This is a genomic window from Bacillota bacterium (assembly GCA_012837285.1).
Classification (GTDB): domain Bacteria; phylum Bacillota; class DTU030; order DUMP01; family DUMP01; genus DUNI01.
In genome coordinates this window covers 1-53,264 of the sequence record DURJ01000025.1, presented here as the reverse complement: position 1 = coordinate 53,264, position 53,264 = coordinate 1, and the positions used below count along the sequence as shown (strand labels likewise).

Here is a 53,264-nt window from a genome sequence, read left to right as displayed (position 1 = left end):
TGTTCCAAGGAATGGTGGCCCGGATCCAGGAGGATACGGTACGCTACTTGTTTAAGATTAGGTTAACTGCCCAGGCACCCCAGCGTCGAAGCGCGGTGCGCAACGTCACCGCCGGCGGTGACAGCGACAGGCCGCAGCAGCCTTATCGGCGTCAGGGCAAAAAAATCGAACGCAACGATCCCTGCCCTTGCGGCAGCGGCAAGAAATATAAAAAATGTTGCGGAGGCTGATAGCTAATACAAGGTCAATGGATATGAAAACCAGGCAATCCATGGTTCTAGGTGCGGTGAAGAGCAAAAGATCCTTCACTGCGTTCAGGATGACAGTATAAGGGGCTCAGGATGACAGTGCAAGGCGCGCTTAGGATGACAGTAAAGGGGCATGTCGTCCCTGTCACTCTGAACGGAGTGAAGAGTCTTGGCTCCTTCGCTGAGGACAAAGTATAAGGGGCTCAGGATGACAGTGTAAGGCGCGCTCAGGATGACAGTAAAGGGGTATGTCGTCCGTGTCACTCTGAACGGAGTGAAGAGTCTTGTCTCCTTCGCTAACGATAAAACTGAAGGGGTGATGCAGATGCTACTGTACGACGATCTCTGCCGGGAAACGGCTGAGTTGATCCAGCAAATAGAGGAAATGGGGGCTTCTCTTTGACATCGCCGGTAAGAGGGCCCGGGTACAAGAGCTAGAGGCACTGCTGGCTCAGCCCGGCTTTTGGGACGACCCGACTCAGGCAGAAAAGATTATGCCGGACCTGACAGGGCTGAAAGAAGAGGTTCAGCGGTTTACCGAGCTGAATAAGGAAGCGGAAGACCTGCTGGTTCTATGTGAACTGGGAGCTGAGGCGAGCGACGCTGACACGGCCAAGGAAGTGGCGACGGCGTTGGTACCGCTGCGTCAGCGTTATGAGGCCCTAGAATTGGCAGCGCTGTTGGCGGGACCGTATGATCGGTGCAACGCCATTGTGTCGCTCCATGCCGGTGCCGGCGGTACCGAGGCTCAGGATTGGGTGAGCATGCTGCTGCGGATGTACACCCGCTGGGCGGAGAAAAACGATTACAAAGTAGAACTTTGGGATTTGCTTCCCGGCGATGAGGCCGGGGTTAAGAGCGCTACTTTTCTGGTGGCGGGTCCGAATGCTTACGGTTATCTGAAAGGGGAACGAGGGGTGCACCGGTTGGTGCGACACTCGCCCTTTGATGCGGCCGGACGGCGACATACGTCTTTTTCGTCGGTGGATGTAATCCCGGAGGTGGATCACGATCTGGACGTGGAAATTAAACCGGATGACCTCAAGATCGACACCTTCAGGGCCGGTGGAGCCGGAGGTCAGCATGTAAATAAGACTGATTCCGCTGTCCGTATTACTCATTTACCCACAGGGATTGTGGTGACTTGTCAAAATGAGCGGTCTCAACATTCCAATCGGATGACGGCCATGCGGATTCTAAAGGCCCGGTTGTTCGATATTAAACACAAAGAGGAAGAGCAGAAGCTGGCGGCACTGCGCGGCGAGCAGCGGGAAATTGCTTGGGGCAGTCAGATCAGATCTTATGTATTTGAACCCTATACCATGGTAAAGGATCATCGTACTGGGGAACAGGCCGGGAATGTGCAAGCTGTTATGGACGGTGACATCGATGCTTTTATTGCTGCCTATTTGAAGCTGAAGTTATAGCACAGGGGGAGAAGAGATGAACCGAAACAACTGGTTGCTGTTGGGACTGGTGTTGATGATGGCGGTGGGTTTGGCACTGATGCCAACCGATGGAGCGGCTTCGGGAATGGACCCGGGGACGGCTGAGGATCCCCTGGTGGCCAAGAGTTATTTGGATCAACTGGTCCGCTTGCAAGTGCTGGAGCTGGAAGCGGGAGCGGTACTGAGGGGAGAGGCCGGAACGGAGATGGTTCTGCGCGCCGGCCGGGCTGCAGCCATTACCACGCCTCAGGGAGGTATATCGGATCTCACTGCCGGCAGGGACATTCAAGCCGGAGAAGCTATACCAGCTAACCATTTATTATTGATACCGCGGAGCGACGGTCGGGGTCTGAAGGCACTGACAGATATAGTGGTACTGGTGCGCGGCGGTATGACCTTGGAGTGATAGAATTAGCAGCGAGGAAAGGGGAACGAAGATGCCCAGCCTAAATGTGCTGCTAGCGCTTATGGCTCTAGAGACCGGGGGCGCTGAGACCCATGTAGTGGGGTTGGCTCAGGAACTAAATAAGCGCGGCCACCGAGTGGTGGTGGCTTCACAGGGCGGCTGTCTGGAAGCAGAGCTTCGGGCAGCCGGAATTAAGCATGTTAAGGTGCCGCTACACAGCCGCGCCCCTTGGGATATGCTGCGCGCCCTGCGGCTCATGAATAACATTATCCACGACCAGAATATTAACTTGATTCACGCCCACGCACGCATCCCGGCTTGGATAGGGCACTTTGTTTCTTCTTGGACTAGGCGGCCGTTGGTAACCACGGCGCATGGTATTTATAGTACCAACCTGGGGTTGAGGGCTTTGACAGCTTGGGGCGATGAAGCCATTGCTGTGAGCCAGGATGTGAAAGCCCATATGGTGCGCAATTTCGGGGTGCCGGAGGATAATGTCACTGTGATTCCGAACGGAGTGGATACGGCTCGGTTCGCCGCTGATGTGGACCCCCAGCCGATTTTGGACGAGTTTGGATTGTCGGCGGCGGATCCAAAAGTGGTTTACATCAGCCGCTTAACCGGAGCCCGAGGCGAGATCGCCTTGAAGGTGATTGAGGCTGTACCGGAACTGCTCCGACGCTATCCCACCTTGACTGCTTTCATTGTGGGCGAAGGAGACAAGTTGCTGGAGGTTGAGCGCTGGGCCGAAAAGGTGAACGAGGACTTTCGGCGGCCGGCCATTTTGGTGACCGGTTCCCGGACCGATACGGCGGCGATTATCGCCACGGCTACGGTGGTGATTGGGGTCGGCCGGGTGATCTTGGAGGGTATGTCTTCGGCTAAGCCAGTGGTGATTGCCGGTGAGGCCGGGTTTATGGGACTTCTGACTCCGGACCTGCTGCCGGCAGCCCGACGGCACAACTTCAGCGGCCGGGGGAGCAATCACCAGACAGCGGCCCAAGCTATTGTCGGTGCTGTGGACAAGGTATTGGCTGATTCACATCTGGCTGGCGAACTGGGAGAGTTTGGTCGGGAGACGGTGCTAACAGAGTTCTCTCTGGCCCAGATGGCACAAGAAGTAGAACAGGTATATTATAAGGCCCTAAGGAGGAGCGATCATGCGGCTAATAGATGACAAAGGACGTCTATTGGGGCTGATAAACATTGTGGATTTGGCGGTGATACTTTTGCTTGCTGCTGTGGCCACCAGAGTGGGACTGAAATCCCGGCTGCTCCGGGCAGTGAACCCAAGCTCACTAAAGACAGTAGAAGTAGTACTGCTGGTAGAAGACGTGAGACCGGCCACCGCTGACGCTCTGGCTGAAGGCGACACCATCTTCAATACCAAATCCAATGCGGTGCTGGGTAAATTGGTTCAGAAAGAAGTGGTCCCGGCCCTGAAAGAAGTGGAGACGGCGGACGGACAGCTGGTGTTGGCTGAAGCCCCGTATCGCAAGGATGTCTATATAACTGTTCGCGGCCAGGGTCAGGTGACAGAAAATGTAATTATTCTGGGCGGTTATGAGATGAGAGTGGGAGCCAATGCCCAGGTGAAGGGACAAAAATCGGCTGTGAACAGCATTGTATTTGGTGTGAAGGTGGACGAATAAAGTGGACCTTAAGAAAAAATATGGGCAGACTAGCATAACTTTACGGATTGTGGCTGCCATAGCGACAGCGGCTGAAACCAGTGTTACGGACCAGGCTCTAACCCGATTGGGTCAAGCCCTGTCTTGGTTGGGCCGGGGCAGTTTTCCGGCCCAGGTGGTGCGCCTGGACTGGGGAGCCCAGGGATGGTTGGCTCACAGCCGGATGGCTCAGATGGCGGCGCGGCTCGGTCAGGGGCTAAATACGCTGGGCCTGGCCGGGGCCAAGCGGCTGCAAACAGCCTGGCGCGCTAGCTGGGTGGGTCGCTGGGCCAGCCGTTGTGAGTCAGGCCAGACCGGGGCAGCCCGGTTTGGGGCCGGACTGCTGCTGGGCTTGGCTTTAGGCATGGTGGTTTGGGGACGATTCTTAGGTACACTGACGGGCCGGCGGCTAGCGGCAGCGGCCGTACTGGTTCCCCTGGGGGGACTAATGCTGCTTCGTCCCTGTAATTGGCAGCAATGGGCCAGCGGCAGCAGGTTGCTGCAGTGGGCCGGCTGGTTGCTCAACCTGGGAGCGGGAGCAGAGTGATTGATTCAGGCGTAAGGAGGCCGGCACTATGCCAGTGGATTCCTTGACAACTCTGGACAAGCGTATAGATGGCCCTGGCTTAGGCTGGGGGTTGGCCGGAGGGCTCCTGCTGGCCTTGCTGGTGACAATGCTGCCGGCTAAGGAGGCAGCTAAGTATGTAGTGGCGGCCATTGCTGTTTATTACATTTGGCAGCGACCGCAATGGGGCTTGTATTTGATCCTGGCCGGACTGGCTTTTTTGCCCACGTCTCTTATCGGCCGGTTAGTGTTGCTCACAACAGGGGTGGCTATAGTTAAGAGGTGGGTCCGAGGGCGGAGCCTGACTTTGCTCACCGGTGTAGATTTGCCTTGCGGGATATTCTTTGCCCTGGTGGGCTTGGCTGCCTGTTCCTCGGTGGCTAAAACCGGCAGCCTGAGTGTATTGCCTCTTTATGGGTTATACTTGGCGACTTTTTATCTGGCCGCGATGTTGCCGCGGCCGCGGGATGTATCCTGGCTGTTGGGGGGCTTGTTGTTGGCTGGAATGCTGGCTGGCCTTATGGGTTTGCTGCAATACAAGAGCGGGATTCAAACTTCTTTGTCCTGGATCGATCTGAAACAGGCTGAGGAAATTAAAACCCGAGTCTTTGGCCCCTTTGACAATCCGAACATTTTTGCTGAGTACCTAACCTTTGTCTTGCCGGTGGCACTGGTATTGTGGCTGACAGAGCGGCGGTTCGGGGGCAAGCTAATTTGGACCGGAGTGGCAGTTGTGACCGGGGCGGCCCTGGTGGCTACTTTTTCCCGCGGCGGCTGGTTGGCGGCGTTGACCGGGGTGTTGGTTCTCGGCCTGGTTTGGGAGCCGCGTTTGCTGGTATTGACGGCGCTGGTGGCCATGGCCCTGCCGGCTTTGGCTCCACAGCAGGTGGTGAGTCGAGCGGCCAGTATCGGCAGTTTGGAGGACAGCTCCAATGTGTTCCGCTTGTCTATTTGGGCGGCATCTCTCAAAATGATTGCCGCTTATTGGCTCACCGGTATCGGACCGGGGACGGCAGCCTTTAATCAGGTTTATCCCCGCTTTATGATCGCAGGGACTCCGGCTATTCATAGCCATAATCTTTACTTGCAGTTGGCATTGGAGCTGGGGGTGCCGGGGTTGCTGGCCTTCCTCTGGCTGCTGCTGGCGGTGTTTTCCCGTTCATTTATGGTATTGCCCCGGCTTTCTTACCATGACCGGGGGGTGTTAGCGGCGCTATTGGCCGCTCTAACCGGTTTTTTGCTCCATGGAGCAGTGGATAATGTTTGGTACAGTCCTAAGCTAACCTTGCTTTTTTGGCTGACGCTGGGGCTAGCGGTGGCCATGGGAAAGGGGGCGGGCGGCTCTGCGGGTGCTGCATGTAACCAGTGACCTTCAGGTAGGCGGGGCTGGACGCTATTTGTTGAACTTATTGCCCGGCCTGGCTAAAGAAGGATGGGAGGTAAGCGTGGCCTGTCCCGGCGGGGGCGAGCTGGAGCAGGAGCTCAGGCGACACGGTTTTCACCCTCATCGGCTGAGTGGAGCTGACGCTTCCTGGAGCTGGCCGGTATTGGGCCAGGTCTATGCTCTGCTGGCACGGGAGAACTACCAGGTGGTGCACACCCATGCCAGTTTGGCTGGGCGGGTGGCGGCCCGGCTGGCGCACAGCCCGAAAATAGTATTGACCCGGCATAGATTAGGTGCAAGGAAAGAGGTGCCTAAGGGGCGCCGTTATCTTAACACTTGGGCCAACACGCTGCTCACTGACCGGATTATTGCCATATCGCAGGCGGTGGCTGTGGGCCTAGTGAACGAGGGTGTGCTGCCGGAGCAGATAAGAGTTATTCCCAACGGGATCGCAGTGGAGGAGTTTTCCAACTGCAGCGGGGCGGCGGTACGGATGGAGCTAGGGGTAGGCAGCCGGCCGCTGGTAGGGATGGTGGCCCGGCTGGTTCCGGAGAAGGCACCCGAGAATTTTGTCCAGGCAGCGGCCTTGATTAAGCAGCAGCGCCCTGATTGTATGTTTGTCCTGGTGGGAACAGGTCCGCTCAAGCAAAGGTTAACGGATCTGGCCCAGAAGCTGAATTTACACCAGGAGTTCAAGTTTCTCGGCTATCGGCCCGATATTGCGGCGGTAACGGCGGCGCTGGATGTGGCGGTGCTTACTTCTTGCCAGGAGGGCCAGGGGTTGGTACTGTTGGAGGCCATGGCGGCCGGTAAGCCCCTGGTGGCCACGGCAGTGGGAGGAATTACTGAGGTGGTGCAACCGAAACACACCGGCCTACTGGTACCACCGGGGATGCCGCAGGCAGTGGCCCAGGCGGTATTGCAACTGCTGGAGCATGAGGAGCAGGCACTGGCCATGGGCCGGGCCGGACAGGAACTGGTACGGCGACAATTTTCCCAGGCGGCTATGGCTCAGCGTACAGCAGAACTATACCGCGAGCTGGTGGAGAGCTAGAGGGGAGGCTGGGCCTTTGCGCACAGGTCACCCATACTGGATGGTAATTCTATTGGTACTGGCGGTGCTGGCCCTGACAATTGTAATACCGAATAATGTTCTAATCAGCAATAATGATCAGGTGGGGTTGGCTCTGGATTGGCAGGAGGCCCAAGGTGTGGCTCAAGCCGCAGGGGTTCCGACCGCCGAGCTGGTCCAGCAACTGCAGCCGGAAGGAGCCGGGTATATGACTGTGCGTGAGGATACCCTGGGCCGACTGAAGCAAACGGGGCGCATTCAAGTTCTGACCGGCTGGGAACTCTACCAACTGACTCAGATGCTGAGCTCAGAGGACGCAGCGGAGGAGGAATTTCGGCTTCAGGACACTTATGTGCTGACGACTAACCAGGAGTTGTTTAACCGGCTAAAGGAGCGTCTACAGCGGCGTTTTCCGGATCAAGTACGCACTTTGGCCTGGGCAGCGGATAATACGTACGCCTTGGCTGTGTCGGTGCACCGGGATCAATTGACTCCAGTGGGGATTGGTATTTCACCCAGCGAAGTAGCTGCTGTTCGAGCCTTGGGCTTTGAACCGGTGTTGGTTTGGCTGGACGGTGCGAAAACGCTGGGAGAACTAAAGCTGGATCTAAATGATGTGGCCCAACTGCAACCGGCAGCCCTGATTCCGGGCCCGCTGCCGGCGGCGGCTGGGCCGGAAGTAGGATCTAGGCTGGCTCAACTGGATATTGTCCAGGGGGTGCCCGAATTTGACCCGCCGTTAGGGGCAGCCGCTGTGGCAGCCGCCGGCGATTACAAAACTGTGCGTGTCTACGAGCGGCCGGTACATACTATCTACCAGGAGTATTTGCTGGCTGTGCGAGATCGCAATGTACGCTTAGTGGTATTACATTTGCTGTGGCAGGTACCGGCGGCCCAAAAAGGTCAGTCGCTGGTGGATGCTAATCGGACCCATCTGAGCCGTACGGCCGCAGCCCTAACCGCCGCCGGCATGAAGCTGGGTACTTTGCAGTCGTTTCCGCCCCGGCAGGCCAACCGCGCAGTTGTGGCGGCCATGTTAGGTTTGACGCCGGCCCTGTTTGTCTACCGGCAGCGGTGGCCGTGGATGCTCTGGGTGCTAGTTGGTGCCGGTACCGGTTTGGTGGCGCTATTGGTGCCGCCGCTGATACTGATGTGGTTGCGCAAAGGGGCGGCCTTGGCCATCGCCGGTTTTTTGCCGGCCAGAGCCATGTTTCAGGCTTTAAGCACCGCCCAGCGCCAGACAGCCGCACCGGTGATGCGGGGGCTGACAGCCCTGATGGGTTCAGCGGCACTGACTCTGCTGGGTGGAGTTGTTGTCCAAGGCTTATTGGGGGATATTGACTTCCTGCTAAAGCTGCATGTATTTTCCGGCATTAAAGTGGCTTACTTGATTACCTTTGCTTTGGTACTGGCGGTAGCCTATGGGGAACAATGGCGGGGCCGCCGCTGGTGGCAGGAGAAACAGATTGCTCCAGTGGAGCTGCTAGTAACAGGGTTGCTGGGGGTAGCGGTGTGGGTGTTGTTTAACCGCAGCGGTAACGCCTCTATTATCCCGATACCGGCCTGGGAGCTTAAGGCCCGCAGTTTTTTGGAGGCGGCTCTTTTTGCCCGGCCGCGGACAAAAGAGTTTCTAGTGGGACATCCGGCACTGATGTTGGCTGCTGCCGGTTGGGCTGAGGATAAGTTTTACCGGCCGCAGCTGTTGGTTCTAGCAGCAGTGGGGCAGGCTTCGCTGATAAATACGTTTGTTCATCTCCATACTCCGGTTGCGATTTCCCTGGTACGATCGCTGTTGGGATTGGGCGGCGGGGCTCTGGTGGGGGCCCTTCTGCTGGGGGTCGGTAATTTTGTAGCAAGGAGGGGAAAGCGTAATGCCTAAAGTGGTGCTCTCCGGTTACTTTGGCTTTGGCAATGCAGGTGATGAAGCCATTTTGGCGGCTGAGGTGGCGGCATTAAGGCAGCTTATCCCCCAAGTGGAGATTGCGGTGTTATCGGGAAACCCGCACGAGACGGCGGCCACTTATAACGTGGAAGCCGAGCCCAGAGGTAATTTGTGGGCGGTGAGCCGGGCTTTGCGGTCGGCTGATCTGTTGATCAGCGGTGGCGGGAGCCTGCTGCAAGATATTACCAGCAACCGTTCGATCCCCTATTATCTGGGTGTGGTGGCACTAGCCAAACTGTTAGGTAAGAAAGTGATGCTCTATGGTAACGGGGTTGGGCCGATCAGAAACCCGTTTAACCGGCTGTTGGTACGTTGGCTGGGAAATTGGGTCGATTTGATCACGGTGCGCGATGAAGGGTCCAAGAGAATCCTGCAAGAATTAGGGGTGACCCGGCCGCCACTGCTGCTCACTGCTGATGCTGTCTTTACACTGGAGCCGGCCTCAAGAGAGGCGGCCGAGGAAGTGCTACGGCGCGGCGGGGTAGGCTCAGACCGGCCCCGTATCGGGGTGTCGGTACGGGAGTGGCAGGACCGGCAAGAGTTCAAGGAAGTGATGTCGTCGGCCATTGATAAGTTTGCCGCGGCTCATAAGGCCGAAGTGGTTTTCTTGCCGCTACAGCACCCAGGGGACGTAACGGCGTCAGAACAAGTGGCCTCCTTTATGGAGCAGCCGGCCACAATTATTACTGAACGCACCGCTGTTCCCACCACCATGGCTTTGTACGGGGCGATGGATATAGTGCTGGGGATCCGCTTACATGCTTTGGTCTTTGCCGCTTTGCAGGCTGTGCCCCATGTGGGTATTGTCTATGATCCTAAGGTGGCCAGCTTCTTGGATATTGTCGGGCAGCCGGTGGGCGGACCGGTGGAATGCCTGGATGGAGATCATGTGGCTGAGCAGCTGGCCAATCTGTGGCTCAAGCGGCGGCAAGCCAAGACAGATTTAGAAGTAGCCGCCAAACAGTTAGCTGAACTGGCCTGGCGCAACGCCGAGCTGGCTGTTGCTCTGCTTAAAGGAGAAAATTAGGGTGGATGATAGAGTTTGGATTCTAGGTGTACCCTTAAGTTCCGTTACTGCCGACCAGGCCCTAGCCCAGTTGTCTGTCTGGCTGAGAGAGGACAAAACCCGGTTAGTCTTTACTCCTAATGCCGAGATTATTGCTTTGGCTCAGGATAATCCGGAACTCAAGGCTGCCTTAACAGCGGCCGACCTTACGGTGCCGGACGGGATCGGAGTTGTTTGGGCGGCACGGCAGCTAGGTACTCCGCTTAAGGAGCGGGTACCAGGTATCGACCTGCTGGAGCGCCTCCTGGCCCTGGCAGCGGCTGAGGGTTATACAGTCTACTTTTTCGGAGGCCGTCCGGGGGTGGCGGCCGAGGCGGCGCAGCGTGTGCAGGCCCGTTATGACAATTTGCTGGTGGTCGGGACTCACCATGGCTATTTCGACCCCGGGGAAGAAGAACAGATTCTAGTTCAGCTTCAAGCTTTGCAGCCGGATATCCTAGTGTTGGCTTTAGGGGCGCCGAAACAAGAGCTGTGGCTTACCCGTTATGTTAACCGGCTCCCGGTAAAGGTGGCCCTGGGGGTGGGCGGAAGTTTGGATGTTATGGCTGGACAGGTTAAGCGGGCGCCGCTGTTGTGGCAACGGTTGGGTCTGGAATGGCTGTATCGGATTGTAACCGACCCACGCCGGCTGAAGCGGGCCTGGCAGTTGCCGCGCTTTGCGGGGATGGTATTGAAGGCGAGACGCCCAGGGACAGAATAAGGAATACATAATGAACTGGAGGCAGGGAAATGGCACTGGATCCTGAATTGGAGCAGCACCTGGAGGAAAAGGCTCGGCTTATTAGGCAACACATCATCAGAATGACTCAGGCTGCCAAGTCAGGGCACCCCGGAGGATCGTTATCGGCGGTGGAAATTCTGACGGTGTTGTATTTTTATTTTATGCAACTGGACGCGGGCAGACCCGACTGGCCGGAGCGGGACCGGTTTGTGCTGTCTAAGGGACATGCCGCACCGGCGCTGTATGCAACCTTGGCTGAGCGGGGTTTTTTCCCAGTGGCTGACTTGATTTCACTCCGTCAGCTGGGCAGCCCGCTTCAAGGGCACCCGGACATGAAAAAAGTCCCGGGGGTGGAAATGTCCACCGGGTCTTTAGGCCAAGGCTTATCATGCGCCTGTGGCATGGCGCTGGCCGGACAGCTGGATAAGGCCGGTTGGCGGGTGTATGCGCTGCTGGGTGACGGCGAGTGCCAGGAAGGCCAAATATGGGAGGCGGCCATGGCGGCAGCCCATTACAAGCTGGACAATCTCATTGCCTACTTGGATTATAACCAGTTGCAGATCGACGGCCCGATTAGGTCGGTGCTAAACCCGGAGCCATTTCCGGACAAGTGGAAGGCTTTTGGCTGGCAGGTATTCACTGTGGACGGACATTCCTTAACGGAGATTATTGCTGCTACCGAAGCGGCCCAGCTTTCCACTGGGCGCCCCAGCATGATTATTTGTCATACAATTAAAGGCAAAGGCGTGTCCTTTATGGAAAATGAGGCTGGCTGGCACGGCAAGGCGCCGACTGATGAGCAAGCCAAAATCGCCTTAGCTGAGTTGGTGTAAGGAGGGTCGGGACGTGACCGAAAGAATTGCTACCCGGGACGCCTACGGCCAGGCCCTGATAGAGCTGGGTCGGGAGCTGAAGGAGTTAGTGGTGCTGGACGCGGATCTATCCCAATCTACGAAAACGGCTGGCTTTGCCAAGCTGTTTCCGGAGCGGTTTTTCAACATGGGTATTGCCGAGGCGAATCTTATGGGAACTGCAGCCGGTTTAGCAGCGGCTGGGAAGATTCCTTTTGCCAGCACTTTTGCTGTGTTTGCCACTGGTCGGGCTTTTGACCAGGTGCGCAATTCCATCGCTTATCCAGAGCTCAATGTCAAGATTTGTGCCACTCATGCCGGCATTACCGTGGGTGAAGACGGGGCTTCCCACCAAACTCTGGAAGATTTGGCCTTAATGCGAGCTTTACCGGGGATGACAGTGTTGGTACCGGCAGACGCTCCGGAGACGAAGCAGGTGATTCGAGCGGCAGCGCGGCATCAGGGACCGGTCTATGTTCGCTTGGGACGGGCAGGTGTGCCAGTGGTCTGTGACGGTGACTATGAGTTTAAGCTAGGGGAGATTGCGACTTTGCGTTCCGGCTGTGATCTGACTGTTTTTGCTTGCGGCTTTATGGTAGCGGTGGCCTTGGAAGCAGCGGAGTATTTGGCTCGAAAGGGTATTAGCGCCCAAGTGGTTAATGTGGCCACTGTTAAGCCCTTGAATGTGCAGCAGGTGGCTCAGGCGGCGGCGCAAACCGGAGCCGTGGTGACCTGCGAGGAACATAGTATTATCGGCGGGTTGGGAAGCGCTGTGGCCGAAGTTTTGGCCGAACACTGTCCGGTTCCGCTGGAACGGGTTGGGGTTAAAGATGTGTTTGGTCAGTCGGGCAAGCCGACTGAGCTGTTGGAGCTCTATGGCTTGACGGCCAAGGACGTGGGCGCGGCGGCGGAACGGGTTTTGGCCCGGAAAAGGATATGAAAGCGGCACCGGTCTTAGTAAGCGCCTGTCTGAGCGGGAGGCGGTGTCGCTACGATGGGGCCGCCAGTGGGTGTCCAGACATAGAAGCTATGGTAAAAGAGGGACGGGCGGTGCCCTTTTGCCCCGAGGTTGCCGGCGGCCTGGCGGTGCCACGCTGGCCGGCGGAGATTCAAGGCGGCAGCGGCGAAGACGTGCTGGAGGGTAAAGCCCGAGTAGTTAATTCGCACGGCCAGGATGTAACTGAAGCTTATGTCTGCGGAGCCCAAGCAGGAGTGGCTTTGGCCCAGAGCTTAGGTGTTCGGCAGGCCATCTTAAAAGAGAAGAGCCCGGCTTGCGGGGTGTACCTAATTTACGACGGCAGCTTTAAGCGCCGTCTACGCCAGGGGCAGGGGGTTTTGGCCGCTGCCTTGACAGCTACTGGCATAGAGGTAAAGAAAGCATAAGATAACCACAACTGTTTGGGTTGGAACCGGTAGATTGCCGGTTCCTTATTTTGCCTGAGAAGGAAAGCAAGTGAAAAAAGGATTTTTATCTACCCCTGTCGAAGAACTTACATCATCTGGCGAAAGAGAAGAACAAGACATAAAAGCAGTCGAAATAGGGAGTGTGACAACAGGTGATCGAGTTTGACCGGGTCACCAAGATTTATAATCGCGATACGTACGCTCTTGATAAGGTGACGTTGAAGATAAACAAGGGTGAGTTTATATTTCTGGTGGGGCCCAGTGGCGCCGGCAAGAGCACTTTTGTCCGCTTGCTGTTGCGCGAAGAGCTTCCTACCGAAGGACGAATTGTAGTAGACGGAGTGGAAACCGGGCGGTTACGTCCCAGGGAGGTACCGTTTTTCCGTCGCCGCATCGGGATGGTCTTTCAAGATTTTCGCCTGCTACCGGAAAGAACTGTGTCTGAAAACGTCGCTTTTGCTCTGCGAGTAGTGGAAGTGCCGCGCCGCGAAATCTACCGGCGGGTACCGCAGGTGTTGCATTTGGTAGGACTGGCGCACAAGTCACGAGCCAAACCGGCAGAACTGTCAGGGGGAGAGCAGCAGCGGGTGGCGTTAGCCCGAGCCTTAGTGAATAATCCGCCTATTTTGTTGGCCGATGAACCAACTGGGAACTTGGATCCGGAGACTTCGTGGGAAATAGTTAAGTTGCTGCTGGAGATTAACCAACGCGGCACTACCGTGGTGGTGGCCACCCATGCCCACGAGATAGTAGATCGCGTCCGGCGCCGGGTAGTGGAGCTAGAACGAGGGCGTGTGGTGCGGGACGAGGAAAAGGGGGCCTATGGCGGTGAGATTTAGCACCTGGGAGTTTTACCTGCGCGAAGCCGGCCGCAGCTTGGTGCGTAACCGGTTTATGACTTTGGCCTCAATAAGTACGGTGGCGTTGTCGCTCTTGATTCTGGGCCTGTTTCTGCTGGGAGCGGTTAATCTTAACCACATAGCTTTGACACTGGAAAACCAGGTGGAAGTCAGTGCTTACTTAGAAGATGAGCTCGAGGCGGAAGAAATTACAGCTATCACAGCCCGAGTCCAGGGGCTGACTGGTGTACGGGAGGTCAAATTCATCAGCAAAGAAGAGGCTTTGGAGCGGCTCAAGGAGCAGTTCGGTGAGCGCAAGGATCTGTTGGCTTCGGTGGAAAAGAACAATCCTCTGCGCAATGCCCTGGAGGTACGTACCCTAACACCCACCAATGTAAAGCCGGTGGTGGAAGAACTGAAAGGGCTACCCGGCGTGGCCAAAGTCAGTTTTAAGGAAGAAATTATTGAACGCTTGTTTGCACTGACTAAAGCCATCCGCTTGGCCGGTTTGGCAGTGGTGCTGCTGTTAGTGGGGGCAACAATCTTTCTTATTTCCAACACGATACGGTTGACGGTTTTTGCCCGGCGCCGGGAGATTAGCATCATGAAACTGGTGGGAGCTACCGATTGGTTTATTCGTTGGCCCTTTGTTCTCGAAGGTCTATGTTTGGGCCTGCTGGGCAGTGTTCCGGCGCTAATATTGGTGGTTCGCTTTTACCATTGGTTGGCCGCCGGTGTTTACCAGACACTGCCGTTTATTCCCTTGCTGCACCCTGATAGCATACTGGGTCGGTTGCAGCTGCTGTTGGTTGGGATCGGTATTCTAGTGGGGACTTTGGGCAGTGCCATTTCCATGCGCCGGTTCTTGCGGGTCTGAACATGAGCACGGGGAGGAATAACTATGCGTAAGCAAGATCGGAGAAGGGGACGCTGTTGGCTGGCATCCATGGCCATGGTACTTTGCCTGGTGGCTCTATGGACAGCCGCGGTTCCGGCCTGGGGCCAAGCTAATCCTCTGGATGAGAAGCAGCGGGAATTGCGTCAGGTTGAAGAAAAGAAAGCAGCTACCTCGCAGCAACTACAGCAGGCCAAGAAACAAGAACGGAACCTAACGGCGGAGCTTAATACGCTGGAGAGGCAGTTAGAAGAAGCAGAACATGAGCTGGCCGTTCTGAACCAAAAAATGCAAACTACTGAACATAATCTGCGTCAGACTGAGGCGGAGTTGAAGAAAACTGAAGCCGAACTGGCCGAACAAATTGACATCCTGGGCGAACGCCTGCGGGCCATGCAGGAAAATGGATCGGTGAGCTACATAGAAGTCCTGCTCTCTTCTGGGGACTTCAGCGATCTATTAAACCGGTTTGATTTACTAAAAGAAATCGTGGCCCAAGATGTTGTGCTCATGGAAAGTATTAAAAAGAAACAAGCGGAAATTGAAGTTCAGAAGCAAGCTCTGGAGAAAAAACGGACAGAGCTGCTCAGCCTTCAGGGTTCGGTTCGAACCAAGAAGCAGACTATCGAATCCAGAAGTAGGGCCCGAGGAGAATTGTTGGCGCAGATCACTAATGAGAAGAAGGCTTATGAGCAAGCACTAAACGAACTGGAACGAACATCGCGAGAACTGGAACTGGCTATCCGCCGCTTGCAGTCGCCTGATGATCCGGCCACCGTCGTGCGGGGAAAAGGGGCCATGGCCTGGCCCACAGCGGGATCCATCACTTCTTACTTTGGCTACAGGACCCATCCGGTTTTTGGAACGAGAAGACTTCACAGCGGACTGGACATTGCTGCATCATACGGTCAGACAGTGGTAGCGGCGGCCGATGGCACGGTTATTATGTCCGGTTCGTACGGTGGCTATGGCAAGGCAGTAATTATCGATCACGGCGGCGGCACGTCTACCCTGTACGGACATAACTCAGCTTTACTGGTAAAGGTGGGTCAAAAAGTGCAGCGGGGACAAGCTATTGCCAAAGCAGGCAGTACCGGTGTTTCCACCGGGCCGCATTTACACTTTGAAGTAAGGGTCAACGGCACACCGGAAGATCCGTTGGGCTGGTTATAGCACAGCACCGGAGCGACCTGAATAAGGCCGGCTCCGGTGTTTATACATTGAGTACAGATTTTTTATTACAAACTGGTTACAAAAAAGAAGGAGTTTGGGTTATACAGGTAGAATTAATGCAAAGCATTGAATACTCATAGGGAGGGGTTCAAGTGTTAACAGTCAGACGTAATGGGTTCCTAATTCTGCTGGCAATGTTTTTGGTGCTGGTTCTGGTAGCAGGTTGTACTCCCAAACCAGAACCAGAGGCCGAGAAAGAACCAGAGGAACCGGCCGAAACGCAATTTGTCAACATTGCTACCGGTGGAACGGCTGGAGTTTATTTCCCGTTGGGTGGTGCTGTGGCCGACATACTGAACAAGAACGTGGAAGGTGTTAACGCCAGTGCTCAGAGCACGGGGGCTTCGGTTGCCAATATCAACATGTTAAAAGACGGCGAAGTAGAGATGGCTTTTATTCAAAACGACATCACCTATTATGCTGCTAACGGCGAAGAGATGTTCGAAGGCAAGAAGGTAGGCGGACTGTACGGTATTTCTACCATCTATCCGGAAACCATTCAGATCGTTACTTTGGGCAGAACCGGAATTAAGAGTATTGCCGATGTGAAAGGTAAACGCGTGGCTGTGGGAGCGGCTGGCAGCGGCACGGAAGCTAATGCCCGCCAGATTCTGGCAGCTCACGGGATCACTTACAATGATATTACCGTTCAATACCTGTCCTTTGCTGAAGCGGCCAGCAACCTTAAAGACGGCAACGTAGATGTGGCGTTTGTAACCGCTGGGTTCCCCACGGCTGCTATCCAGGATATCGCTGCTCAGCACGAGGTGGTATTGCTGGAGGTTGAAGAGAGCATTGCCGACAAACTGATTGAACAGTACCCGTTCTATACCAAAGTGGTGATTCCGGCGGGAACTTATCCAAAACAGGATGCTGATGTGGACTCTGTGGCTGTAATGGCTATGTTGGTGGTCACGGAGGATATGGATGAAGACCTGGCTTATGACGTCACCAAAGCCATCTACAGTAACCTGGATCGGTTAGTGACGGCCCATGCAGTGGGCAAAATGATCACCAAAGAAGGAGCTCTGGATGGTATGCCCGTAGAGCTGCATCCAGGCGCGGAAAAGTACTTCAAGGAAGAGGGAATCCTGTAAAAACCCGAGCCGGCACAGGTACTCTAGCTGCCCTCGGGGCACTATAGTTGGAGGTGACTGGGCACTGGTTCGTCCAGTGCCCAGCTCTATATGAGCAGAAGATATGCGATATTGCTGCTGGCGCTGGTATGGATAGTAGGGTTATTGTATTTCCCTTTACCTCATCTCGCTGTTGAGGACGCCCATGGACAGCTGGTTTGGCAACCCTTTCTGGGGCTGGAGCGGCGTTTTAGCTTGCGGTATCGGCATTCAGTTCAGAAGACACTTTGCTGGGAAGATTTTATTGTGGGAGAAAACGGCGATTTGGTTTTGGTAGCCACACGGTACGAATCTTTAGGGGTGGGTTTGCCTTTTGCTGTTGGCGAAGGCCAGCTACTTAACAAAGAAGGGCAGTTTCATTTGACCGGCCTGAACAGGCATTTCCCCGATTTGGTCCTTCGAGCGATGCCTGTGGCCGAACAAGCGCTGGTGGTGCGAGGTCGGACTTATAAATTTAATGATTCTTTCGCTCCCGGAGCGAAGATAAAGCTCAGAGCTAAAGACCTGTCGCTGCTTCAGCTTCTCAGCTACAAACTGAGTAAGGAGGAAGGGTAACTTGGTGGATACACCGAAGATTCAATCGGAAGAGACAATTGACGTAGATGAGTTTTTGGCCAAATACGACCGGGAATCGGATTATCGTCGCCTGACAGGATTCGCCAGTCGAGTGATATCGGCTATTGCCATCTGCTTCTCGTTGTTTCAACTTTATACTGCTATTTTTGGTGTGCTGGATGCTCAGATTCAGCGCTCTATTCATTTGTCTTTTGGTATGGCATTGGTATTCCTCCTTTATCCCAGCCGGGGCAGTTGGTCCCGAACCAAGCTGCATCCGCTGGATGTGGTGCTGGCTATAGTAGCGGCGTGTGTTCCGCTGTATGTTGTGGTGAATTACCAAGAGTTGGTGCTCAGAGCCGGAACCGTTACACCGGCAGACCTGGTTGTCGGTGCCATCGGGGTGTTGTTTGTGCTGGAAGCAGCGCGGCGCGTAGTAGGATTGCCTATAGTATTGGTGGCCAGCATCTTTGTAGTCTACGCGTTTATTGGACCCTATTTGGTAGGGTTACCAATTAAGCAGCTCCAGATTTTGGCCCATAAGGGTGTGGGCTTGAGACAGTTGGTATACCACCTGTACTTTACTACAGAGGGGATTTTCGGTATTCCGCTAGGGGTATCTTCAACATTTATCTTTCTGTTTATTCTCTTTGGAGCTTATCTGGAAAAAACCGGAATGGGCAAGCTCTTTATTGATTTGGCCAACGCTTTAGCCGGCTGGGCCAGTGGCGGACCGGCCAAGGTGGCAGTGCTGTCCAGTGCACTAATGGGCACTGTGTCCGGGAGCTCTGTGGCCAATGTGGCCGGCACCGGTAGCTTTACTATCCCCATGATGAAAAGCTTGGGATACAGCCCCGAATTTGCCGGTGCTGTGGAGGCGGCGGCTTCTACCGGGGGTCAGCTGATGCCGCCGATTATGGGAGCAGCCGCTTTCTTAATGGCCGAATTTACCGGCGTACCCTATATCCAAGTGGTGAAAGCGGCGGTGATTCCGGCTGTCTTATACTACATCGGCATTTGGAGTGGAGTGCATCTGGAAGCTAAGCGGTTGGGACTAAAAGGGATACCGCGCGACCAACTGCCTAAAGTGGGCCCGTTGTTACTGGAGAAAGGGCACCTGATCTTACCGTTGGTAGCTATTGTGTATCTGTTAGTAACCGGGCGCACACCCATGAGAGCCGCCTTATGGGCTATTTTGCTGTCCATTGTGGCCTGTATGCTGCGTCGGTCCACACGAATAAAGCTGATAGATATTGTGGACGGTTTGGAGCAGGGTGCCCGGGGAGCCCTCGGCGTGGTGATCGCTTGCGCTACCGCCGGTATTATTATCGGCGTGGTTACCAAGACCGGGCTGGGTTTAAAGATGGCTACCGCCCTGATTGACTTTGCCGGGGGAAAACTGCTTCCGACTTTGTTCTTTACCATGATCGCCTCTATTATTCTGGGCATGGGTGTTCCCACCACGGCCAACTATGTTATTACCTCTACGATTGCGGCCCCGGCTTTACTCCAGCTGGGGGTACCGACCATGGCCGCCCACATGTTTGCTTTTTACTTTGGCATTATTGCTGACGTTACCCCGCCGGTGGCGTTGGCTGCTTATGCCGGATCCGGAATTGCTAAGGGAGACCCGATGAAAACGGCTTTTAATGCCTCTAAGCTGGCTATTGCCGCCTTTCTAGTACCTTATATGTTTGTAATGTCGCCAGTACTGCTGATGATGAATGCTACCTTGCCGTTGGTGCTTAGGGTAATGGCCACAGCCATAATTGGCATGGTTGGTATTGGGGCGGCGGTGGAGGGGTATCTGCTAACAGATGTTACTTGGCCGGAACGGTTGCTTTTACTGGCCGGCGGGCTGCTAATGCTGGACCCGGGCAAATTCACTGACTTTATCGGGCTCGCTCTTCTAGGAGGAGGATTCTTTATCCAAGTACTAAGGGCTAGAAGAGCTGAAGAAAAGACAACTGCGGCCTAGATTGAGCGGGGATCTTTTTGAAGAATTTGTGAAAACATTGTGCACCTCCTAGACAGAGATAAGCCTGGATAGTACAATCTTAAGGTAGAAGGGTAACTAGGTTATGTTTAGGAGGTGCATGTTCAGATGGGTAACTTTTGGTGCCGCTTCAACCAGAAGAACAGTTATGTCTGGGTGGCAGTGGTTGCTCTTCTGATTGGTGTTATCGTAACTGCCGGGTGCACGGCTGTTTTTGATGCCAAAGGGGATTCGGCCCAAAAGAGCGACCGACAGGCTCAAGCTGCTCCAGCCGAGGAGGCAGCGGCGCCGGTCTTAAGTACTCTCCCCGGGGGAGATCCTGATGCCATTGCTGATATGGTGGATCAGGTAGGGCCGGCAGTGGTGATGATCAATACCACTGTAGTACAAAAACGTCAGGGAATTGATCCTTTTTTGGACGATCCTTTTTTCCGTTACTTCTTTGGTGATCGCATTCCGTCGGTTCCAGGGGATCGTCGAAGCCAAGGTTTAGGCAGCGGGTTTATCACCAGTTCCGATGGTTATATCCTCACCAATGAGCATGTGGTGGACGGTGCTGAAGAAGTGCAAGTTACTGTGTCCGGCTATGATGATGTTTTTCCGGCCAAAGTAGTTGGAACGGACAAGGAGCTGGACTTGGCCATATTGAAGATCGATGCTCCCAAGCCCCTACCTACGGTCAAACTGGGCAATTCGGACCGTACGCGGGTAGGCGAGTGGGTGGTGGCCATCGGCAACCCTTATGGGCTGGATCACACGGTTACTGTAGGTGTGGTGAGTGCCAAAGGACGGCCGGTACCGGTACAGGATCGAATTTACAAGAACCTGCTGCAAACTGATGCGGCAATCAATCCCGGTAATAGCGGCGGCCCCCTGCTAAATCTGAACGGCGAAGTAATCGGTATCAATACCGCTGTGAATACTGAAGGTCAAGGCCTGGGATTTGCCATTCCCATCAATACGGCTAAGGAAGTGATGGGTTCGCTACGGACCGAGGGCAAAGTAATACGTCCTTGGCTGGGGGTATCCATCTTAGATGTAACCGCAGATCTGCAGCAGTACTTTAAGTTGCCGGATCGACGCGGAGCCATTGTGGGTGAAGTTATAGGCGGGAGCCCGGCTGCTAAGGCAGGTATCCAGGTGGGCGATGTGATCAAAAAAGTAGATGATGATGTGGTGGAGAGCGCTCAAGACCTGGTGGAAATCATTCAAAAGAAGAAAATAGGCAGCAACGTAGGGCTAGAGGTTTACCGCAACGGACGAACATTGTTCCGCTTAGTGGAGATCGAGGAGAAACCATAAGTACCGGGAGGGCGCAGAGACCCTCCCCTGCTCTTAGCTCCTTGACACTGATACAACCTGTGAACCGACACGTGGGGGCCGGGCTTTGTCCCGGCCCGTAAAATGTGCGGGTAGTCTGTGAACATGGCGATTTTATGTTCATTGCCGGGAGGCAATGTTTTGTGTTAGAATAAAATTAAGAAACCAGGGCGGGCGTAACGGCCCGCGCTTTTTGATGAAGGAGTTGCGGCGAAGCCAGGGCCGGTGGGACCGTGATCTCAGGCTCTCTAAAAGGGGAAGTGAGTTAGCATGGAGCAGAGACTGCGCTTACAAACCGACCTTGTTCCCAGGGGCGACCAAGCTAAAGCTATTGAGGGCTTGGCCCAAGGGATACGGGCGGGTTATAAACACCAAACTTTACTTGGGGTTACCGGATCCGGTAAAACTTTTACCATGGCCGGGGTGATTGAAGCTGTGCAGCGACCTACCTTGGTAATCGCCCATAACAAGACTCTGGCGGCTCAGTTGTGCAGTGAATTCCGCGAGTTTTTTCCGGACAACGCTGTGGAATATTTTGTCAGCTACTATGACTACTATCAACCGGAAGCTTATATTGCCACCACTGATACTTACATTGAAAAAGATGCGTCCATCAACGATGAAATAGATAAACTGCGCCATGCTGCCACCAGTGCTTTACTGGAGCGGCGAGATGTGATTGTGGTGGCCAGCGTCTCGTGCATTTACGGCTTAGGCTCACCGGAAGAGTACCGGGAACAGGTGTTGTCTTTATGGCCCGGAGATGAGCGGGATCGTGATGAAGTATTGAAGAAACTGGTGCAGATGCAATACAGTCGTAATGACTTAGAGCTGAGCCGAGGAAAGTTTCGGGTACGCGGTGATGTGGTGGAAATATTTCCGGCTGCTGCCAGCGCTCGGGCAATTAGGGTGGAATTTTTTGGCGATGAGATCGATTCGCTGCTGGAATTCGACACCTTAACCGGTGAGGTGCTGGGACAACGGCGGCATGTGGCCATTTATCCGGCCAGCCACTATGTTACCTCGATCCAGACTCGAGTGCGGGCCATGGCCTCCATAGAAGCTGAACTAAAGCAGCGGTTAGCCGAACTTAGATCTCAAGACAAACAGTTTGAGGCCCATCGCTTGGAGCAGCGAACCCGCTATGATCTGGAGATGCTGGCCGAGCTGGGCTACTGCCAGGGGATAGAAAACTACTCCCGCCATCTGACCGGTCGAGCTCCGGGAGAGCCGCCGTATACGTTGCTGGACTTTTTCCCCCAAGACTACTTAGTTATCATTGACGAGTCGCATATGACTATTCCGCAACTGCATGCTATGTATGCCGGCGATCGTTCGCGCAAGGACAGTTTGGTGGAGTACGGTTTTCGCTTGCCTTCCGCCTACGACAACCGGCCGTTGGTGTTTGATGAGTTTATCCACCGGGTCAAAGAGGTAATCTTTACCTCGGCTACCCCGGGACCGTTTGAACTTGAGGTTAGTGAGCAGGTAGTGGAACAGGTGGTAAGGCCTACTGGGTTGCTGGATCCGGAGGTTGAGGTTCGGCCTACTCAGGGTCAAATAGATGATTTGCTGCACGAAATCGGCCTTAGAGTCGAACAAAGTCAACGGGTGTTGGTAACCACTTTAACTAAACGCATGGCCGAGGACTTAACCGATTACCTCCTCGATGCCGGTGTGCGCGTGCGTTACTTACACTCGGACATCGGTACCTTGGAACGAATGGAGATAATTCGCGACCTACGTCTGGGCGAATTTGATGTATTAGTTGGCATTAACCTTCTGCGTGAAGGCCTAGATTTACCGGAAGTATCTTTGGTGGCGATCTTGGATGCCGACAAGGAAGGTTTTTTGCGGTCGCACCGGTCCCTAATTCAGACCATCGGTCGAGCAGCGCGGAACGTAGACGGCCGAGTAATTATGTATGCTGACACGGTGACCGATTCTATGCGCCAAGCCCTGGAGGAGACCAATCGGCGGCGACAGATCCAAGCCCAGTATAACCAGGATCATGGGATCACACCGCAAACAGTACAGAAAGCCGTTCGTGATGTAATCGAAGCGACTAAAGTAGCCGAGAAGGTGGAAGAATATCTGCCCCGGGAAAAGAGCGTTAAAGCCATGTCAGCGGCCGAATTACGGCAGTGGGTGAGTGAGCTGGAACAAAAGATGCACGCAGCTGCCAAACGCTTGGCCTTCGAGGAGGCAGCCCAGTGGCGGGATTTGTTGTTAGAGGCCAAGATGTTGCTGGGGAAATAGGTTTGGCAGAAAAACCCTGTACAGGCAAGGAAAATGTGGATAGAATATGAGTAAAGGCTAAGAGGAGGAAAAAGTATGTCAACACAGGTTCCGGTGATCGTGTATTCTACGCCGACGTGACCCTATTGCACTTTGGTGAAGGAGTTTCTTTCCCAGCATAACGTCACCTTCACAGAAAAGGATGTGGCGGCTGATCGAGAAGCGAGGCAGGAAATGCTCGGATTGACCGGTCGCTCGGCCGTACCGGCACTTAAGATTGGCAATCAGGTGGTAGTCGGTTTCGACCGCACTCGGATCAGTGAGCTGTTAGGCTTATAACAAGTAATTTGGCGGCCTCGCCGTCCCCTCTGACCTGATGGTAGGTGGTGGGGAGGGCGAGGCTTTTTTATGTCAATATGAGCAAGTAACAGAAAGTTGTAGGCATATAATCTTAGTGTGGAGAACATGGGATAGCACATTGCGTTAAATGTGCTATAATGTAACCATGAGACAAAAAGGAGGACTTGTCTTGCACCAGTATCGGTTCGTGAAATGGCTGGACGAAGTTACTAAAGATGACGTGGCGCTAGTGGGGGGGAAGGGGGCTAATTTGGGCGAGCTGACCCAAAATAAGATAGAAGTGCCACCGGGCTTTTGCCTAACGGCTGATGCCTATAGGTATTTTCTTCGGGCTGCCGGGCTGGAAAGGAAAATAGCTGCGATTATTCACGGGCTGGAGGTGGAGGATTCTTCCCGGCTGCAGACCGAGAGCGCACGGATACGAGAGCTTGTTGTCAACTCGGCTGTACCGGAGGAGATTTCATTGGAAGTTCGCACCGCCTATGAGCAGCTCGGCCAGCAGATAAACACAACCGATCCGGCGGTGGCAGTGCGCAGTTCGGCCACGGCTGAAGATCTGCCGGAGGCATCTTTTGCCGGGCAACAGGACACATTCTTGCAGGTTCGCGGTCCGGCGCCGGTGGTGGAATATGTACGACAGTGCTGGGCCTCTCTGTGGACCGCCAGGGCAGTATACTACCGGGAAAAGCAAGGGTTTGACCATTTGGAAGTGGCCCTTAGTGTTGTGGTCCAAAAGATGATAAACAGCGGCAAGTCGGGGGTGATGTTCACAGCCAATCCGGTAACCAACGATCCGGAGCAGATGATGATCAATGCCAGCTGGGGTTTAGGCGAAGCCGTGGTTTCCGGCCTAGTGACGCCGGATGAATACCTGGTAGATAAGAATACCCTGTCCATTGTTGATCAGAACATAGCTGAGAAAACCGTCATGATTGTAGATTGCCCAGACGGGTCGGGCACTAGAAACGTGCCGGTAGCTGATCAGTTGGGACCGGATATGATCCGGGCTCAGTGTCTGACTGCAGCGGAGATTATGCAGTTGGTACAATACGGGCGTAAGATTGAGGACCTTTACGGCTGCTATCAAGACATTGAATGGGGCTATGATCAGGACACAGGCAGACTGTATATTCTGCAGGCCCGTCCGGTAACTACCTTCAAAGGAGAGGGAAAACCGATGGATAAGGAAGCTGCCGGTAAGACTAAGGTATTGGTGCGGGGATTGTCTGCTTCTCCCGGCCTAGGTAGCGGAACGGTGAAGAAGATAAAAGACGTAACTGAAATTGCCCGCATTGAAGCCGGCGACGTCTTGGTTACGGTGATGACTAATCCCGACATGGTCCCGGCCATGCGCAAGGCCAGTGCTGTGGTGACGGACGAAGGCGGGCGCACTTGTCATGCCGCTATTGTGTCCCGAGAGCTGGGTATCCCTTGCATAGTGGGCGCCAAGGTGGCAACAGCGGTATTGGCCGAAGGCAGTAAGGTGACAGTTGATGCCACCTGTGGTGTTGTCTATGCCGGGGAAGTTATCCAGGAGAAGCAACCGGGCCCCAGGAATCAAGCGGGCCTAATGAGCGCTGTTATCAACGAAGAGCTTATCACCCAGCTAACTCCGGTCACTGCTACCAAGATCTACATGAACCTGGGTCAGCCTTCGCTGATAGACAAGTATCGGGCATTGCCGTTTGACGGCATCGGACTGATGCGGACAGAGTTTATCTTTTCGGATCTGGTTGGGGCGCATCCCATGTATTTGGTGAAGACCGGTCAAGGGAATGTTTTGGTGGAGAAAATGGCGGCAGGAATCAGCACCGTGGCACAGGTGATTAATCCTCGCCCGGTGGTGGTAAGGCTGAGCGATTTTCGTACTAATGAGTTCCGCGGGTTAAAGGGCGGCGAAGAGGTGGAACCGATAGAAAACAATCCGATGATTGGCTGGCGTGGTGTGGCGCGCTATATTTCACCTGAGTATGAACAAGGTTTTCGGCTGGAATGTCAGGCTATCCGTAAGGTGAGGGAAGAGTTTGGCTTGACCAATGTTTGGGTGATGTTACCTTTTGTCCGCACTATCTGGGAACTGAAGCGAGTCAAAAAGATCATGGTCAGCGAAGGCTTGGTGCAGGGAAATAACTTCAAGCTCTGGATTATGGCTGAAGTGCCATCGGTTATTTTTGAGGCTGAAGAGTTTGCCCAAGAGGTGGATGGCTTCAGTATCGGCAGCAATGATCTAACCCAGCTCATCATGGGAGCCGATCGGGATTCAGGGATTCTTAACCGCATGGGGTACTTTGATGAACGAAACCGAGCGGTGAAGAGGGCTATTGTAATTTTGATCCAGGCGGCGCACAAGTATGATAAGACCGTTTCCATCTGTGGACAGGGGCCTTCTCAGTATCCGGAGTTTGCCTCGTTTCTGGTGCAGCAAGGCGTCGACAGCATGAGTGTAAATCCTGATACAGTGGTATATACCAAGCGCATAGTGGCTTCAGTGGAGCGAAAGATAATGCTGAGAAATATGCGCCAAGAAGTATCTAATGCGTAAGAAGATTAGAGAGGGGCAACCCTCTCTTTTTTGTTCAAAATGCGTGTCTATTCAAGTGTAAATTATGTTATTGAAGATCCAGCGATGCCCATGCACGGCAAATGAATGATTACCCGTCATTCCGAAGGAGCAAAGTGACAACGAAGAAGAGTTTTTGTGGCCTCTATTGCTAATGCCTATCATTAAATACCGGTTGGCTTTACTATTCGGTGTGATATAATGGAGGGCGAGAAAGTTGACGGGACGAAAGTGAGGACTGAAACCGCCATGGCGGAGCAATACATTCGGGTTCGAGGTGCCAGGCAGCACAACCTGAAGAACGTCAATGTGGACTTGCCTCGAGACAGGCTAATAGTGATTACTGGGCTGTCGGGTTCGGGAAAGTCGTCTTTGGCTTTCGACACCATTTATGCCGAGGGCCAGCGTCGGTACGTGGAATCGCTGTCAGCTTATGCTCGCCAGTTCTTGGGCCAAATGGACAAACCAGATGTGGACTCTATTGACGGACTGTCGCCGGCCATTTCCATTGACCAAAAAAACACTACTCATAATCCCCGTTCGACGGTGGGTACGGTAACGGAGATCTATGATTATCTGCGGCTGCTGTTTGCCCGCATCGGGCAACCACATTGCCCCCATTGTGGCAGCAGCATCCGAAGACAGACAGTGGATCAAATGGTGGACCGGTTGCTGGAACTGCCGGAAGGAAACCGGGTGTTGATTTTGGCACCGCTGGTACGTGGCCGCAAGGGCGAACACCAACGTATTATTGAAGAAACGCGAAGAAACGGTTTTGTTCGCATGCGTATCGACGGACAAGTTCGCGAGCTGTCCGATGAGATTAGGCTGGAGAAGAATAAGAGGCATACGCTAGAGGTGGTGGTGGATAGGCTGCGGATCCGCAGCGATATCCGCAAGCGGCTGGCTGACTCCCTGGAACTGGCCCTGGGCTTAAGTGGCGGTCTGGTGCTGGCTTCTATACTGGAAGGGGACGAGCTCACTTTTTCCCAGAACTTTGCCTGTCCCGACTGTGGCTTCAGCTTTGAGGAATTGTCGCCGCGGTTGTTCTCTTTTAATAGCCCGTACGGGGCTTGTCCCAAGTGTACCGGGTTGGGTATTACCATGGAAATCGATCCTGACTTGGTTATTCCTGATCCGGATAAGTCTATTGCTGACGGAGCCATTGCCCCGTTTAGCCGGTCGGCTAATTATTTCCCCCAGATCCTGGAAGCTTTAGCCCGTCATTACGGTTTCAGTACCGAAGTCCCGGTGAAGGAACTGGGGCCAAAGCATTTGGACCTCCTTCTCTATGGTAATAATGGCGAGCGCTTTCGGGTCAACTATGAGACTCGTTGGGGTGAGTCGCGTATTTTTACCACCGATTTTGAAGGTGTGATTCCTATTCTTGAGCGGCGCCATCGCGAGTCGCAGTCCGAGGGAGCGCGCACAGAGTACGAGGAGTTTATGAGCACGCATCCTTGTCCCGCCTGTCAGGGCAGACGGCTGAAGCCGGAAGCGTTGGCAGTGACTGTCGGGGAAAAGAACATTGCGCAGGTCACAGAAAGTTCTGTGCTCGAGGCGCAGCAGTTTTTTGCTGCGGTGAAGTTTACGGAACGGGAGCAATTAATAGCAGAGCGTATTCTGAAAGAAATCCAGGCCCGGCTGGGGTTTCTGATCAATGTGGGTCTAGACTATCTGACCTTAGATCGTATAGCCGGGAGTTTGTCCGGCGGTGAGGCCCAGCGAATTCGCTTAGCCACCCAGATCGGTTCCGGCCTGACCGGGGTTTTGTATATTTTAGATGAGCCCAGTATCGGTTTACATCAGCGCGATAATAAGCGCCTGCTTCAGACCTTGAAGGATCTGCGGGATTTAGGGAACACCGTGATCGTAGTGGAGCACGATGCGGAAACCATGGGAGCGGCCGACTTCTTGGTGGATGTGGGGCCGGGAGCCGGAGAGCAAGGAGGCGAGGTGCTAGCGGCCGGGCCGTTGAAAGATATTAAGGCTTGTCCTCGGTCTATTACCGGTCAATACCTCAGCGGGCGGCGCCGTATTCCTGTTCCATTGGCCCGCCGGGAGCTGAACGGTAATTGGCTGACAGTTGTCGGTGCGGCCGAGCACAATCTAAAGGATATTGACGTCAGGATACCCCTGGGCGTGTTTGTTTGCGTCACCGGTGTGTCCGGATCAGGGAAGAGCACTTTAGTTAACGATATTTTGTATCGGCAATTAGCTCATGATCTGCATCAGGCGCGTCAGCCGGCTGGGCGTCATAAAGACATCTTAGGCAAAGAGTATTTAGACAAAGTGATTGCTATCGACCAAGCACCCATCGGCCGCACACCCAGGTCCAATCCGGCAACTTACACCGGTGCCTTTGATCCCATCCGGGAGTTGTTTAGTCTTACGCCTGAGGCTAGAATGCGCGGTTATAAGCCAGGTCGTTTTAGCTTCAATGTGCGCGGCGGCCGCTGTGAGGCTTGTCGCGGCGACGGCATCCTCAAAATAGAGATGCATTTTCTACCTGATGTGTACGTGCCCTGTGAAGTGTGTAAAGGTAAGCGCTACAACCGGGAGACGCTGGAGATTAAGTACAAAGGGAAAAGCGTGGCCGATGTGCTGGAAATGACGGTCACAGAGGCGTTGTCCTTCTTTACCCATATTCCTCGGGTGGCCACGAGGCTACAGACATTATACGACGTCGGTTTAGGTTATATCCGGTTGGGACAGCCGGCTACCACCCTCTCCGGTGGTGAGGCCCAGCGGGTTAAGCTGGCAACGGAACTCTCACGTCGCTCCACTGGACGCACTTTGTATATTTTGGATGAACCCACCACCGGACTGCATTTTGCCGACATCGAAAAACTGATTCTGGTTCTGCAGCGGTTGGTAGATACAGGTAACACCGTACTGGTGATTGAGCACAATCTGGACGTGATTAAGGCTGCGGATTATGTGATCGATCTCGGACCTGAGGGCGGTGAGAAAGGCGGACAGGTGCTAGCCGTGGGTACACCGGAGGCAATTGCTCGTTGCCCTCATTCGTATACCGGACAATTCTTAAGCCGGGTGCTGAAGGAGAAGGCGGTCTTGGCCGGACGCTAAGGGGGGTGGGGTGGTAAGGTGGACCTGGATAAAAAGTTGGATTTAGTGCCGGAACAGCCGGGCGTATATTTGATGAAAGACCGGCTGGATAATATTATCTACGTAGGTAAGGCGGTGAACCTGAAAAGCCGGGTGCGATCGTATTTTCGGAGCCACGATCATCCGCCCAAAGTCCGGGCCATGCTGAAGCAAGTTTGCGATTTTGAGTATATTGTTACTGGTTCCGAAATTGAGGCCCTGGCCTTGGAGTGCAACTTTATCAAGAGCCACCAGCCGCGCTACAATATCCTACTGCGGGACGATAAACAGTATCCTTATTTGAAGCTGACCCTTAACGAGAAATTTCCGCGCCTCTTGGTAACTCGACGCGTCAAGGGTGACGGAGCCCGTTATTTTGGTCCTTATACTGACGTGGGCGCCCTTAATGAGACCTTGCAGCTACTTAAGAAAGTGTTCCCACTCAGGACCTGTAGCAGCTACGATTTTGCTCGCCGACAGCGGCCCTGTCTCAATTTCCATATTGACCGCTGCTGGGGTCCGTGTCGGGGAACAGTCACACTGGAGCAGTACGGAGAATTGGTGCACGAACTGACGCTGTTTTTGGAGGGGCGACAAGACGTAATTTTGAAACGCCTGAAGAAGCGAATGGACGAAGCGGCTCAGGAACTTCGATTTGAAGATGCGGCCAAACTTCGGGATCAGGTTGCGGCGGTAGAGCGAGTACTGGAAAAGCAAACAGTAGTTTCTTTAGGCGGCGAAGACCAGGATGTGATCGGTTTAGCCCGAGGAGTTACCGAGGCTTGTGTGCAAGTATTTCAGGTGCGGGCCGGAAAGCTGTTAGGGCGCGAGACCTTTTTCCTTCAAGGTAGCGAGGGTTACGATCGGTCGCAGTTATTGGCGGCATTCTTGAAAGACTATTACTCTCGAGTTGCAGTTGTGCCAGTGCGGATTATTTTGGCCGAAGCAGCGGAAGAGCAGGAATTACTGTCCACCTATTTAAGCCGGCGGAGCGGACGCAAAGTCAGGCTTCATGTACCGCAGCGCGGGGCCAAAAAGACGCTGGCCGCCATGGCGGCGGAAAACGCGGTCTTGGCCTTGCGGGAAGCGGAAGAGCTTTGGGCCCAGCAGCTGGCACGGACCGAAGGAGCGTTGGCGGCACTCAAGGTAGCCTTAGATTTGCCGGCTCTACCGCAGCGAATCGAGGGCTTTGACATTTCAAACATTCAAGGGCAGGAAGCAGTGGGGTCCATGGTGGTATTTGCGGATGGAAAACCACTGAAATCAGATTATCGCCGCTTTCGTATCCGCACAGTATGGCAGGCCAACGATGTTGCCATGATGGCTGAGACGGTAAGGCGGCGGTACAGCGGTACCCTCAAAGACAAGCTGCCGGTACCGGATCTGATCTTGATTGACGGTGGCAAAGGCCAGCTGTCGGCTGCCCGGGCAGTGCTGGCGGAACTGGGCTTAGCTCAGGTACCGACTTTTGGTCTGGCAGAGGAGCAGGAGGAGCTGTACACAGAAGGATGTCTGGAGCCGATTCGGTTGCCCCGGGATTCAGTGGCACTGCAGCTGTTGCAGCGAGTACGCGACGAAGCTCATCGGTTCGCTTTGAGCTATCATCGGGCGCTGCATCACCATAATGCGCTCAAGTCAGAATTAGATGAAGTGCCGGGGATCGGTCCCCGGCGCAGACGGGCTCTGCTGTTGCATTTCGGTTCTTTGGAGAAGCTGCGCCAAGCATCAGTAGAGGATTTGCTGGCAGTGCCTGAGTTAACACGTCCGGTAGCCCAAGCCCTTTACAGCCACCTGCACGGCTGAGGAGGTCAGTTGCTATTTTTGGCTAAAGAAGCGGCGCAAGGCGTTAAATATCCCTTGCGCGACTTTTTGTTTGTAGTCGATATCTCGCAACAACCCCTCGTCAATGCGATGAGATATGCACCCTACTTGAACTACAGCTACCGGAGCCGGTATTTCCCTCAAGAGACGACAAGACGTGGGTCCCTCAGAGATGAAAGGTAACGGGAGCTTCAGTTGCAATTCTTGTTTCAAGACATTGACCAGGCGTTGGCTGGGAGCAGATGCCGGGACAGTTAAGACTCCGAAACCGGAACGTGGACAGGCCGGATGATAAAGAGTGGCCAGAGAGAGTACGGCATGACACGGATGACCGTTTCGGACAGCCGTGGGTGAAAGAGCAGGAAAAGTAGGTGAGAAAATACTAAAGTGGGGCTTAGCCTGAACGCCGGCTAACAAGTGGGCCAGCCTGCGGGCAATATCATAGGTAGGGACTTTTTCCGGTAGATTCGTGGGGCTGAAAACGTGGGGGCGAATCCAAGGATCCAGCAAAACAACTTTATCGGTAAACAAGGGGAACAGCGGTGCAGGATCAATATAGACGTTATACCGGCAAGGACCCCGCAAATCTTGGTCCAGCTGCCAAGGGCCGGGAAAATAGCGCTCGATGGTAATTATCACAGCGGTAGGTGCTTGCTCGCCTACAGTAACACTTTTGACCAGGCTATCGGTGACAGGGAACTCACCACTGGGCATATTTAAGGCTGCGGGGGTGAACGTAAATACAATGCTGGGGCCGTCTTCATCAACCGAAAAGGAGGGTTCACCCCAGAAGTCAATGCCGATAACGGAGCCGGCAGATAGGGTGGTATCGCCGGCCTGAGCATGATGGGTACGCAGATTTACCAATAGAGCCGGTAAAACCATGCTGTTCACCTCGTGGTGGTTGGTGTTTTCTGTCTCATACATAATTTATGCCTAAGGAAGAGTGGCAGACCTCCCCTGTAACCAAAATCCGCTGACCAACATAGCATGCCGAGAGGGGGAGGTGAAAATATGGCGGTCAAGATCCCTCTGCGTACGCACCTGATCACGGAAAACGATGATATAGTGACTGTGGTGGATCGTTATGCCGGCAATATTGCCCAGCCGGGAGATTTGGTGGCGGTGGCTGAAAGCGTGGTTGCCATTACCCAAGGGCGGTTTATCCGTCAGGAAGAGGTCAAGACGGGACTTTGGGCTCGTTTTCTTTGCCGCTTTCCTCAGCGTCACGGCAGTTTAACCTCTGCGGCAACGATGCAGTTGGCCATAAACGAAGCGGGTGCCGGCCGAGTGCTAGCAGCAGCTGCCGCCGGTGCTGTGGGCAGGGTGCTGAAAAAGCCAGGGTTGTTCTACCGGGTGGCTGGACCAGCAGTGGCTTTGATCGATGATGTGGCCGGAACCATGCCGCCGTATCACGTGTTTATTGTTCTGGGACCGAAGAAAGCGGATCAGGTGGCTCAAGCTATTGCTGACCGTCTCGGGGTAGATGCAGTGGTAATGGATGCTAATGATTTAGGTAAAGCAGATGTGGTGGGGGCTTCTTCCGGTGTACCCCGCCGCTACATCCCAATGTTGTTCGCTGATAACCCGGCCGGGAATTACGAACAGCAGACACCTTTAACGGTAATCAAAAACTACCGCACGGAACTAAGGGGGTGGGCCTGAATGCACGCTAGGCAGGTGCGTGCTCCGCTAGCAGAAGCATTAGAGGGCTATGTCAAGGATAAGATCGTACGGTTCCACATGCCCGGGCACAAGGGCAGCCACGGCATTTCTCCGTTAGCCGAACAGATTTTAGGGAAGAGGTTATATGAACTGGATATCACCGGGGTGGAAGGTATGGATGATCTATTACAGCCCACAGGCGTGATCAAAACAGCGGAAAGATTGCTGGCTGAGGCATTCGGTGCAGAGGAGAGCTTTTTTCTTATCAACGGTACCTCATCGGGACTGCAAGCTTTGATCTTGACCGTATGTAACAGCGGAGACAAAATCATAGTTCCGCGCAATATGCACAAATCCATGGTGGCCGGGGTCGTTCTCAGCGGAGCCAAGCCAGTGTTTTTATCACCGGAGGTGAACGAAGAATTTGGCATTGCTCTGGGCGTAACGGCAGACCAAATACAGGCGGCCTGGCAGGCTTATCCAGAGGCCAAGGCGGCACTGCTGATCAATCCAACTTATTACGGTACTACTTGCGACTTGGGTGCGTTGGCCACGATAGCTCACCGCTATCAGCGGCCTTTGCTGGTAGATGAAGCCCATGGTCCCCACTTCTATTTTCATCCGGGGCTGCCACCGGGGGCTCTAACTTTAGGTGCCGACGCTTGTGCTCAGGGCGCGCATAAAACGCTTTGCAGCCTGACTCAAAGTTCTTGGCTGCATATCCAAGGCCCGCGGCTGGACCGCGAGCGGTTGCAGACTACGTTAGCCATGCTGCTTTCCACCAGCGCTTCTTATCCGCTGTTGGCTTCGTTAGACTTGGCCCGTCAGCAAATGGTTATGGACGGACGGACGATATTGGAGTGCACCATCGAGTTGGCCGAAGAGTTGCGTCGAGGACTCAAGGTTGTCCCTGGGGTAGCTGTACTTGACCAGGAGCAGTTGGGCCATGAGGCGGCTTTGGAATTGGATCCCACTAAGGTTACAGTGAATGTGCGCCGGTTAGGGCTCACAGGACAACAAGTGGAGATTCTGTTGCGGCACAAACATGGTATTCAAGTGGAACTGTCTGATTTGTACAATGTATTGCTGATGGTGGGCCCCGGGAACACTAAAGACGATGTTACTGCCTTGATAACAGCTTTCCGAGACGTGGTAGCCCAGTCCCGGACCCAAAAGACCCAAGTTCGAGGCCTGATTGTACCCCCGCTACCTTATCAGGTCCTGACGCCCAGGGAAGCTTTCTTTGCTCCGGCCCAAAGCGTACCGCTGGCAGAGGCGGTGGGCTGCATCAGTACCGAGACGGTAACTTGTTATCCGCCGGGAATTCCGATCCTCTGTCCAGGGGAAGAAATAACGGCTGAAGTGGTAGATTACATTGCCCTAATGATCCGGGAAGGTTATCGGGTACAAGGACCGCGGGACGGGGGCTGGGCCCGGTTACGGGTGATTCAAAATTAATATGGAAAAATAAGGATGGAAGGATTCTCCTCGGATATGTTTTTTACTTCCCTGCGATACTAATTTCAGAGGAAATTTGACGATGAGGGAGGTGACAAGGTGAAAACAAAAAATCCGCTGAGGATCCTCTGTTTGTGCTTTGTTTTGTTGGTAGTTATAATGTTGGCCGGCTGCCGCGCTGCCCAGCGAAAGCCCTACTCCACCCGAACACCGGCGCCCATTACACCTTCCCCCATGGGGACAACGCCTAGGACCACGCCTGCTCCCATGACTCCCACCGGACCGCTGCCGACCAAGACTAAAGAAGTAGCAGACCTGCAGGATAAACTGGCCAAAGAAGCGGAAAAGGTTCCTGGCGTAAACAAGGCCTGGGTAGTTCTTTCCGGGGGAACGGCTCTAGTGGGAACGGAGCTCAAAAGCGATATTCCACGGGGAAGCCAAGGTGACGCCGCCGGGATAAAAAACGAAGTTATGATGCGGTTACGCAAGGCTGATACCCGCCTGACCGGGGTGGCTGTTACTACTGATGCCGGTACCGTGAGCAAATTGCGCAAAGTTGCCGAAGGAATGAGAGCCGGTAAGACGACTACTACTTTTACTCGGGATGTAAACGATTTAGTCACCAAACTAACACCAGGCATGAGATAGAGAAAACCCGGGGCTGGCCCCGGGTTTTAGTGTTAATCGGTGGGAACAATACGGATAAAATGTTGTTTACTAAGAAACCTGGTAAAGAAAGATCGAGAGCGGCTGTGGTGGGCCAACTAGGAGAAAAGCACATAAGGTGCTCTTTTCTTGCGTAAGGATGGGAAAGAAGAGGGGGGAGCTTCTTGTCCCTGAGTCGATCTGTCTGTTCATTGTTAGTGGCTGGATTGCTTTGCAAGTTCATCGGCCTATTTTACCGGGTGCCTCTAAGTTACTTACTAGGGGCCGAAGGGATCGGCCTCTATCAAATGGCATACCCTGTCTTTGCTGTAGCTGCTATTGTGGCTGCCGGCGGGCTGCCGTTGGCTATGGCTAAGCACATGGCCGAACATTTGGCTGTAGGCAAGAACGAGGCTGCCTGGCATCTATTTCAGGTGGGTCGGTTGCTGCTTTGGGCCCAAGGGTTAATGTTAGGCACTATCTTCTATCACTTAGCCCCCATATTGGCTACCAGAGTCTTGGGAGATCCGCGCTCGGAGTTGGCTTTGAAGGCCCTGGCTCCGGCTGTATTCTTGCTCTGTGTAGAAGGGAGCCTGCGGGGGTATTTTCAGGGGCGGCAACAGCACGTTGTGTTAGCTAAGGCCCAAGCGTTTGAACAGTTGTGCCGGGTAGGAACTATGCTGATCTTGGCTTTTCTCTTGCTTCCGTATGGCTTGGAATATGCGGCCGCCGGAGCCACCGCCGGTGCCGCCGGCGGAGCCCTGGGAGCTGTTATTTTGCTACAAGCCCACTTTAGGCCGGAGTTGGGTGCCGGCTCGCAGCCGAGGCTGGGAAACTGGTATAAGTCAGCTCAGTTGCTACAGCATTTTGCTGTACCGGTGATGCTGGGATCTTTTGTTATGCCGGTTATGCAGATGGTGGATGCCGCCATTGTGCCGTTAAGGCTCCAGGCAGGCGGCGTTTCCGTTCGTGAAGCCACGGCCCTGTTTGGGCAGCATGCCGGCATGGCCCTTTCCCTGGTGGGATTGCCTACCGTAGCCACCGCGGCGCTGGCAACGACTTTGGTTCCTGATTTAGCCGCTGCTTCGGCCCGGGGTGATAAAGTCATGGTAGCAGGTCGGGTGTCCCAAGCCTTAAAGCTGACGGTAACGTTAGCGACACCAGCAGCGGTAGGTTTGTTTGCTCTGGCCGAAGAGATTTGCCAAGTGCTATTCGGCACACCGGAGGCTGCCATTCCGCTGCGCTGGCTAGCCTTTGGCACGGTGGGGCTGTGCCTGATGGAGACCAACAGTGCTTTGCTCCATGCCTTGGATCAAGGCCGCTGGGCGGCGCTGGCCATTTTTGTCGGCGGGGTTGTCAATGCCAGTATCGACTATTACGTTTGTGCTCTACCGGCTTTTAACATTAGGGGTGCGGCTCTGGGCACCGGATTGGGCTTTACTGTCGCAGCCTTTTTGACTTTGGGTTCACTGCGAAAGTGTGTGCCTGGGTTTTGGAATCCAGGAATAATACTGTTTCCCCTGCTCGCTTCCCTGTTGATGGTTCCAGCCGTGCGGTGGGCCCTGGTTTTTGGCCTGGGTCAGGGGTGGCCGTTGGCAGGGGCACTCTTTTGGGCGGTGGGAATAGGGATAGTGTGTTACGGTTTGTTAGCATACAGCGTGGGCCTGTTTGAAGCCAGTGTTTTTCGGCTGCCGCCAGATAAATTTTTATGAGCAGGAAATAGATGCATGTTAGCGAAGTAATACTTTAACGTAATGACAAAAGGGGGAGTGCCTGCATGAGCTTTAAACCGAAATGGCGTGACGAACTTACTGATCAGTTGTGTTACGCGTTCCTGGCCCTTGAAACTTGGGAAGAATGCTGCCGGTTTTTAGAAGATGTGTGCACCATTGGCGAAATCCAGGCTTTAGCGCAACGGCTAGAGGCGGCACGAATGCTCAGAGCTGGCCATACTTACGATGTGATTACGGCGCGCACCGGTATGAGCACTGCTACCATAAGTAGGGTGAAGAAGTTTCTTCATTATGGGGCTGACGGGTACAAATTAGTCTTAGATCGCTTAGAACGGGAAGGTAAGTTGTTTTCACCCCAGTCACGGGAGCAGTAAGTATGAACGCCCTCTTAGCGGGCGTTTTTTCTGAGAGGAAAAAGCGGTCGAGACGTCGAATAGACATTGGGTTCGGGGTGGGAATACTTAGCAGTCAAGGTGGATGATGTGGATGCAGGATTTGTTGACGGGGCTGAACGATAGACAGCGACAGGCGGTGGAACACGGTGAGGGACCGCTGTTGATACTGGCGGGAGCCGGAAGCGGCAAGACCCGCGTCTTGACCCACCGTATCGCTTACTTACTGCAGAGGGGCGTTGGTCCCGGCGATATACTGGCTATTACCTTTACTAATAAGGCGGCTGCCGAAATGCGACAACGGGTGGCAAGTATGGTGGGCACCGCCGTTACTGACGGTATCTGGCTAGGGACTTTTCATGCCATATGTGGTCGCATGTTAAGAACGGAGATCGTTCGGGTGGGATACCAACCGAACTTTGTTATCTACGATGCCGCTGATCAACTGCGGCTGATTCGTTATGCGTTGAAAGAGCTGAACCTAGACGAAAAAGTGTACAACGCCCGCACGGTACAAGCCCTGGTTTCGCGCTCGAAAAATGAGCTGGTGAATCCGGATCAGGTGCAGGGCTATTGGTTGCAGGAAGGTTCAAGAGATTATAGCGGCTATTTTCTCGCTCAGGTGGCAGCTATTTATGCTTGGTACCAGCAGCGGTTAAAAGAGAACAATGCCTTGGATTTCGATGATCTCTTACGGCTCACGGTGGAAATATTGCAGACTTGGCCTGATGCCTTGGCCAAGTGGCAAGGTGAGTTTCGCCACATTTTGGTGGACGAGTATCAGGATACCAATAGGGTACAGTATGTGTTGGTACGGCTTTTGGCTGGGGTCCACCAAAACCTATTTGTGGTGGGGGACGACAGCCAGTCCATCTATGGCTTTCGCGGAGCCGACATCCGCAATATTTTGGAATTTGAGCGTGATTTTCCCCAGGCCCAGGTGATTAAACTGGAACAGAACTACCGTTCTACCCAAACGATTCTGGACGCAGCCAATTATTTGGTTGCCCATAACAGCCGGCAAAAGGAAAAGCGGCTGTGGACCAGCAACGGTCAAGGCGACCGACTGCGCTTGTTCGAAGCTGTCAGCGGCGAGGAAGAAGCTTTGTTTGTAGCGCGTGAGTTGCTGCATCTACTGGACCGGGGATTTAGCCTGAAAGATTGTGCTGTTTTGTACCGTACCAACGCTCAATCAAGATTACTGGAAGAGGCAATGCTGTACACTGGTTTAGCCTACCGAATGGTGGGGGGCGTACGCTTCTATGAACGAATGGAGATCAAGGATACGCTGGCCTATCTACGGTTACTGCAGAACTCGCACGATACCCTGAGCTTGGAGCGGGTAATCAATATTCCTCGGCGCGGAGTAGGCCCGAGGACGCTTCAGCGCATTATCGGTTTCGCTCAAGAACAAGGGATGGACTTCTTGACGGCCTGCTCCAGGGCAGAGGACATACCGGGAATCCAACAGAAAACGGCCCGGGAACTGGTGTGGTTTGCTCAAACCTTACAGCAGCTACAAGAATTGGCGGCGGAGCTGTCACTGACAGAACTTATTTCTCGCGTATGGGCTGAAACCGGTTATCGTCCGCAGTTGGAAGCGGAGGCGACGATAGAAGCCCAGGGGCGGTTGGAAAACTTGGATGAGTTTTTGGCCCTGGCGGCGGATTTTGTCCAGACTAGTAGCGAGGATAAGTCTTTGGCTGCTTTTCTGGCGGCGGTGTCGTTATATACCGACCAGGATTCTTATGATGCCGGGGCCGAGGCGGCAACTCTCATGACTTTACACAGTGCTAAGGGCCTGGAGTTTCCAGTGGTGTTTTTGGTGGGCTTGGAAGAAGGGCTGTTTCCCCATAACCGATCGCTGGAGACGGAAGAAGGGCTGGAAGAGGAGCGACGACTTTGTTATGTGGGTCTTACCCGGGCCAAGAAGCGGCTATATCTAACCTATGCTCGGCGCCGGTACCTGTACGGCAGTGAGCAATATTGTCTGCCGTCGCGGTTCCTAGACGAGATACCGGCTCAGTTCATGCTTCGGGTGGACGGTCCGGGACAAGAGGAGAGTGGGAAAATCATCCCTTTCCCGCGCCCGCAACTCAGAGTCCAAGCAGCCGATGAGGCGGTAATACCCACGTGGTGTCCCGGTGATCGTCTGGAACATCCAAAGTTTGGCCTGGGTACAGTGGTATCGATGCGGGGTACCAGCCCGGACATAATAATTACCGTTGCTTTTCCGGCGGTGGGTATCAAGGATCTGGCGCTTAGATACGCCCCCATCAAGAAGGTCTAGATTAGGTGCATAACTGGGAAGTGGGGCCGGCGCTTGTGCTGAGCCCGGAGTGGGATATAATACTAATAGCAGAAAGTCCGGGAGGAGGTGCGCCATGGCCGACCAGGTAGCGGCCAGAATTGAAGAGCTGCGCCGCCAGTTGGAATATCATAATTGGCGCTACTATGTTCTAGATGATCCGGTGATTACTGACGGTGAATACGACCGGATGTTGCGGGAGCTTCAGTCTTTGGAGGCGGCACACCCGGAGTATTATGCCGCTGACTCGCCCACCCAACGGGTGGGCGGGGCGGTGCGGTCGGATTTTGGTACGGTATTACATAGGGTACCGCTGTTTAGTTTGGCTAATGCTTTCAGTGCCGACGAGCTGTTGGATTTCGACCGGCGAGTGCGGGAACTCACTGGGCTCGGAGAAGTGGAATATGTGGTGGAACTCAAAATAGACGGTCTGGCAGTTTCTTTGACTTATGAAGAGGGGCGGTTTACCCAAGGAGCTACGCGAGGCGATGGGGTAACCGGAGAAGATATCACCGGCAACCTACGCACTGTCCGGTCTTTACCGTTACGGTTACGACAAGAAAAACAGACAGCTCCGACTCTGCTAGAAGTACGCGGAGAAGTCTTTATGCCCAAGGAGGCTTTTGTTGAGCTGAATGGCAGGCGCGAAGAAGCGGGAGAGCCTGTGTTTGCCAACCCACGTAACGCCGCTGCTGGATCGCTGAGGCAGCTGGATACCAAAGTGACGGCCAGCCGGGCTCTGGATATTTTTGTTTATGGGATCGGAGCCGCTGGAGGGGCAGCAATTTCCACCCACTGGGAATGGCTGCTGGCACTCAAAGGCTGGGGGTTTAAGGTGAATCCTCACATTAAGCTGGTCCGGGGCATTACCCCGGCGGTGGAATACTGTTTGGCCTGGCAAGAAGAGCGGCAGGAACTGCCCTATCCCATTGACGGCTTGGTAATTAAGGTCAATGACTTGAAGCTGCAGCAAGGGTTGGGGAGCACTGCCAAAAGCCCGCGCTGGGCGGTGGCATATAAGTTTCCGGCTGAGCAGGCGGAGACTACGCTAGGGGAAATTGTGGTGACAGTGGGTCGCACCGGGGTTCTTACCCCCACAGCCCTGTTCGATCCCCCGGTCCAATTGGCCGGGACGGTAGTAAGCCGGGCTGTGTTGCACAACGAGGATATCATTCGAGCCCGGGATATCCGGATCGGCGATGTGGTCCGAGTAGAAAAGGCCGGCGATATTATTCCGGAAGTGGTAGGTTCGGTACCGGAGCGACGCACCGGACAAGAACAACTGTTTGTGATGCCGACATCATGCCCGGCTTGTGGAGCCGAGGTGGTGAAACTGCCGGGAGAAGTTGCTTGGCGCTGTCCTAACGTCTCCTGTCCGGCTCGGTTAAGAGAGAGCTTGCTGCATTTTGGATCCCGCGGGGCTATGGATATCGACGGCCTGGGTCCGGCCATTATCGACCAACTGCTAGAAAACGGGCTGGTAAGAAACGTGGCCGATTTATACGATCTAAGCGAATCGGATTTGATCCAGCTACCGCGCATGGGGACAAAATCGGCGGCTAATCTAATCGCCGCTATTGCTAAGAGTAAAAACCGAAGTCTAGACCGAGTGCTATTTGCTTTGGGTATCCGTTATGTGGGAGCCACAGCGGCGAAAACGTTAGCTGAGCATTTTGATGATATGTGGGCCCTGCTGGCGGCCAAGAGGGAAGAATTGCTGACCGTTGCCGGCATCGGTGACAAGGTAGCAACCAGCATTCAAGATTGTTTTCGGGAAGAGCGCAATCTATCCACGGTGAAGCGGCTGGCAGAAGCTGGGGTGAATATGGCAAGAGTCCGACCACGAGCGGCTGCCAGCGGGAATTTGTCCGGAAAGACCTTTGTCCTGACGGGGACTTTGGGCTCTCTTAATAGGTCTCAGGCCCAAACGGCCATTGAAGAAAGAGGTGGTAAGGTAACAGGTAGCGTCAGTCGCCAGACTGATTTTGTAGTGGTAGGTGAAAATCCGGGTTCGAAGCTGGAGCGGGCGCAAGCCTTAGGGATAAATCTATTGACAGAAGAAGAGTTTCTACAGTTGTTAGCTGAACAGCAGAGAGGATGGTGACTGATAATGAAAATAACCGAAGCTGAGGTGGAAAGGATTGCCCACTTTGCCCAACTGGAAGTTACCCCAGAAGAGATAGGCAAACTGGCTCAGCAGCTGAGCGATATCTTGGCCTTTGCCCGCCAGCTCAAGGAGGTGGACACAGAGGGTGTCACGCCCACTGTATCGGTTTTAGATTTAATCAATGTATGGCGTGAAGATGAAGTGCTGCCGTGGTTGGACCAGAAACAAGCTTTAGCTCAGGCCAAAGATGTACAGGATGGCTGTTTTAGGGTACCTCGCATTATGGAAGAAGAGTAGTAGGGGGGTTGTTACCAGTGGAACTATGGGATCTTACTGGGCACAGATTAAGACGCCTGCTGGACAAAGGTGAGATCAGTGCGGTTGAAATTGTGGAATCTGTACTGAATCGAATACAAGCAACAGAACCGGCAGTGCATGCTTTTGTTACCACCACGGGTGAACAGGCCCTGGCAAGGGCCAAACAAGTGGATGCCGCCCGGGCCCAAGGGGAAAAAACAGGGCTCCTGGCCGGCATACCCATGGCTCTGAAAGACAACATCTGCACCGGCGGTCTTAGGACCACCTGCTCCTCACGGATGTTGGCCGACTTTGTGCCGCCGTATGACGCCACTGTGGCTCAGCGTCTACAAGCCGCCGGCGCCATCTTAGTGGGTAAGACCAATATGGATGAATTTGCCATGGGGTCGTCGACAGAGACTTCGGCCTTTTTCCCGACCCATAATCCGTGGGACCTGGACCGTGTACCCGGTGGTTCCAGCGGCGGGTCGGCGGTAGCGGTGGCGGCAGGGCAAGCCGTGTTTGCCTTGGGTTCTGATACGGGCGGATCTATTCGCCAGCCGGCGGCTTTCTGTTCGGTGGTAGGGTTTAAACCCAGCTACGGACGGGTATCCCGCTTTGGCGTGGTGGCTTTTGGTTCGTCTTTAGATCAGGTGGGTTGCTTCACCAAGGATATAACCGACTGCGCTTTGGTTTTGAACACTATTGCCGGCCAGGACGAATTTGATGCCACCACGGTGCCTGAACCAGTGCCGGACTACACCCAGTTTATAGGTCGAGAGATCAAGGGAATTCGAGTGGGGCTGCCGCGTGAGTATTTCGAACGAGGTATCGATCCGGCAGTGAAAGATGTGACTCTGAAGGCGGCTGGTGTTTTAGAGGATTTGGGAGCAGTGGTGGAGGAGACCTCACTTCCTCATGTGAAGTACGCGCCGGCGGTGTACTATTTGATCGCTCCGGCTGAGGCCTCTTCTAATTTGGGCCGCTTTGACGGGGTGCGCTATGGCTTTAGGGTTGAGGCGCCGGATATTGATTCTTTGTATAAAAAGACGCGCAGCCAAGGTTTCGGGGCTGAAGTCCGCCGACGCATTATGATAGGTACCTATGTCTTAAGTGCTAATAACTATAAGGACATTTACGTGAAGGCGCAACGGGTGCGCACGTTGATTATCCGTGATTTTCAACAGGCTTTTTCCTGCTATGACCTGTTGCTCACTCCAACATCGCCGGTGCCCCCGTTTAAGTTGGGTGAAAAGGTAGATGATCCGCTCCAGATGTATCTGATGGACATTTGTACCATTCCGGTCAACTTAGCCGGTCTGCCTGCTGTTTCCATACCAAGCGGCTTTAGTAACGGTTTACCGGTGGGGATGCAGTTAATTGGAAAGCCTTGGGCTGAGGGCACGTTGCTTCAGGTTGCTTCGTCCTTTGAGCAAGCCACTGATTACTCCCAACAACGTCCACAGCTTACAGTAAGGGGTGAACAGCGTGAGTAACCAAGAGCTGGAGACAGTCATTGGCCTGGAAGTGCATGTGGAGTTGTCCACCAACAGCAAGGCGTTTTGCCGGTGCAGCACTGTGTTTGGGGCACCGCCCAACACACAAGTTTGTCCTGTCTGCCTCGGTCTGCCAGGTGGTCTGCCGGTACTGAACAAGAAGGCGTTAGAGTATGCCGTTTTGGCCGGATTAGCTCTGAACTGCCAAATTGAACCGTCATGCCGGTTTGATCGGAAGAACTACTTCTATCCCGATTTGCCTAATGCTTTTCAGATTTCGCAGGCCGACCAACCGGTGGCCAGAAATGGGTATATCGATCTTGTTGTCAAAGGGCAAGAGCGAAGAATCCGGATAAACAGGGTACACTTGGAGGAAGACGCCGGCAAACTGGTACATAGCGGAGATGATATCGCTGCAGCCGCTACCAGCTTGGTAGATCTTAATCGAGCCGGAGTGCCTCTGATTGAGATTGTGAGCGAGCCCGATATTAGATCACCGGAGGAAGCCCGGCTCTATCTGACCAAGTTAAAGACTGTTCTCCAGTACATCGATGTTTCTGACTGCAAGATGGAAGAAGGGTCGCTGCGTTGTGATGCCAATCTGTCAGTGCGGCCACGGGGCAGCAGTGTGTACGGTACCAAGACCGAGATTAAGAATATGAATTCTTTCCGTGCTGTCTTTCGAGGCCTATCGTTTGAAGAAGAACGTCAAAAGGAAGCAATAGTAGCCGGTCAGGAGATCATACAGGAAACCCGGCACTGGGATGAGGCCCGGGGTGTAACTGTAGGTATGCGTACCAAGGAAGAGGCTAATGATTACCGTTATTTTCCGGACCCTAACTTACCGCCGGTAGTGATCGACCGCCAGTGGGTAGAAGAGTCAAAAGCCAGTTTGCCGGAATTGCCAGATGCTAGATTTGACCGCTTGGTAACAGAACATAATTTGCCGACCTATGATGCTGAGGTCTTAACAGCGTCCCGCTCGGTGGCCGATTTTTTCGATGACTGCATACGCCTGTATCCGGATGCGAAGGCTGTTAGCAATTGGATCATGAGTGAGGTGCTGCGCCTGCTTAATATCGAGGGCAAGGAGATCCAGGACACACCGCTCACACCGGAACATGTGGCCAAGGTGTTACAGTTGATACATGACGGTACCATCAGCGGCCGGATAGCCAAGGATGTCTTCGAGGAGACCTTCCACAGCGGCCGTGACCCGGAAGCGATAGTGAAAGAACGTGGTTTGGTTCAGATCTCTGACACTGATGAGCTCAGCCGTCTGGTGGCCGAGGTGGTGGCGGCCAATCCCAAGGTAGTGGAGGATTACCGCAACGGCAAAGACAAAGCTCTCGGCTATTTAGTCGGTCAAGTGATGAAGGCCACCCGCGGGAAAGCTAACCCGCAGATGGTAAACAAGCTGCTGCGCGAAAAGCTGTAACCAGATTAGCGCATAGCTCTCCTCCGGTCGGGGAAAATCTAAGGCCGGAGGAGATTTTTTATGACGCAAGAGAATCCGGTACCGCCGGCGGCACTAAGCGGTGGGCAACGGTTGCGCCTCAAGCAAATACTTAATGATATTATCGACCAGTTGAGTGATCAATTGACTCAGATCGAGCAGACGCTAACCCAAGGAATTCCCGATTTAGCGGTTGGTTTGAGCAGCGCGCGCAATATGCGCGAGCTGGAAGCGGTGCTAAGGGAGTTGCTGGTGCGACAGGGCGGTGAGAGAAAGGATGTACTTCAAGAAGCATTGACTGCAGCCGCAGCTATGTCGTGGCAGGAAGAGCGGTCTTGGGCTCAAGCCCGTGAGCGGGCGTTGGAACAGGGCGTAGCTAGTCTATTGCAGGCGGCTTGGCTGGGAACAGCTCTAAAGAGACAAGCCTTACTGACCGAGGGACTTATGGCCGCCAAAGTCTTAGTGGATAGCGGGGAGGGCAAGGTAAGTGAAGGGTATAACTAAGTTTTTGCACTTGCATGTATCGGATCTGTGGTTGGTTCTCAGAGCGGCTGTACTTTATGCCCTGTCGCTGATAGCTATTCGGTTGGTAGGCAAGCGGACTATCGGGCAGCTTTCTCCTTTTGATCTGCTGGCGATTGTGATCCTGGGTGCAGCGGTGGCTATTCCTATGGAGGATGAAAAGCTTCCCTTTACCCACGGTCTTATACCTATTGTGATGATTACTCTGATCAGCTGGCTAATTTCGAAAGTAATTCTGCGCAGTCGGCGGATTGAGAATGTCTTGCAGGGGAAGCCATGTGTATTGATTGAGAACGGTGAAGTTATAGTGAAGAACATGAAACAGGAGAGAATTTCCATGACCGACCTAGCCATAATGCTGCGGGAGAAGGACGTAAACAATATTCAAGATGTTCAGGAAGCTGTGTTGGAACCAAATGGGCTGCTTAGTGTAATCCTGAAGCCGGAATGCCAGCCTCTGCGGCCCAAGGACATCGGGATCAGTACGGCTGAAGGAGTACATCCCACGGTATTGGTGATGAACGGCGAGGTGGTTTATGATAATCTGGATCGGATTCGGTTAGGTCTGCCGCAGCTCATGCGGGAGCTGGCCGAACAGGGCATCCGGAGGGTAGAAGAAATAAAAGCAGCCACCCTGGATGAAACAGGGAAGCTGTCGGTTGAGCTGCAAGAGGGGGGCGAACGCTAATGGATGACGATCAAAAGAAAGAGGGGGCCGGGCAGGCTGGGCCGAGTTCAGACGGCAAAGTCGATTGCTCTGCTATTGAGCAGGAGCTGGGTACCAGCTTAGGTCCTTTGCTGGATGCTTTTTCCTTGGGCTTGAGCGACCAGGATGCGGCCGAATTAGCCGAAGTAAGTGAACATGATGTACAGGAGCTAAGAGCCAAACTAGGCCAAGTGGGAAGTTCGCTAGGGCTAAGTTTTAAGAAACCGATCTGCCAACAGAAAAAAGATCAGCCGGAGTAAACCTCTGGACTGTCTTCATAAGCCAGGAATCTATTGCATTAGAAGCTGGTCAAGGGTTGTTTTTAGATCAGCGGTCATTTGTTCAATGTTGGTGTAGGTTTGGCTGTCCAGCATAGCTCCTTGGACTTGAGCTAGAGCGGCAACGGCTTGTTGTAATCCTTGGGTGATTTGGTTATCGGTTTCACGGATTTGTTGGCGCAGTTGGCCTTCCACTTGTTCTATTTGAGTTTGATAGGATTGTACAGTGGGGAGAGTAAGATCGCTGTTGGCCAGCCCAGACTTAATTTCGGTTAGAACTTGCATAATCTGATCCAACCGTTGCCGATCTAATTTGGCGCTGGAGGCTTGGCTCAGGGTAGTTTGGTTATTTTGGTCAGCTTGTAGTTGCTGTTGGTGAACAGTGTCCAGTAGTTGATTAACCAGATTGACCAGGTAGCTCTGTTGTTGATTCATGGTCTGCAGCTCCTTCTGGTGGTAGTTTAAATTATCAGTGCCCGACAGTGATCGGAATTATCCACTGCTCCGGTTCTTGCTAATTGATAAGTGAACACAGTGTGGGTGCAGGTCTGAGTGAGCAGGAAACGGAGGGTCTAAGAACGAATAGATCCAAAAAGAGATAGGGGGCGATGCGGTCATGCTCTTATGGGAACAGAGCGGCAGAGTTAATACTGAAGCAACGGTAACGGCGGCTGTAACCAGGGCCAAAGAATTAGGGATTAAGCAAGTGGTAGTGGCCTCCAATACAGGGGCTACGGCCCGTAAGTTTCTAGATTCAGGCTTAGACATAGTGTGCGTGACTCATCAGGTGGGATTTCGCGAGCCGGGCGGCGATGAAATGCCGGCAGACGCAAGGCACGAACTGCAGGCAGCAGGAATAAAGGTGTTGACCACCACCCATCTGTTTCGGGGAGTGAATCGGGGAATCGTGCTGGCTCACGGTGGTTACGATCCTGGAATGGTGGTGTCTGATACTCTGCGATTATTCGGGCAAGGTACCAAAGTAGCGGTGGAAGTGGCCGTTATGGCCCTGGATGCCGGTTTGATTTCTCATGGCCACGATGTTGTTGCGGTGGGCGGCTCCAGCCGAGGGGCCGACACGGCTTTGGTGCTGCGTCCGGCCCATTCAGGCCAGTTCCTGCAAACGAAGATCCGCGAGATTATCTGTAAACCGAGGGAATGGGAGAGGTAAGAGTGAATAGGCCGCCACTGGCTAAAGGTGATTTGGTGCAACTAACCGTAGAAGATTTAGCGTCCAATGCAGAAGGAGTAGGGCGATTCAAAGGCTTCACAGTGTTTGTCCCTGGCGCCTTACCTCAAGAGACAGTTACAGCCCAGGTGATTTCGGTGCAAAAGCACTACGCCCGGGCGTTGCCCGAAGGGATTGTGCGTACGTCTCCACACCGATCGAATAGCAGCTGCCCCACCTATGACCGCTGCGGCGGCTGTCAATTGCAGCACTTAGATTATTCTGAGCAGCTGCAGTTTAAGCAACAGGTGGTAGAGCGGGCCCTTATCCATATCGGCAAGATGGACCGAGTACAGGTATTGCCCACCTTGGGAATGGACAGACCGTGGGCGTATAGGAATAAAGCCTCGTTTCCGTTGGCGGAAAAAGACGGCTTGGTGTCAGCAGGGTTGTTTGCGCCGCGGAGCCACCAAGTAATAGAGACGAAAGAGTGTTTGCTGCTGCATCCGAAGATAAATGTTGTCCTGCGGCAGTTTGTCTCAGCCGTCAATCAACTAAAAATCTCGGCGTACAATGAGACCAGCGGCAGCGGTCTTCTACGCCATTTGCTGGTTCGAGTAGCAGTGACTACAGGAGAGATTATGACGGTTGTGGTGACCACCGGTGCTGACAGGCCCCGGCTAACCCGGTTAGCCGAGAGGCTGGTCACCGACGTGCCCGAACTTACCAGCTTACTATTAAACATCAATGCCAAGCGAACCAACGTTATCTTGGGACCTAAATGGCAACTTCTCCATGGCAGACCTACAATCACCGACTATTTAGGTCCTTACCGATTTCATATTTCCGGGGGATCGTTCTTTCAGGTCAATCCCTTTCAAACTGTTCGCTTGTACGAACAAGTCCGGACCTATGCCGGGCTCACGGGGAAAGAAGTAGTTGTTGATGCTTACTGTGGTATTGGCACTATTTCTTTGTTCTTGGCCGAACAGGCAAAAGCCATTCATGGTATAGAAGTGATACCGGCAGCAATAGACGATGCCAGACGCAATGCCCGGGAGAACGGCATTGATAACGCTCGTTTTAAGGTGGGAGAGGTGGAAAAAGTACTACCGGAGCTAAGAGCGCAAGGTATTCAGCCTGAGGTAGTGGTGCTCGATCCGCCGCGCCAGGGCTGCCGTCCGGAAGTCCTGGCGGCGCTGGCTTCGGCTCGGCCGGAACGAATTGTCTATGTATCCTGTAATCCGGCTACCTTAGCGCGTGACCTGAGGGGCTTGACCGATGAAGGCTACCTAGTTCATAAAGTGCAGCCGGTGGACATGTTTCCCCAGACATATCACGTTGAAACGGTTGTCTTGCTTTCCAAGGGTGAGATCGACTCGAAAAAGGTTCGGGTTGAGTTCTCTTTGGAAGATATGGATATGTCTGATTTTCAAGATAAGGCAACCTACACGCAGATTAAAGACTATGTGTTGGAGCATAGCGGACTAAAGGTATCTAACCTGTATATCTCTCAAATCAAAAGAAAGTGCGGGTTGGAGGTCGGAAAGAACTACAATCTGCCGAAAGCGGAGGATTCCAGACAGCCCCAGTGTCCGTCCGAGAAAGAGAACGCAATCCGAGAAGCAATGAAATATTTTGGGATGATTTAATCCCGTATTTTGGAGGTTCTTATGGATAAGGTGATTTCTTGTGAGTTCAATATGGACACCGCTTGTGTCGAGCTGAAATATGCAGACGGCAGTATGATTTCTATAGACTGCACCGCCGTGGAGAACGAGGTTGCAGACAATATGTATCAGCGGTCAGAACTGGACTGGCTGATTTACAACGATCCGGCAGCCTATGCGGATTTGATCCTCAACGGCGATACGGAAACCTACTTGAAAACTGTAACAGAATATAAACCTTTGGATTGATTGCCAAAGATAAAGCAAGCCGCCTGTGCGGGCATGAGAAATGCTCGTACAGGCGTTTTTTTGTAGTGGATGTTGGCATAGAATTAGATTTCTAATCACTTGACCGAATCGGTTATCGGTGCTATACTGTGAATAACCGAATCGGTCACTTGAAAGGAGAAATTAAATGGACAAATTTTTTGCACTAAGCGAGGAAAAGCAAATTACCATCATCAATGCGGCACTCCAGTGCTTTGGTAAGTTTGGATATGATAAGGCTTCTGTCAACGATATTGCTGTAACGGCGCATATTTCAAAGGCATCCGTATTTCAGTACTTTGGCAGCAAAAAACAACTGTATACCTACCTGTTGGAATATTGTATGAAAATCATTATGCCTTCGTTTGACCAAACGATACTTGATTCAGAAACCGATCTGTTTAACCGCATTCTGGTTTCCAGCAAGATGAAAATGGCTGCAATGAAAACACACCCGTTTATTACTCAATTTATGGCAAGTGTTTGGGAAGAGGCTTCTCCTGAAGTCAATGACCTACTTGCTTCATTAAAGATGGAAGCAGGGAATTTCAGAAATGAAATGGTTTTACGAGAGGATGATTCCTTAAAGTTCAAAAATCCCGAAGATGCTCAACCTGTTTACAATATGCTTTTAGTGATGGCGGAGGGGTATGCAGCCCGTTATCGTAACGCAGCCGTTTTTGATTTTGAAACAGTTATGAATGAATTTGAAAAAACCATTTCAATTCTAAAAAACAATTTCTATAAGGAGGAATATTTAAAATGAGTGAATACGCTATTGTCTTGAACCAACTGACCAAGCACTATGGGAAACACAGAGGTATCAGCAACCTCAATCTCACAGTTAATCAGGGCGAGTTCTTTGGCTTCATTGGCCCAAACGGTGCGGGTAAGTCCACCACCATCCGCACTCTGATGGGTCTGATCCGTCCCAGCGGTGGCAACGCTTCTATTTTCGGTTTAGACTGCCAGAGTCAGGCAAGTGTCATTGCCAGAGATGTGGGCTACCTCCCCAGCGAGAACAGCTATTATGAAAACATGAAGGTGCGGGAACTACTGCAATACACCGCCGACCTGTACGCCATGAACTGTGAAACGAAAATGTATGAGCTTTCCGAACGGCTCAATTTGGATTTGTCCCGGAAGATTGCAGACCTGTCTCTGGGCAACAAGAAAAAGGTGGGCATCGTGTCTGCCATTATGACTTCCCCTAAGCTGCTGATTATGGATGAACCTACCAGCGGCTTAGACCCGCTGATCCAGCAGGCATTCTATGATATTCTGAAGGAGGAGAACAACCGGGGCACCACAATTTTCTTCTCCTCCCATGTACTCAGCGAGGTACAGAAGCTGTGTGACCGGGTGGCAATCTTAAAAGAGGGTAAGCTCATGAGCATCCAGTCTATCAGAGAGCTACGGGAAAGCGGTTATAAAAAGGTCAGCCTTACCACCAAAACACCGATTTCCAGTGATTTCTGGGAGCTGCCTGGTATTGCGAATTTCTCTGAGACCCCGGACAAGACCTCTGTTTCCTTTATGTATAACGGCAATATCACAGCAATCATTGATAAACTTCACCTGCTGCATTTGGACGATGTGCTTTTGGAAGAGCCCTCTTTGGAGGAAATCTTCATGCACTACTATGAGTAAGGAGGTGTCAGGTATGGTCATTTTGAAATATGAACTGAAACGGCATCGAACCTATATCCTGGGCTGGACCATCGCCTTGGCTGTGTGTATCTTTTTGATGACACCGACTTATTACAGCTTCCTGGATGTTGCCTCCGTGGAACTCTTTGAAACCATGGGCACCACGGACTTTTACAGGAGTGTCGGCGTATCGATGGAATACTTGACTTCCCCGTTGGGCATTTATGGGTTTCTGACCAGCTTTTTCATGATTGCCTCCGGCGTTTTCGGAATGCACTTCGGCATTTCCGTTCACACCAGAGAATGTACGGAAGGAACTTCGGAATACCTGTTTACAAAGCCCTTTCCTCGGAAAACAATCTATTGGGCAAAGGCATTGACTGTATTGATCGGAGTGGTGGTCGTAGGTGCTGCGTATCTGCTGGCTTCTTTTTTGGCCATGGCAATGTTTCGTTCCGGAACTCCATGGGGAGAGTTTTTTCTGATTGCTCTGTCCCTCACCCTTGTTACGCTGTTCTTTGCTGCAATGGGTCTGATGGTGGGAATTTTGTTTCCCCGCAACCGTAGCCCACTGCTGACCGCCGGATTAGTCGTGTTTGTGGAGTATTGCATAACCAGCTTCTCCAACATCATCAGTAACCGGGCTATCAGTTTCCTGTCCCCATACTCCTTCTTTGGAGCTGCAAAAATTTCCGAAACTGGCTTCTATGATATGACCTATCTTGGCTGGGGCGTGCTGCTGGTTACCCTGTTTTTGGTGCTGTCTTACGGTGTCTTTCTGAAAAAAGACATTCAGTTTCGTTCATAAGGGGGTGCAAACATGAAAACATTGATTAAAAATGAGTTCCGCCAAACCAGAAGGCTCTTGTTGATCTGGTTAGGGATCATGCTGCTTCTGTGCGGTTTCTGCTATTTTGAGCTTCTGTCTCTACAGGACAGTCTGAATGAAATGGCAACGATGGTCAGCCAATTTCCGAGATTGATCATGATTATGTTTGGGGTCAAAGGCGATTTAACCACATCCCTTGGCTGGTATGTGTGCATCTATTTCTGGGAAGGATTGCTGGCGTTCCCTTATGCCATGTCTCTGGGGTTGTCCTGTGTGGCGAAGGAAAAGAAGTTCGGAACCTCGGAATACCTGTTCACAAAGCCTGTGGAACGGAAAACCATTGTACTGGCGAAGGTGATCGTTTCGGCGGTAAATCTGCTGGTGTTTGCCCTGTTCAGCGGTTTATGTAATTATTTTACAATCGTTCTTCCTTTGGGCGGTCTGGAACAGCCGGGAGCAGTGCTCACCACAACCATGGGAATGTTCTTTACCCAGTTCCTCTTTTTCGCTCTGGGGCTGCTGTTTGCCAGCCTGTTTATGTCCTATAAGGCTGCGGTGAGGACAGGTACGATTTCCATGCTGGCTGCCTATGCTCTGGCCTTTACAGCCGAATACACAGAAAATCAAATTTTGGATTACCTGACCCCTCTGCGCTACTACGATGTGTATGAGGTGGCACTGCACGGATTCCGACTTTCCTTTATCGTTTTGACATTCGCTGTTGTGGGTGCTTGTATCGTTGCTGCATTGAATCAGTGGAAGCGGCGTGAATTGTAAGCCTATGTTCAAATCTTCAGTATAACTGTCTCAAGTCTACATAAAAAAGCAATTCCTGTTTTCATGGGGGAATTGCTTTTTTACATGAAGATTGTATAATGAAAACAGTAGACAAAGATATATGGAGGAAATCATGATGTTACGACCAAAAGAAGTAGTATGCAAATGGGTAGATGCCTTTAATGGCCACGATGTAGATGCAATCGTGAGCCTGTACCATGATAATGCAACCAACCATCAGGTGACCAATGAGCCTGTGATCGGGATAGACGCAATCAGAGAAATGTTTACAGCAGAATTTGCCACTGCCGATATGACAGCCATTGTAGAGAATATTTTTGAAGATGGACAATGGGCAATTTTGGAGTGGAAAGACCCGCTGGGACTGCGGGGATGCGGCTTCTTCCATGTTGTAAATGGTAAAATTCTGTTCCAGAGAGGATATTGGGATAAACTGTCTTTTTTGAAGCAGCATAATTTGCCTATTGAATATTGATTGAATGCTGCCGGTGAAAAACCGCTGCTACATGGAACCAACCATGCGGCAGCGGCTTTTTTTATTTTCGAGTTTTTTCTTCTTATGGCTGGTAAACTTTACTCGCCTTTATTCATACATCTCAAACGCAAACATGGTTTCTTTTGGCAATCTATCATTTTCGCAATTCAGCAGATACCGGATCACCCGTTTTGCAAAAACATTGGAAATCATGGTATCCCAGTCGGCAAGCCGGACAATCGACCCTGTGCCGTTTTCAAAATCGAATAAAATTTCTCCCCATTCGCCATCGCAGTCTGCCTGATATTCGTAGACTGCGGTGGCAATTTTCTTTTTTCGTTTGGTTTTGGACTTCTGTTTCAGCCGGACTGCATGGATACCGCCGTTTTCTACCAACAGCAGTGTCAGATGTTCCGCTGCTTTCCGGTAGGCTCGTTCCGCACCGCTGGCGGAGCTGCCCTCAAACATGACAGCCAATTCTTCAAAGGTAGGGCGGTTTTTCCATG

General features: G+C 53.1%; 50 protein-coding genes. 47 read left to right on the top strand and 3 right to left on the bottom strand.

Annotated features, from left to right (window positions below):
* The 26 genes from GX016_01630 to uvrC form a co-directional block, all read left to right on the top strand.
* Window positions 1-230: hypothetical protein (locus GX016_01630; GenBank protein ID HHT70264.1), on the top strand; the 230-nt coding region annotated here is incomplete at its 5' end.
* A 343-nt stretch (window positions 231-573) separates the two neighbouring features.
* Window positions 574-1,675, top strand: a protein-coding gene (locus GX016_01625; GenBank protein HHT70263.1) for a peptide chain release factor 2 whose coding sequence is annotated in 2 segments (ribosomal slippage) — window positions 574-648 and window positions 650-1,675 — 1,101 coding nt in all. Because the reading frame shifts where the segments join, the coding sequence is not laid out codon by codon here.
* Window positions 1,676-1,691: 16 nt separating this feature from the next.
* On the top strand, window positions 1,692-2,102 hold the full coding sequence (locus GX016_01620) for a hypothetical protein (GenBank protein ID HHT70262.1): 411 nt from the start codon (window positions 1,692-1,694) through the stop codon (window positions 2,100-2,102).
* Window positions 2,103-2,133: 31 nt separating this feature from the next.
* Window positions 2,134-3,279: a glycosyltransferase family 4 protein gene (locus GX016_01615; GenBank protein HHT70261.1), complete on the top strand. Its 1,146-nt coding sequence runs from the start codon at window positions 2,134-2,136 to the stop codon at window positions 3,277-3,279.
* Window positions 3,263-3,754 carry a DUF4330 domain-containing protein gene (locus GX016_01610; protein ID HHT70260.1) on the top strand — a complete coding sequence of 164 codons (492 nt, stop codon included), beginning with the start codon at window positions 3,263-3,265 and terminating at the stop codon, window positions 3,752-3,754. Before GX016_01615 ends, GX016_01610 begins: the two co-directional genes overlap by 17 nt.
* A gap of 1 nt (window position 3,755) precedes the next feature.
* Window positions 3,756-4,319, top strand: coding sequence for a hypothetical protein (locus GX016_01605; GenBank protein ID HHT70259.1), 564 nt, complete (start codon window positions 3,756-3,758; stop codon window positions 4,317-4,319).
* A 28-nt stretch (window positions 4,320-4,347) separates the two neighbouring features.
* Entirely contained in the window at window positions 4,348-5,706 is a 1,359-nt protein-coding gene (locus GX016_01600; protein ID HHT70258.1) for a hypothetical protein, read from the top strand.
* Window positions 5,687-6,775, top strand: a complete 1,089-nt coding sequence (pelF, locus tag GX016_01595; protein HHT70257.1) for a GT4 family glycosyltransferase PelF — start codon at window positions 5,687-5,689, stop codon at window positions 6,773-6,775. Before GX016_01600 ends, pelF begins: the two co-directional genes overlap by 20 nt.
* Window positions 6,776-6,791: 16 nt before the next feature.
* Window positions 6,792-8,672, top strand: coding sequence for a hypothetical protein (locus GX016_01590; protein HHT70256.1), 1,881 nt, complete (start codon window positions 6,792-6,794; stop codon window positions 8,670-8,672).
* On the top strand, window positions 8,665-9,762 hold the full coding sequence (gene csaB / locus GX016_01585; protein ID HHT70255.1) for a polysaccharide pyruvyl transferase CsaB: 1,098 nt from the start codon (window positions 8,665-8,667) through the stop codon (window positions 9,760-9,762). The genes GX016_01590 and csaB overlap by 8 nt, the downstream gene beginning before the upstream one ends.
* Before the next feature lies 1 nt (window position 9,763).
* A complete protein-coding gene (locus tag GX016_01580; protein HHT70254.1) occupies window positions 9,764-10,501 on the top strand; it encodes a WecB/TagA/CpsF family glycosyltransferase in 738 nt (245 codons plus the stop codon).
* Window positions 10,502-10,530: 29 nt separating this feature from the next.
* Window positions 10,531-11,355, top strand: coding sequence for a transketolase (locus tag GX016_01575; GenBank protein HHT70253.1), 825 nt, complete (start codon window positions 10,531-10,533; stop codon window positions 11,353-11,355).
* Window positions 11,356-11,368: 13 nt separating this feature from the next.
* Entirely contained in the window at window positions 11,369-12,313 is a 945-nt protein-coding gene (locus GX016_01570; protein ID HHT70252.1) for a transketolase family protein, read from the top strand.
* Window positions 12,310-12,756, top strand: coding sequence for a DUF523 domain-containing protein (locus GX016_01565; GenBank protein HHT70251.1), 447 nt, complete (start codon window positions 12,310-12,312; stop codon window positions 12,754-12,756). Before GX016_01570 ends, GX016_01565 begins: the two co-directional genes overlap by 4 nt.
* A 173-nt stretch (window positions 12,757-12,929) precedes the next feature.
* Window positions 12,930-13,616 (top strand): cell division ATP-binding protein FtsE, encoded by a 687-nt coding sequence (gene ftsE / locus GX016_01560; protein ID HHT70250.1) that lies wholly within the window; start codon window positions 12,930-12,932, stop codon window positions 13,614-13,616.
* Window positions 13,606-14,493 (top strand): ABC transporter permease, encoded by an 888-nt coding sequence (locus GX016_01555; protein ID HHT70249.1) that lies wholly within the window; start codon window positions 13,606-13,608, stop codon window positions 14,491-14,493. The genes ftsE and GX016_01555 overlap by 11 nt, the downstream gene beginning before the upstream one ends.
* A gap of 24 nt (window positions 14,494-14,517) precedes the next feature.
* Complete coding sequence (locus GX016_01550; protein ID HHT70248.1) at window positions 14,518-15,684, top strand: peptidoglycan DD-metalloendopeptidase family protein; 1,167 nt, start codon at window positions 14,518-14,520, stop codon at window positions 15,682-15,684.
* A gap of 194 nt (window positions 15,685-15,878) precedes the next feature.
* Window positions 15,879-16,841 (top strand): TAXI family TRAP transporter solute-binding subunit, encoded by a 963-nt coding sequence (locus tag GX016_01545; GenBank protein HHT70247.1) that lies wholly within the window; start codon window positions 15,879-15,881, stop codon window positions 16,839-16,841.
* Between the two features lie 90 nt (window positions 16,842-16,931).
* Entirely contained in the window at window positions 16,932-17,435 is a 504-nt protein-coding gene (locus GX016_01540; GenBank protein ID HHT70246.1) for a DUF1850 domain-containing protein, read from the top strand.
* Window positions 17,436-17,439: 4 nt separating this feature from the next.
* Window positions 17,440-19,413: a TRAP transporter permease gene (locus GX016_01535; protein ID HHT70245.1), complete on the top strand. Its 1,974-nt coding sequence runs from the start codon at window positions 17,440-17,442 to the stop codon at window positions 19,411-19,413.
* Window positions 19,414-19,539: 126 nt separating this feature from the next.
* Window positions 19,540-20,733 carry a trypsin-like serine protease gene (locus GX016_01530; GenBank protein ID HHT70244.1) on the top strand — a complete coding sequence of 398 codons (1,194 nt, stop codon included), beginning with the start codon at window positions 19,540-19,542 and terminating at the stop codon, window positions 20,731-20,733.
* 288 nt (window positions 20,734-21,021) lie between these two features.
* Window positions 21,022-23,010: an excinuclease ABC subunit UvrB gene (gene uvrB, locus GX016_01525; GenBank protein HHT70243.1), complete on the top strand. Its 1,989-nt coding sequence runs from the start codon at window positions 21,022-21,024 to the stop codon at window positions 23,008-23,010.
* 75 nt (window positions 23,011-23,085) lie between these two features.
* On the top strand, window positions 23,086-23,328 hold the full coding sequence (locus GX016_01520) for a glutaredoxin family protein (protein ID HHT70242.1): 243 nt from the start codon (window positions 23,086-23,088) through the stop codon (window positions 23,326-23,328).
* 190 nt (window positions 23,329-23,518) lie between these two features.
* A complete protein-coding gene (gene ppsA, locus GX016_01515) occupies window positions 23,519-25,891 on the top strand; it encodes a phosphoenolpyruvate synthase (GenBank protein ID HHT70241.1) in 2,373 nt (790 codons plus the stop codon).
* 267 nt (window positions 25,892-26,158) lie between these two features.
* Window positions 26,159-28,999: an excinuclease ABC subunit UvrA gene (gene uvrA / locus GX016_01510; GenBank protein HHT70240.1), complete on the top strand. Its 2,841-nt coding sequence runs from the start codon at window positions 26,159-26,161 to the stop codon at window positions 28,997-28,999.
* 18 nt (window positions 29,000-29,017) lie between these two features.
* Complete coding sequence (gene uvrC, locus GX016_01505; GenBank protein ID HHT70239.1) at window positions 29,018-30,820, top strand: excinuclease ABC subunit UvrC; 1,803 nt, start codon at window positions 29,018-29,020, stop codon at window positions 30,818-30,820.
* Window positions 30,821-30,832: 12 nt separating this feature from the next.
* Here the strand turns inward: uvrC and GX016_01500 are convergent, their stop codons facing one another.
* Complete coding sequence (locus GX016_01500) at window positions 30,833-31,723, bottom strand: N-acetylmuramoyl-L-alanine amidase (GenBank protein HHT70238.1); 891 nt, start codon at window positions 31,721-31,723, stop codon at window positions 30,833-30,835.
* 129 nt (window positions 31,724-31,852) lie between these two features.
* Here GX016_01500 and GX016_01495 point away from each other — a divergent pair, with 129 nt between their 5' ends.
* The 13 genes from GX016_01495 (at window position 31,853) to GX016_01435 (ending at window position 45,883) form a co-directional block, all read left to right on the top strand.
* Window positions 31,853-32,503: a F420-0:Gamma-glutamyl ligase gene (locus GX016_01495; protein HHT70237.1), complete on the top strand. Its 651-nt coding sequence runs from the start codon at window positions 31,853-31,855 to the stop codon at window positions 32,501-32,503.
* Window positions 32,504-33,961: an aminotransferase class I/II-fold pyridoxal phosphate-dependent enzyme gene (locus GX016_01490; protein ID HHT70236.1), complete on the top strand. Its 1,458-nt coding sequence runs from the start codon at window positions 32,504-32,506 to the stop codon at window positions 33,959-33,961.
* Between the two features lie 99 nt (window positions 33,962-34,060).
* Window positions 34,061-34,609: a YhcN/YlaJ family sporulation lipoprotein gene (locus GX016_01485; GenBank protein ID HHT70235.1), complete on the top strand. Its 549-nt coding sequence runs from the start codon at window positions 34,061-34,063 to the stop codon at window positions 34,607-34,609.
* A gap of 182 nt (window positions 34,610-34,791) precedes the next feature.
* Window positions 34,792-36,318 (top strand): polysaccharide biosynthesis protein, encoded by a 1,527-nt coding sequence (locus tag GX016_01480; GenBank protein HHT70234.1) that lies wholly within the window; start codon window positions 34,792-34,794, stop codon window positions 36,316-36,318.
* A 65-nt stretch (window positions 36,319-36,383) separates the two neighbouring features.
* Window positions 36,384-36,713: a hypothetical protein gene (locus tag GX016_01475; protein ID HHT70233.1), complete on the top strand. Its 330-nt coding sequence runs from the start codon at window positions 36,384-36,386 to the stop codon at window positions 36,711-36,713.
* 106 nt (window positions 36,714-36,819) lie between these two features.
* Complete coding sequence (locus GX016_01470; GenBank protein ID HHT70232.1) at window positions 36,820-39,021, top strand: UvrD-helicase domain-containing protein; 2,202 nt, start codon at window positions 36,820-36,822, stop codon at window positions 39,019-39,021.
* Between the two features lie 94 nt (window positions 39,022-39,115).
* Entirely contained in the window at window positions 39,116-41,143 is a 2,028-nt protein-coding gene (gene ligA / locus GX016_01465) for an NAD-dependent DNA ligase LigA (protein HHT70231.1), read from the top strand.
* 3 nt (window positions 41,144-41,146) lie between these two features.
* On the top strand, window positions 41,147-41,443 hold the full coding sequence (gene gatC, locus GX016_01460) for an Asp-tRNA(Asn)/Glu-tRNA(Gln) amidotransferase subunit GatC (GenBank protein ID HHT70230.1): 297 nt from the start codon (window positions 41,147-41,149) through the stop codon (window positions 41,441-41,443).
* Between the two features lie 17 nt (window positions 41,444-41,460).
* Window positions 41,461-42,939 carry an Asp-tRNA(Asn)/Glu-tRNA(Gln) amidotransferase subunit GatA gene (gatA, locus tag GX016_01455; GenBank protein HHT70229.1) on the top strand — a complete coding sequence of 493 codons (1,479 nt, stop codon included), beginning with the start codon at window positions 41,461-41,463 and terminating at the stop codon, window positions 42,937-42,939.
* Window positions 42,932-44,377 carry an Asp-tRNA(Asn)/Glu-tRNA(Gln) amidotransferase subunit GatB gene (gene gatB, locus GX016_01450; protein ID HHT70228.1) on the top strand — a complete coding sequence of 482 codons (1,446 nt, stop codon included), beginning with the start codon at window positions 42,932-42,934 and terminating at the stop codon, window positions 44,375-44,377. The genes gatA and gatB overlap by 8 nt, the downstream gene beginning before the upstream one ends.
* Before the next feature lie 60 nt (window positions 44,378-44,437).
* A complete protein-coding gene (locus tag GX016_01445; GenBank protein ID HHT70227.1) occupies window positions 44,438-44,899 on the top strand; it encodes a hypothetical protein in 462 nt (153 codons plus the stop codon).
* Complete coding sequence (locus GX016_01440) at window positions 44,883-45,605, top strand: DUF421 domain-containing protein (GenBank protein ID HHT70226.1); 723 nt, start codon at window positions 44,883-44,885, stop codon at window positions 45,603-45,605. The genes GX016_01445 and GX016_01440 overlap by 17 nt, the downstream gene beginning before the upstream one ends.
* A complete protein-coding gene (locus GX016_01435; protein ID HHT70225.1) occupies window positions 45,605-45,883 on the top strand; it encodes a hypothetical protein in 279 nt (92 codons plus the stop codon). The genes GX016_01440 and GX016_01435 overlap by 1 nt, the downstream gene beginning before the upstream one ends.
* A 30-nt stretch (window positions 45,884-45,913) precedes the next feature.
* On the opposite strand, the gene GX016_01430 is transcribed toward GX016_01435, so the two are convergent.
* The gene (locus GX016_01430; protein ID HHT70224.1) at window positions 45,914-46,336 is read right to left on the bottom strand and encodes a hypothetical protein; all 423 of its coding nucleotides are present in this window, start codon (window positions 46,334-46,336) and stop codon (window positions 45,914-45,916) included.
* A 181-nt stretch (window positions 46,337-46,517) separates the two neighbouring features.
* Here GX016_01430 and GX016_01425 point away from each other — a divergent pair, with 181 nt between their 5' ends.
* From GX016_01425 to GX016_01390, 8 genes are all read left to right on the top strand, one after another.
* Window positions 46,518-47,072 (top strand): hypothetical protein, encoded by a 555-nt coding sequence (locus GX016_01425; protein HHT70223.1) that lies wholly within the window; start codon window positions 46,518-46,520, stop codon window positions 47,070-47,072.
* 2 nt (window positions 47,073-47,074) lie between these two features.
* A complete protein-coding gene (gene rlmD / locus GX016_01420) occupies window positions 47,075-48,721 on the top strand; it encodes a 23S rRNA (uracil(1939)-C(5))-methyltransferase RlmD (GenBank protein HHT70222.1) in 1,647 nt (548 codons plus the stop codon).
* A gap of 21 nt (window positions 48,722-48,742) precedes the next feature.
* Window positions 48,743-48,988 carry a hypothetical protein gene (locus tag GX016_01415; GenBank protein HHT70221.1) on the top strand — a complete coding sequence of 82 codons (246 nt, stop codon included), beginning with the start codon at window positions 48,743-48,745 and terminating at the stop codon, window positions 48,986-48,988.
* 166 nt (window positions 48,989-49,154) lie between these two features.
* Window positions 49,155-49,772, top strand: a complete 618-nt coding sequence (locus GX016_01410) for a TetR/AcrR family transcriptional regulator (GenBank protein ID HHT70220.1) — start codon at window positions 49,155-49,157, stop codon at window positions 49,770-49,772.
* The gene (locus GX016_01405; GenBank protein ID HHT70219.1) at window positions 49,769-50,656 is read left to right on the top strand and encodes an ABC transporter ATP-binding protein; all 888 of its coding nucleotides are present in this window, start codon (window positions 49,769-49,771) and stop codon (window positions 50,654-50,656) included. Before GX016_01410 ends, GX016_01405 begins: the two co-directional genes overlap by 4 nt.
* Before the next feature lie 13 nt (window positions 50,657-50,669).
* Window positions 50,670-51,464: an ABC transporter permease subunit gene (locus GX016_01400; protein ID HHT70218.1), complete on the top strand. Its 795-nt coding sequence runs from the start codon at window positions 50,670-50,672 to the stop codon at window positions 51,462-51,464.
* 12 nt (window positions 51,465-51,476) lie between these two features.
* Window positions 51,477-52,262, top strand: a complete 786-nt coding sequence (locus GX016_01395) for an ABC transporter permease subunit (protein HHT70217.1) — start codon at window positions 51,477-51,479, stop codon at window positions 52,260-52,262.
* Window positions 52,263-52,398: 136 nt separating this feature from the next.
* Window positions 52,399-52,758, top strand: coding sequence for a nuclear transport factor 2 family protein (locus GX016_01390; protein HHT70216.1), 360 nt, complete (start codon window positions 52,399-52,401; stop codon window positions 52,756-52,758).
* A 108-nt stretch (window positions 52,759-52,866) separates the two neighbouring features.
* Here the strand turns inward: GX016_01390 and GX016_01385 are convergent.
* A partial coding sequence (locus GX016_01385; GenBank protein ID HHT70215.1) for a hypothetical protein occupies window positions 52,867-53,264 on the bottom strand: 398 nt, incomplete at its 5' end.

Coding starts and splice junctions, on each gene's coding strand:
- GX016_01600 (HHT70258.1), top strand. CDS start 4,348: ATGCCAGTGGATTCCTTGACAACTCTGGACAAGCGTATAGATGGCCCT.
- GX016_01615 (HHT70261.1), top strand. CDS start 2,134: ATGCCCAGCCTAAATGTGCTGCTAGCGCTTATGGCTCTAGAGACCGGG.
- uvrA (HHT70240.1), top strand. CDS start 26,159: ATGGCGGAGCAATACATTCGGGTTCGAGGTGCCAGGCAGCACAACCTG.
- GX016_01475 (HHT70233.1), top strand. CDS start 36,384: ATGAGCTTTAAACCGAAATGGCGTGACGAACTTACTGATCAGTTGTGT.
- GX016_01550 (HHT70248.1), top strand. CDS start 14,518: ATGCGTAAGCAAGATCGGAGAAGGGGACGCTGTTGGCTGGCATCCATG.
- GX016_01405 (HHT70219.1), top strand. CDS start 49,769: ATGAGTGAATACGCTATTGTCTTGAACCAACTGACCAAGCACTATGGG.
- GX016_01445 (HHT70227.1), top strand. CDS start 44,438: ATGACGCAAGAGAATCCGGTACCGCCGGCGGCACTAAGCGGTGGGCAA.
- GX016_01395 (HHT70217.1), top strand. CDS start 51,477: ATGAAAACATTGATTAAAAATGAGTTCCGCCAAACCAGAAGGCTCTTG.
- GX016_01540 (HHT70246.1), top strand. CDS start 16,932: ATGAGCAGAAGATATGCGATATTGCTGCTGGCGCTGGTATGGATAGTA.
- GX016_01610 (HHT70260.1), top strand. CDS start 3,263: ATGCGGCTAATAGATGACAAAGGACGTCTATTGGGGCTGATAAACATT.
- GX016_01435 (HHT70225.1), top strand. CDS start 45,605: ATGGATGACGATCAAAAGAAAGAGGGGGCCGGGCAGGCTGGGCCGAGT.
- GX016_01545 (HHT70247.1), top strand. CDS start 15,879: ATGTTTTTGGTGCTGGTTCTGGTAGCAGGTTGTACTCCCAAACCAGAA.
- GX016_01490 (HHT70236.1), top strand. CDS start 32,504: ATGCACGCTAGGCAGGTGCGTGCTCCGCTAGCAGAAGCATTAGAGGGC.
- GX016_01575 (HHT70253.1), top strand. CDS start 10,531: ATGGCACTGGATCCTGAATTGGAGCAGCACCTGGAGGAAAAGGCTCGG.
- GX016_01495 (HHT70237.1), top strand. CDS start 31,853: ATGGCGGTCAAGATCCCTCTGCGTACGCACCTGATCACGGAAAACGAT.
- GX016_01565 (HHT70251.1), top strand. CDS start 12,310: ATGAAAGCGGCACCGGTCTTAGTAAGCGCCTGTCTGAGCGGGAGGCGG.
- uvrB (HHT70243.1), top strand. CDS start 21,022: ATGGAGCAGAGACTGCGCTTACAAACCGACCTTGTTCCCAGGGGCGAC.
- GX016_01390 (HHT70216.1), top strand. CDS start 52,399: ATGTTACGACCAAAAGAAGTAGTATGCAAATGGGTAGATGCCTTTAAT.
- ligA (HHT70231.1), top strand. CDS start 39,116: ATGGCCGACCAGGTAGCGGCCAGAATTGAAGAGCTGCGCCGCCAGTTG.
- GX016_01400 (HHT70218.1), top strand. CDS start 50,670: ATGGTCATTTTGAAATATGAACTGAAACGGCATCGAACCTATATCCTG.
- GX016_01530 (HHT70244.1), top strand. CDS start 19,540: ATGGGTAACTTTTGGTGCCGCTTCAACCAGAAGAACAGTTATGTCTGG.
- GX016_01410 (HHT70220.1), top strand. CDS start 49,155: ATGGACAAATTTTTTGCACTAAGCGAGGAAAAGCAAATTACCATCATC.
- GX016_01500 (HHT70238.1), bottom strand. CDS start 31,723: ATGGTTTTACCGGCTCTATTGGTAAATCTGCGTACCCATCATGCTCAG.
- GX016_01430 (HHT70224.1), bottom strand. CDS start 46,336: ATGAATCAACAACAGAGCTACCTGGTCAATCTGGTTAATCAACTACTG.
- GX016_01415 (HHT70221.1), top strand. CDS start 48,743: ATGGATAAGGTGATTTCTTGTGAGTTCAATATGGACACCGCTTGTGTC.
- GX016_01425 (HHT70223.1), top strand. CDS start 46,518: ATGCTCTTATGGGAACAGAGCGGCAGAGTTAATACTGAAGCAACGGTA.
- GX016_01470 (HHT70232.1), top strand. CDS start 36,820: ATGTGGATGCAGGATTTGTTGACGGGGCTGAACGATAGACAGCGACAG.
- csaB (HHT70255.1), top strand. CDS start 8,665: ATGCCTAAAGTGGTGCTCTCCGGTTACTTTGGCTTTGGCAATGCAGGT.
- GX016_01620 (HHT70262.1), top strand. CDS start 1,692: ATGAACCGAAACAACTGGTTGCTGTTGGGACTGGTGTTGATGATGGCG.